The following is a 57,671-nucleotide window of genomic DNA, read 5'->3' as shown; positions in this document are numbered from 1 at the left end:
ACGCCTGCAAGGCGGCTTCCCGTGAGGCAAAGCGCTTGACCCGGATTGGCAACCCGACAGCCTGTTCGAGCAGACCGGCGTAGTCGGCGGTAAAACCTTCGTAATCACGACCGCTGGCGGTCATGTCGAACGGCGGATAGTCCGGCGCGGAAGTGCCCAGTACCAGTTCGCGGCGACTCTCCAGCCATTGCCGTTGCGCGGGTTCAAGGGACACGGATGGCGCTTCGTGGCCCGAGCGGCTGCGCAGCACATAATCTTGCGCGGTGACGAAGCTGGCCTGCACCTGAGTCGTCAGGCACAGGCTGACGCAACATAGGGCGAGACAGATCTTTAAACGACTGGGCATTCAGGCTCTCACACTAGCGCGTTGCGTTTGGCCATCTCGATCAGTTCCACCAGAGATCTGGCCTTGAGTTTTTGCATCAGGCGTTTTTTGTAGGTACTGACTGTCTTGTTACTGAGAAACATGCCCTTGGCTATTTCCTTGTTGGTGCGCCCCTGGGCAAATAATTGCAGGACCATCAGCTCGCGGTCGTTGACGGATTTGAATAACTCCAGTTCGGCATAACGCACGTCGTCGAGGCGTACCGGATTCAATGCCTGGCTGGGGAAATAGTTGTAACCGGAAAGTACCGCCTTGATCGCACTGACCAGTTCACTCAAGTCTTCCTCTTTGCAGACATAACCGGATGCACCGGACTGCATGCAGCGAATGCCGAACAGCGTCGGGCATTGCGCCGTCAGTACCAGGGTTTTGAGCGGGGTGCCCATGGCGTTGAACCGGGCGAGAACTTCCAGGCCGTCGAGTTTGGGTATGCTGATATCAAGGATGATCAGGTCGGGCATGCATTCGCGGACCATTTGCATGGCATCGACCCCGTTATCGGTTTCGCCGACGACCTTGTAACCTTCATGCTCGAGCAGCATTCGAACGGCAAGTCGGATGACGGGGTGATCATCGACAATAAAAACGGAGTTCATAATCAAATCCCATACGTGCGCGAATAAAGGGCGCACCTTAGCTCAGATAAATGAGCTGCCGCATGAACTCCCGGGGCTGTTGCGGCAATATAGGATAAGTCCTACGCACTAAAAGGAAACCGACTACGACCAAACTCTGTGTCGCGTAAGGAAGTGTTGTGCTGATTTGTTTATCTGAATGTTTTAAGTTGCTTGTCGAACCTTGAATAAACAAGGTTTTGTTTGCGTAGTTGGCTGTTAAACGGATTTACCTTTCAGTCGATCCGTTTGCCTGAGACCACAGAACCGGTTCAATCGAGGTATCGCTCATCCGGGCAGTTGCCTGACCCGGTTGAGCAATTTTTTCTGTCAGTGGCTGGAACGCCCGGTCATTTCCAGCGCCATGTCACTGGCGTAGCTGTCGGTCATCCCGGCGATGAAGTCGATCATGCGCAGGAATGAGGTGTGCAGCGGGCCATGGGGATCCGGCGCATTGTTGCCCAGCAGATCGAGGATCCGGCGGCTCTTGAACGACGGCGTGCGGCCGCCATGTTGCTCCAGGGCCGCGCCGCAGAACGCGTTGAGGAGGATTTCCAGGGTGGTGTAGGCGCCGATTTCATGCAGCGTCTTGCGCTTGTCCTGGAAGATTTTCTTGCGGGCGATGTCCTTGGCGTTGAGTACGCAGCGTTTGGCCGGGCCGTGCATGTGTTCCACCAGGTCGCCGTGCAGGGTGCCGGCCAGCAGCGCATCCTGTTGCTCGACGAATGCCCGGGCAGCGGCGTTGGTCAGGTGCTCGATGGCCTTGCCGCGCAGGATCGCCAGTTTGCGTCGACGCGAATCCTGCGGGCCGAGCTGGCGATAGGTTTCCGGGAGGTCGTCACCGACCAGACCGAGCAGCAGCGATTCGACTTCCGCGTACTCCAGCAGCTCCATTTCCAAGCCGTCTTCGAGGTCGATCAGCGCGTAGCAGATGTCGTCGGCAGCCTCCATCAGGTACACCAATGGGTGGCGCGCCCAGCGCTGGTCTTCCAGTTGTGGCAGGCCGAGCTTGTGGGCGATCTGCTCCAGCAGCGGCAGTTCGCTCTGATAGCAGCCGAATTTGTGTTTCTTGTAGCCCAGCGAGTCGGCGTGACGTGCGGTCCACGGATATTTCAGATAAGTGCCGAGGGTGGCGTAGGTGAGGCGGGTGCCGCCGTCGAACTGGTGATACTCAAGCTGAGTCAGCACCCGAAAGCCTTGCGCATTGCCTTCGAAATTGAGGAAGTCACCGCGCTCGGCTTCGCTCATGCCGTCGAGCCAGCCGCGCCCGGCTGCCTGCTGGAACCAGTGCCGAATCGCGTCTTCACCGGAGTGGCCGAACGGCGGATTGCCGATGTCATGGGCCAGGCAGGCCGATTGCACGACCATGCCCAGGTCGCTCGGGTCGCACCAGTCGGGCAGGGCGCTGCGCAAGGTTTCACCGACGCGCATGCCCAGCGAGCGCCCGACGCAGCTGACTTCCAGCGAGTGGGTCAGCCGGGTGTGGATGTGGTCGTTACTCGACACCGGATGCACCTGGGTCTTGCGGCCCAGACGGCGGAAGGCACCGGAGAAGATGATGCGGTCGTGGTCTTTGTGGAACGGGCTGCGGCCAAGCTCTTGCGGGCTGTGCAGCGGTTTTCCAAGGCGTTCGCGGTTGAGCAGGGTCTGCCAATCCAAGGCTGGTTCTCTCCGTCGGTGACTGGGATGACTGTTGCCCTAGCTTCCCGGTTCAGCCACACACCTGCAAGCGGAACTACAAGCCCGCGGCATCAATATCGATCAGCAGCAGGCGCTCGCCGTTATCGAAGAACTGCCCGGCGGTCAGGCAATACTGGTTGCTGGTGGCATCGCGGTAGGTGCTGGACAGGGTCAGGCGCCGCTCTTCCCAGCCTTCGGCGAGCAAATGATAGAAGTACGGACGCCATGACCAGTTGTGGCCCAGATAGCGGTTATCGGCGACCCAGCCGTTGTTGCGCCATTCGAGGTTGGGCGTGAGTTGGGTGCCGTGACGGTCGCATTGGTAGAACCGCAGCAACCACGGGAAGGCTTCGAGTTGCGGCAGCGCACTCAGCGGCGCGTGGGCCTGAGCCCAGCTCTGGAGGATCGCCATCAGTTCGCCGAGTTGCTGGCGCATCTGCATCAGGCGCCCGCGTTCGGCCAGTTTCTGCCGCACGTAACGCTGGCGCAGTTCGGCGAAGCGCTGCACGAAGGCGTCGCTCGGATAAAACGCCTCCTGCGCCCGGGCGAACAGGAAACCCTGAACGTAGCGCGAACCGCATTCCAGGGCGAAATTGAGCTGGGCCTCGGTTTCCACGCCTTCGGCGATGATCCAGCAGCCGGTTTTCTCGGCCATTTGCGCCAGAGCCTTGACCACGTCACTGCTCGGCCCGCCCAGTGCGGCAGCCTGAAACAGGCGCATGTCGAGTTTGAGGATGTCCGGCTGCAACGCCAGCACCCGATCGAGCTGCGAATAACCGGCGCCGAAGTCATCGATGGCGATCCGCGCTCCGGCCTCGCGATAGCGCGCCACCACCTCGGCCAGACGCTGACTGTTGCCACCCAGTTCAGTGATCTCGAACACGATGCGTTGCGGATCGACGCCGTGGCGCAGCATCTGCTTGAGGCTGGGCAACGGTTGATCGGCGCGCAGGCGACTGATCCAGCGCGGCGACATGTTCAGGCTGAGAAACCACTCGGCGGGGGCTTCATGCAGTCGGCTAAGGGCATTGTCGCGGATCTGTCGGTCGAGGCGGCGCAGGGCGATGGCGGGTGTGCGCGGGTCGGCGAACAACGGCCCGACCGAGGCCAGTTGGCCGTCAGGCTGGCGCAGGCGACCCAGTGCTTCGACGCCTGCAATACGTCCGGTGGCGGTATCGATGAAAGGTTGAAAGCAGGCGAGCGGTTGCCCGTCGATCACGGGGCCTCCTTAGTCGTTCTTGTTCTGGATGAACCCCGCCGACCGGGTAGGCGCGCGGGATTGAACCTCCGGGTAAAGAGGTTCATCCCGCGGATATTGCAAGAATGCAGCCAGATGCGTCGGCTTAGCGTTTGCCCGAACTCTGCATGACCAGTTTGATCAGTGGCCCGAGGCTGGTGCCCAGCCGTATCAGCCGGGTCAGCCCGCCAACACCGCCGCTTTTTGCGCCTTTGCCGGTGATGAAGCCCAGCAGGGTGACGGCGGCCACGCCCCAAAGCGGCGCGTGCTTGATGCCGAAGCCGCCTTGCAGGTTTTGCGTCATGCCGCGCATGCGCTGCAAGGGCTGCAGCACTTGCCCGGCTTCGTGGCGGATTTCCTGACGATGCATTTCCATGCGCAGGCGGATCAGCGCCTTGCGCATTTCCCGGCGCGAGCTGTTGTGTGGCAGTTCAGGCAGGCTCATGGCAGCAGGCGCTCCCGATCATTGGCCAATTCTTCCAGCGTGCCGTGGAAGGGCGAGGATTCATCGAAAACTGCTGCCTTGAGACGCAGCCCGCAGAAAGCGGCCGCCAGGGTGTAGAACACGCACAGGCCGATGATCGCTGCCAGGCGATAGGTATCCCAGAACACGATCAGCACCAGCGTCGACAGACCCACCAGCAACAGCAAGGCAAACACCAGCGCCAGGCCTGCGAACAGCAACAGGCTAACGGTACGTGCTTTCTGCTCCTGCAATTCGATGCCGAACAATTCGACATGGCTGTGCAGCAAGCCGAGAACAGCGGCGCCCAGACGCCGCGAGGAGGAAGTAGTGCCCGACCCCAGGCCGGATTCGCCGATCGACATGATCAGCGCCGAGTGGCCAGCAGGCCAATCAGAAAGCCCACCCCGGCGGCGATACCCACTGATTGCCAAGGGTTGGCCGACACATAATCTTCGGTGGCGGTGACCGCTGCCTGGCCGCGATCACGCAGGGTGTCTTCGGTCAGCTTCAGGGTTTCTCGGGCGCGCAACAGGCTGTCGTGAATCTGATCACGCAGCTCATCAGCCTGATCGCCCGCCAGGGACGCGGTGTGTTCGAGCAGCCGCTCGGTGTCGGCGACCAGAGTCTGGAAGTCGTTCATCAGGATTTCTTGAGCAGTCTTTGCCTTGATGCTGGCCATGGGTGGATCTCCGTAAGTGACGTCTGAAGCGTTCGAGTATGAGCCTTGCGCGAAGGTTCAGTACAAATGACTGGTACAGCTTTTGCTATGTCGTGGTGCGTCCTGCTGCCGCCGTGCGCTGTTGGCGGGCGTACATGCAGCAAAACCTTAACTCAAATAATCCTGGTTCGTGTCAGGACATCGACCTTGTGCGCCAAACCGGTTCATCGCAGCTTCATTGCGCAGACCGACCGGTAGCAACTTGGTGCATGAATTGTCCGCGCGAACCGCTTTGGTGCCTTTTTAGCCTTCAGGTCTGCCTCTTTATGGAAAATCTGCAAAGCGCTGTGGACACGCTGGTTCACAGCTCCAACACGTTGTTCATTCTGATCGGTGCGGTGATGGTGCTGGCGATGCACGCCGGTTTCGCCTTCCTTGAAGTCGGCACGGTGCGCCAGAAAAACCAGGTCAACGCACTGTCGAAGATCCTCAGCGACTTTGCCGTTTCGACCCTGGCCTATTTCTTTATAGGCTATTGGATCTCTTACGGTGTGACCTTCATGCAACCGGCGGCGGTGCTGAGTGCCGATCACGGATATGGGCTGGTGAAGTTTTTCTTCCTGCTGACGTTTGCTGCGGCGATTCCGGCGATCATCTCCGGCGGGATTGCCGAGCGCGCGCGCTTCGTTCCGCAGTTGTGCGCAACGGCGCTGATCGTGGCGTTCATCTACCCGTTTTTCGAAGGCATGATCTGGAACGGCAACTTCGGTCTGCAGGCTTGGCTGACGGCACGTTTTGGCGCGGCGTTCCATGATTTCGCCGGATCGGTGGTGGTGCACGCCATGGGCGGCTGGCTGGCACTGGCGGCGGTTTTGCTGCTCGGCCCGCGTAACGGTCGTTATCGCGACGGGCGGCTGGTGGCGTTCGCGCCGTCGAGCATTCCGTTTCTGGCGCTGGGCTCGTGGATTCTGATTGTCGGCTGGTTCGGCTTCAACGTGATGAGCGCGCAGACCTTGCAGGGCGTCAGCGGTCTGGTTGCAGTCAACTCGTTGATGGCCATGGTCGGCGGCACGGTGGCGGCGTTGATTGTCGGGCGCAATGACCCGGGCTTCCTGCACAACGGCCCGTTGGCCGGGCTGGTGGCGATCTGCGCCGGTTCCGACCTGATGCACCCGGTGGGTGCGCTGGTGACCGGCGCGATTGCCGGTGCACTGTTTGTCTGGTGCTTTACCGCCGCGCAAGTCAAATGGCGTATCGACGATGTACTCGGCGTCTGGCCGTTGCACGGTTTGTGCGGGGTGTGGGGCGGGATCGCCTGCGGCATCTTCGGCCAGACTGCGCTGGGTGGCCTCGGTGGCGTCAGCCTGATCAGTCAGTTGATCGGCACTGCGCTGGGTGTGGTGGTCGCGCTGATCGGCGGATTCGCTGTCTACGGCGTGATCAAAGCCTTGCACGGTCTGCGCCTGAGTCAGGAGCAAGAGTATTACGGCGCCGACCTGTCGCTGCACAAGATCGGCGCGGTCAGTCAGGACTAAGTTTCCTTGTCGTCGGTGCCGGGGTAAAAGCCATGCAACAGGCGATAGCGATTGATGCGCACCTGGTCGACTTTCTCCTGTACTTGATGAGCTGGCAGACCGAGCATGATCAAGGCGTGGGAGGCGAGCATCAGGCTCGACTCCAATAGCTCCGGCACCACTTCGGTGGCGCCGGCAGCTTTGAGTTCAGCCCATTGGCTGTCGTCGCGGGTGCGCACCAGAATCGGTATCCGTGCATTGAGCCGGCGCGCTTCCTTGAGAATCCGCAGGCTGACATCGCTCTGATCCACGGCGATCACCAGCAGTTTCGCGCGCAACAATCCGATGGCCGTCAGCAAGTCACCGCGCGATGAGTCGCCATAATGCACATCACTTTCCTCGGACGCGGCTTCCTGCACGCGCACCGGATCGTTGTCCAACGCGATGTAAGGTTGATTGGCATTGCGCATGAAGCGGCCGATGGACTGGCCAACGCGCCCGTAGCCGCAAATCACCACATGCTGATCGAGGTCGGCGTTGAGCGCACTGATCTCCTCGATTTGCGCCTCCTGATTCGGCTTGCGATGCAGGCGCAGGGCAATTTTCGGTGCCCCGCGCAACAATAGCGGGGTCAGCAACATCGAGCAGAACGTCGCCGCCAGCAGCAGGCCGCCCAGCTCGTCAGGCAGCATGCGGTTTTGCTGCATCTGCGCCATCAATGCGAAGCAGAATTCCCCGCCCTGCGCCAACGCCAGGCCGCTGCGCCAGGCGGTTTCGTGATCGCTGCCGCGCCACTTCACCAAAAGCGCGACGATTGTGCCTTTGATCAGCATCAGGCCGAGGGTCAGGCCGAGAATCAACAGGCTGTGGCTGACGAACAGTTGCAGGTCGATCAGCATGCCGATGCTGACGAAAAACACCCCGAGCAGGATGTCGCGAAACGGCCGGATATCGGCCTCGATCTGATGGCGATAGTGGCTCTCGCCCAGCAGCATGCCGGCGAGAAATGCGCCGAGGGCAGGGGACAGGCCCAGCAGGTGCGTCAGCCAGGCGGTCAGCAGCACAATCACCAGCGCCAGCAGCACGAACAATTCCGCCGAGCGCGAGGCCGCCACTTCGTGGAACAGCCGTGGCAGCAACCAGCGGCTGGCCAGCAACAGACCGAAAAACAGCACCACGGTCTTCACCAGCGTCAGCGGCAAGGCCCAGTACCAGGCTTGCGTACTGCTTCCGGCGAACACCGGCACCAGGGTCAGCAATAACACCGCCACCACGTCCTGAAACAGCAGGACCCCGACCGCGTTTTGCCCGTGACTGCTGAATACCTCGCCCAGGCTGCTCAACTCCTTGGTGACAATCGCCGTCGACGACAACGACAGCCCGGCGCCAAGCAGCAGGGCCGGGGTCACCGGCATGCCCAGCAGGATCAGCACCATTCCCAGTAATGCCGTGCTGAGCAATACCTGCTGACTGCCCAGGCGAAACACCACCTGGCGCAGCGCGATCATTTTCGACAGGGAAAACTCCAGGCCCAGCGAAAACAGCAGAAACACCACGCCCAACTCGGCCACGTCCGGCAGGTGCTCGCTCTCGTTGACCCAGTTGAACGCGGTCGGCCCCACCATAAGGCCCACGCACAGATAGCCCAGCACCGGCGGCAAGCGCAGGCGGCGAAACAGGGCAATCATCACCAGGGATGAGGCGAGGATGATCAGCAGGTTGGCAAACACAAGGCACTCCGATGTCAGGCTCAGGCTTCTCAAGCGTAGAGGCAAAAAGCGCGGGAGCATCGCCTGATTGGCTTTTCTCTGGACTGATTTGCGTCAGGGTTTTGCGTACTGGTTGCCGTGCTCGGGCCTTTGGGCGGCAGCGGCTCGACGGGTTTTCGAGGCAGGCCTAGAATGAACGCTCATTTTTCCGGTTGAGCGATCATGCCTCCTGAATGTCAGTTGTTCGGCACCTTGGGATGCCATTTGTGTGAGGTGGCAGAGGCCGAGTTGATGCCTTTTGTCGAGCACGGTCTGCTGGTCGAACTGGTGGATATTGCTGACGATGAATCCTGGTTCGAGGCTTACAGCCTGCGAATTCCGGTACTGCGCCGAATTGACACCGGCGCGGAGCTGAGCTGGCCTTTCAGTGCCGATCAGGTGGTGGCCTTCCTGCGCTGAGCCTGTTTCTTCGTTGACGCGACATGGCTTTCCGCCGGTCGCGACCGCGCATCCTTCCCTTGGCGCTTTGCGGATTATTCGGTTACTGTATGTGCATACAGTAATTGGATGGGCCTGCTGCTTTTGATGACTTGAGCAGGTGAATCCGGCAGTCAGAGGGACGAACCGTGGTCAATGTCGAACAGTTGAAGAACAGCGTGAACCGGATGTCGGTTGACGTGGTGCGCGAGGCCGTCCTCGAGTTGCGCATGGACGGGCTGGTCACGGAGGGCAAGACGCCTTTCAACAAATTGCATTTCAACACCTGTTTTGCCGAGATCGAGGCGCTGTTCCAGCGTGCCGGTTATCACAAGCAACTGGATGTGGTCGGTTATCAGGGCCTGCTCTATGCCTTGTATGACCCGGGGCGCTGGGAGGCCGTCGATGTGCTGCGCTGGCTCAAGGAATTCACCGAAGCCGCCGCGCTCAAGTCGATCCCGGCCTGAAGCGGGCGGTGGAATCGGCGCTAGGTTCGTATCGCTCAGTGTTGGATAATGCCGACCTGCATTGAGGGTTCGAATTTCCGTATGTCCACACCAACGTTTTCCGCTGCGCAGAATCAGGCCAGCACCCTTTACCTTCCTCCGGGGGCGTGGCTTACCGTGCTGGATTGCCTGTGTGAGCATTTCAGTGCGATCAGTCGCGAGCAATGGCTGGACCGGATCGCCCGGGGCCGGGTACTGGATGGGCAGGGACAGCCGATTGCGCTGGATCTGCCGTACAAGGAAGGCCTGCGTATTCACTACTTCCGTGAAGTGCCGGATGAAAAACCGATCCCGGTGGTCGAGTCGATCCTGTATGCGGACGAACATCTGGTGGTGGCGGACAAGCCGCACTTCCTGCCGGTGACGCCGGCCGGCGAGTACGTCGAACAGACGTTGCTGCGCCGTCTGATCCGTCGCCTCGATAATCCGCATCTGGTGCCACTGCACCGCATTGACCGGCACACGGCAGGCTTGGTGATCTTTTCGGCTAACTCACAAACCCGCTCCGCTTATCAGTCGCTGTTCCCTACGCGGCAGATCGATAAACGCTATGAGGCGATTGCCCGTGCGCTTCCGGAGCTGGAATTTCCCCTGGTACACAAAAGCCGTCTGATCGATGGCGAACCATTCTTCCGCATGCAGGAAGGGCCAGGCGACGCCAATACGGAAACAGCGGTGGAAGTCCGGGAAAAGAACGGTGATCTGTGGCGCTACGGCCTGTATCCGGTGACTGGCAAGAAGCATCAGCTACGTGTACACATGACCGCGCTGGGGGCGAGTATCTGCAACGATCCGTTCTACCCGGATGTATTGAAAGACGTTGAGGATGATTACGCCAATCCGCTCAAGCTGTTGGCACAGGGGCTGCGGTTTGTCGACCCGGTCACCGGCGAAGAACGCGAGTTCGAAAGTCAGATCACCCTGCAGTGGTGACGCCATTCACTTTCCCCCACCCATGAAAAAGCCCGCATTAATGCGGGCTTTTCTGTATCCGGTGTCGACGTAAAGCTTACAGCTCTTTAACGGTACGAACCTGATCCTTGTTGATGCGGGTCTCTTTGCCGTCGAGTTGTTTGAACTCGTAGAAGCCCGAATCTTCATCGTATTTCGGGGTGTCGACGGCCTGGATTTCGCGACCGTCATTCAAGGTGAGCACTGTTGGCGAGGAGCAACCAGCGAGGGTAGCCAGGCCCAGTGCGAGCATGAAAGTGGCGAGGGTCCGTTGAGTCATGGGTGTGTCTCCGAATGGGAATACTTTTGGTTACTGAGCTTGAGACGTATACAAGGCGTGAGAGTTCCTTGAATGCTGTCAGTCTGACACAGTGTTGTGCGTATTTAACAGTTCGGGGGTGTTCAGGTTGGCCAGTCGCGGGTCATTGTCCGGGCATTGCAGGGCAGTCGCGCCGAGATTGCGCATGACCCGGCCGGGGCTGCGTTCACCGGCGTTCCACGCGGTTTCGAAGGCGGGCAACAGGGCGACGGGAATTACACACAGCAGGGGTTCCCAGTGGTCGTCGTGACGCAACATTAAAGGTTTTTCAGGAAACCGGCCGGCGGTTTCACGCATGTCCTGCAACAGCGCGGCGTCGATTCGCGGCACATCGCAGGGCAAGACCAGCAGGTGTGGACGGCGGGCGACCTTGAGTCCGGCGAGGATGCCGGCCAGCGGACCGGGAAAATCGCCTTGCTCATCGCTGACCAATTGATCGGCGTAGGCTGCATAACGCTCGTGATTGCGATTGCAGGAGATGATCAGATCGTCAGTCAGCGGTCGAACCTTGCGCTGCAAATGCGCAATCAGCGGCTCACCCTGCCATTCGACCAGCCCTTTGTCCTGGCCGCCCATGCGCTGGCCGCGTCCGCCTGCCAGGAGCAGAATGGAGCAGGGGGGCAATGGCGTATTCGAGGTCATGGCAGCTCTCCAGCGGGGCGGCGAAAAATTCAGGCGCTGTGATATAACACCGGGCTGTTTCTCCTACAACTGGACGAGCCTAATGAAAGCCAAGGCCGATGTACCTTTTGCGCCGCTGAACATTGCGGTGCTGACTGTCAGCGATACCCGAACCCTGGAAACCGACACCTCAGGCCAGGTCTTCGTCGACCGCCTGACTGCTGCCGGTCACCGCTTGGCCGAACGGGTCCTGCTCAAAGATGACCTGTACAAGATCCGCGCGCAAGTTGCCCACTGGATTGCCGAGGACGTCGTGCAGGTCGTGTTGATTACCGGCGGCACTGGTTTCACCGGGCGTGACAGCACGCCTGAAGCCGTGGCTTGTCTGCTCGACAAGCAGGTTGACGGCTTCGGTGAACTGTTCCGCCAGATCTCGGTGGCCGATATCGGTACTTCGACCGTGCAGTCGCGGGCACTGGCCGGCCTGGCCAATGGCACACTGGTGTGCTGCCTGCCAGGTTCGACCAATGCGGTGCGCACCGGTTGGGACGGCATTCTCGCCGAACAGCTGGATTCGCGGCACCGTCCGTGCAACTTCGTCCCTCACCTGAAACAGGCGGCGCCCTGTGAATCCCGTGGGTAAGCCGGGCAAGACCGGCAGCCTGATGCCTGTCGAGCAAGCGTTGGCCCGCCTGCTGGAGATGGCTGAAGCCTCGCCGATTGTCGAACGCGAGTTTCTGCCCTTGGCCGAAGTCGAGGGGCGGGTGCTCGCCGAGGACCTGGTTTCGACCCTGGACCTGCCACCCTGGCCAAATAGCGCCATGGATGGTTATGCCCTGAATCTGGCGGACTGGACTGGTGCACCGCTGCCGGTCAGCCAGAAAGTCTTCGCCGGGCAAGCGCCAGAGCCGTTGAAACCCGGTACCTGTGCGCGGATCTTCACCGGTGCGCCAGTACCAGCCGGGGCCGATTGCGTGGAAATGCAGGAGAACGCCGAAGTTCAGGACGACGGCAGCGTGCGTTTCATCGAAACCATGAGCGTCGGCCAGAACATTCGCCCGCAAGGCCAGGAAACCACCGTGGGTGAGTTGATTCTGGCGGCAGGTACCCGGCTGGGACCGATCAAACAAGGTCTGGCGGCGTCGCTGGGATGTGCCGGGCTGAATGTGGTACGCAAGGTCCGAGTGGCGGTGCTGTCCACCGGCGATGAGCTGGTCGAGCCGGGCCGGCCGCTGGGGCCGGGGCAGATCTACAACAGTAATCGGGTGGTGTTGTGCAGCTGGCTGCAGCGCCTGGGTTGTGAAGTGATTGATGCCGGTATTCTTCCGGACGATCTGGCGACCACGCGGGCGCGCCTTGGCGACTTGCAGGGTGTCGACCTGATTCTCTCGACCGGAGGCGTGTCGGTCGGTGAAGCGGATTTTCTTGGCATCGCATTGCGGGAAGAGGGCGAGCTGGCGCTGTGGAAACTGGCCATTAAACCGGGCAAGCCGCTGACATTCGGTCATTTTCGCAAGGTGCCGGTCATCGGCCTGCCGGGCAACCCCGCTTCGACGCTGGTGACCTTTGCTCTGCTCACGCGGCCCTACTTGTTGCGGCGTCAGGGCGTACAGGGTGTCGAACCCCTGAAGTTTACGATTCCGGCAGGTTTTGTCTGGCCTGTGGCCGGCAATCGGCGCGAATACCTGCGCGGTCGTCTCGAGCAGGGGCGGGCGATCATCTACCGCAATCAAAGCTCCGGTGTGCTGCGCAGCGCGGCCTGGGCGGATGGTCTGGTAGAGGTGCTGGAAGGCCGCACGCTGGTAGAAGGCGATGAGGTCGGGTTCATTCCCCTGAGCGACCTGCTCGGCTGATCCGCTTCCGGTAATTGCAGGCTCGACCGATACCGCGTCGATGCCTGCATTCCTCTGTCAATGGCTCATCAGTGTGACCAACTGATCGAACCGGCTGTTGGCAACCCATCCCAGCAGTCCCAGGACCACCGCCGTCGCACCCGCCGAATAGGCGAGACGGTGCTTGATGGTCTTTACATCCCCGCGAACTTCGTCCATATCCCGACGAATGTATTTGAGGTGGGTTTCCAGTTCGGTCACGCGCGGTTCCATATCAACTTCTCCAGCGGTTCTGGCGTTCTTTCTGAAATCGGATTTGTGACTGGCGCGACTTTCGTCGAGAGGGGCAACCGGACTATTTGCAATTCTGGCTTCATGGCTTGGCATGGAAATGTCCATCGGCTGTTTCAAGTGTAAGCGCACCGGCCTTCCCGTCATCCAGACTGCCAACAGCTCCGAGGGTGTATCCAATCATTACCTGCACATCCTTGTGTTGTTGAATCGAAAATTGATACCACCTGCACAAGGTGAATCAAGGATCGTGTCCGGTCAATTGAGCCGATTCCTCACATGTTGTAAGAAAAAATACCGTCGCGTAGGACGCAACAGGTCAGTCGCTTGAATTAAATGGTGTTCCCATGGCTTTTTTGCCTGCACCAGTGGTCAAGATGTTTCATACCGATTCAATCTTGGGGAGTGACCGTAATGAGTGAACGCAGGGCGCTGTTGATTCTGCATGGCAAGCAGGCACTCAATGAGGCGGTTCGCGCCGCCGTCGAAGGCAAACGCAAGCAGGGCTGGGAATTGGCCGTACGGCTGACCTGGGAGGCTGGTGACGCTCAGCGTCTGGTGGAAGAAGCACTGGCGAGTGGCTATCGGAAGATCATCGCCGGAGGCGGAGATGGCACGTTGCGCGATATCGCTGAAGCGCTTGCCGCGCATCCGGACGAGGCCAGTCTGGTGCTGTTGCCGCTAGGAACGGCTAACGATTTTTCCCGCGCGGCGGGGATCCCGCTGGAGCCGGCCGAAGCACTGGAAATGCTGGACGTGCCACCGCGCAAGATTGACCTGGGCGAAGTCGGTGGGCAGATTTTCCTGAACATGGCGACGGGTGGTTTCGGCAGCCAGGTCACGGCCAATACCTCTGAAGATCTGAAAAAAGTGCTCGGCGGGGCCGCTTATCTGTTCACCGGTTTGTCGCGCTTCAGTGAGCTGCACGCGGCTTACGGTGAACTGCAAGGGCCGGACTTTCACTGGAGCGGCGAGCTGCTCGCATTGGGCATCGGCAACGGTCGTCAGGCAGGCGGCGGACACGTCTTGTGCCCGCAGGCACTGGCGGACGATGGTCTATTGGACATCAGTATTCTGCCGGCACCACAGGAGTTGGTGGGCACGCTGAAGAACCTGCTCAGCGACGGCTTCGGCCTCGACAATATGTTTGTCCGGGCCCGTTTGCCCTGGGTCGAAATCAAGGTCGCCGAGGGGCTGAGCATCAACCTTGACGGCGAGCCGCTGGAGGGCGACAGCCTGCGTTTCGAGGCGCGCCCCGCCGCCTTGCAGGTGCATTTGCCGGAGCATTCGCCGCTGTTGGGCGGCGCGGGTTCGATCAGTCGTCCAGACTGATGATCTGTTCACGCACCGCGAACAACACCAGACCCGCCACGTCGTAGATCTGCAGGCGTTTCATGATCTGCGAGCGGTGGGTTTCGACGGTCTTGATGCTCAGCCCTAGGCCGTTGGCGATCTCCCGAGTGGATTTGCCGCGTACGATCAACCGCAGGATTTCCAGCTGGCGTGCCGTCAGATTGTGCGAGTCGGCCACTTCCGGCTGGTTTTTCTGCGTACGGGTCAGCGCCTGGTTGATCACGGTGTGGGCGATGGCCGGGCTCAGGTAGCGCTCGTTGTTACGCAAGGCTTCGAGGGCGTGTTCAAGCTCGGTGGCCGTGGTGTCCTTGAGCAGGTAACCGTGCGCGCCGGACTCCAGCGCCTGCATGATCAGCGCCGGATCGGTGTGCATCGAGAGAATCAGCACCTTGCTTTGCGGGCGCACCCGCTTGAGCCGTTGCAAGGCTTCCAGGCCACCGGTTTCCTTCATCGAGATATCCAGCAACACGATGTCGGGCGCCAGTTGCTCGACCATTTCGAGCAACTGCGAGCCGTCGCTGGCTTCGCCAACGACCGCGTAACCGGGAATATCGAGCACCAGAGCGCGCACGCCGGCCCTGATCAGCGAGTGGTCATCCACCAGAAGTAAGTTACAAGTCAACGCATAACCTTATTCGTACTGGCCCGCTCGAGTGCACGGGGCGCCCAGGGGAATAGTGCTTCGATTTGAGTGCCTTTGCCCGGCTCGCTGATGACGTTCAGCGTGCCGCCCAACTGTTCGATCCTTTCGGCCATCCCGGCCATTCCGCGCTGTCCTTCCCGGCCCGGGTCCGCGGCAGGCGCAAAGCCTTGGCCGTCGTCGCTGATCAACAGCGTCAGGCCTTTTGGCAAGCGTTGCACGCGGATCAGCAGATTGCTGGCCTGCGCGTGACGCAGAATGTTGGTGACCGCTTCCTGGGCAATGCGAAAGGCAGCGACCGCCATTTCTTCCGGAATGCCATTGAGCCGTTGCTGGCAATCGAGGCTCCAGTGCACCGAGGTGTTCGCCAGGGTCTTGAGCAGGTGCGCGCGCAGACTGGCCTCCAGCCCGAGGCTGGTCAGTTGGCGGGGATTGAGAATGGCGGAAACGTCGCGCACCTTGTTGAGGGTTTCATCAAGGGTGTCGCAGAGTGTCGAGCATTGCGCTTGCAAGTCGGCTGGCAGGCGTTTTTTCAGCCATTCACTTTGCAGCTTGGCCGCTGTCAGTAACTGGCCGATATCGTCGTGCAGTTCACGGCTGAGACGGTGGCGTTCGTTTTCCTGGACTTCCAGCAAACGGTCGGCGAGTTCCTGAGGCTGAAACTTGATCGATTTGCGCGACAGTCGATATTGCACCCAGACACAAGCAGTGGCGGCAATATTCAACAGCAGCAGACCCAGTGAGAGCGGAGCAGACAATCCGTAGGTCAGCAGGCTGCCAGCGGCGGCGATGACACTCAATATGAGAGTGAACCGGCGTGCATTTTCCCGGGACGGTGGCCATTTGATGATTGACTTGAGGCTGGCGTACATAACGGATGGAGCCAATGGATGTTCGCTACGGGCAGACCGGCCGGTGGCTGGCGGATCTCTGTCTGAAAATGCTGTCAATTATGTTATTGATTTTAACGAAGTACAGTGAACGATATTCGACCATCAAGTTCGTTGGATGACAGTCGCTGAATCACTGTGCCATTAGTTGAAAGCAACTAACGGTCGGCATAATACCACTTAAGATACCGTTGGTCGCGTTTGCCATATATGTCCAATGAGTCAGGAAATACGCCATGTTGGACGTGAGTTCCATTATGGAAAATGTCGTTTTATTGTGCTTGGTAGAGATCCGTGCGGTTCGAAGTTGATCGTTACACAGACACAGGCAAACCCTGAGGCCGCGGCAGAATATCCGCTGGTGTCAGGTGTGATTATTTAATTCGAATTGTCGCTGGCAGGTATGAACTATTCAATTGCGACATTCAGCGATTCCCATCTTCAGCCTGGATTTACGCTTTGAATGCGGCGGATCACGCCTGACGCTCGGAAAAAGACAACAGCGAAACCGGCTGGGGCCGGAGCGGCGGCTTGAACTGGCTTTGACCGACCTGAAACGCGAACGCTTCGATCAGTGAGGTTTGTTCGCTGCCATCCAGGCTCAATTGGCCGGTATTGTGATCGACCAGTTCAATCTGCCAGGCCATCAGGGTGAAACAGTCCTGCAGCGCATTCAGCGCCTGTGCGTGCAGATCGATATGATCCGGCGCGTGGTCGAGCAGGCTGTGAATATGCAGGGAAAACTCGGAGATCGCCTCCAGTGCCAACGCTTCAGCCCGACTCGCCAGCTTGAGCAGGGTGTTGCGCATGCAGTCGATGGCATCTTTGTCGTTGCTGATCAATTGCAGGTGGCTCAGGCACTCTTCGGACTTGGCCAGGAGTGTTTCAGCTTCGACGAGGAATTCGGGAAAGCGTTGCGCCCAGTCTTTACGGTCGATTGGCATGCTTATCTCCACAGCGTCATGTCTGATGAGGGAATGCCGTGTGTGTCGACGTTCGTGGATCGTCGGGAGATCGCGCCCCACCGTGCAATTGCACTGGCTGAGGTTTTCCAGAGGGTGGGGTTCCACTGACCTGCGATCGCACACAATAGCCTGACTCCGTTCATGCAATGAGAATGGCGTCACATTAATGGCTATTGGATATTGCGAACATCAGGTTGGGCCTGATTGTTCCTAGGGGATTCCCTTACGCGCGGGAACCTGTGGCGCAAACTGTGGTCGCGCCAGAAGAGAATGCAGCAGATGAAAACACCGGGTCAGTAAACCATGATGTTAATGTGACATCAATGCCCGTGTGTGGCATTTTGATGGTGAATTTTGTGGGATCAAGAATCGCCATAAACAGCCGATAACCCCACTTAGTAGTGAATTCATCAGAACAAGCCCAGGAGTCATTGATGGCCGGCATTCTCGACACGGTAGACCAACGCACGCAACTGGTGGGTGAGAATCGCCTGGAAATTCTCATGTTTCGACTGGCCGGACGCCAATTGTTCGCGATCAACGTGTTCAAGGTTCAGGAAGTTCTGCAACTGCCAAAGCTGACCTTGATGCCACAGCGTCACCCGTTTGTCTGCGGCGTGGTCAACCTGCGTGGGCAGACGCTGCCGGTGATCGATCTGTCTCAGGCGATCGGCATGCGCCCGCTGGTGCCGGGCCCGAACAGCACCATCATCGTTACCGAGTACAACCGTTCGGTGCAGGCTTTCCTCGTCGGTGGCGTGGATCGCATCGTCAACATGAACTGGGAAGCCATTCTGCCGCCGCCGACCAGTGCTGGCCGCCAGCACTACCTGACCGCGATCAGCAAGGTTGACGATCAACTGGTGGAAATCATCGACGTCGAGAAAGTCCTCGCCGAAATCGTCCCGTACAACGCCAAGGTCTCGCGTGACAAGCTCGATGATCCGGTGCTGGAGCGTGCCCGTGGCCGCGAAGTGCTTCTGGTGGACGACTCCAACGTGGCGCTTTCGCAATTGCGTGACACCCTCGGCCAGCTCGGGGTGAAAATGCACATCGCCAGCGACGGTCTGAAGGCGCTGAACATGCTCAAGGCCTGGGCCGATACCGGCGTGAACATGACCGACAAGCTGTTGATGGTGTTCACCGACGCGGAGATGCCGGAAATGGATGGCTATCGTCTGACCACCGAGATCCGCAACGATCCACGTCTGCGCGGCCTGTACGTGGTGTTGCACACTTCACTGTCCGGCAGTTTCAACGACTCGATGGTGAAGAAGGTCGGTTGCGACAACTTCCTCTCCAAATTCCAGCCGGACAAACTGGTCGATGTAGTGCGTCAGCGTCTGATGCTCGATGAAGTGCCGGCCTGATCCTGACGCTTCAGCCTCCTGTGGGAGCGAGCCTGCTCGCGAAGGCGGATTCCATGTCAACACATGTGTTGAATGAATTTCCGCTTTCGCGAGCGGGCTCGCTCCCACAAGGTTTGCACTGCACAAACTCTTTTGATTCGCCGATAAAGCTCGTATAGGGTGGCTTTTTTTGCCCACCAGGGAGCTGGCCATGCTGCGTCTGAGCGCGCTTTATCGTTACCCGTTGAAATCCGGCAAACCCGAGATTCTGCAATCGATTGGCCTGGACAAACTGGGCCTTGCAGGGGACCGACGCTGGATGCTCGTGGACGAGGCCAGCGGCCGCTTTCTGACCCAGCGGGCCGAGGCGAAAATGAGCCAGTTGTCGGCGCTGTGGAATGCGCAGGGCGGTCTGACCCTGAGTGCCCCCGGGCTTGCCGCGCTGGACGTGCCATTGCCCGAGGCCGACTCCGACTTGCGCGGTGTGACCATCTGGCGTGACACCCTGCGCGTGCCGGATGCCGGTGATTCAGCGGCCCGCTGGGTCAGCGAGTTCATCGGCAAACCGACCCGTCTGGTGCAGGTGCCGCTTGATCGCGCGCGCATGACGCAGGCCGGTTATGGCCGCGAGGACGATCAGGTCGCGTTCGCCGACGGTTTCCCGCTGTTGCTGATTGGCGAAGCGTCACTTGAGGATCTGGTGCAAAAGGTCGGACGGCCGCTGGAGATGCTGCGCTTTCGGCCGAATCTGGTGATCGAAGGCAGCGCGGCGTTCGCCGAGGACGGCTGGAAGCGCATTCGTATCGGTGACGTCGAGTTCCGCGTGGTGAAGCCTTGCTCGCGCTGCATTCTGACCACCATCGATCCGCAAACCGGCGAACGCAGTGCTGATCGCGAACCGCTGGCAACCCTGCAGAAATACCGTGCGCAGGCCGATGGTGCGATGTTCGGGCAAAATTTGGTCAACGACAGCAATGGTCAACTGGAAGTCGGAATGCCGGTGGAAATCCTCGAGTAACCGAGGCCAGAAATAAAAATGCCCGTGTCCATGGACACGGGCATTTTTTTGCACCGGGAAAAACCGTGGGCTTAGCCGCGGTATTCGCACAGGTAAGCGGTATCAACGGCGACTTTCAGCTGGAACTTGCTGTTGGCCGGAACGTTGAACTGGCTGCCGGCGGCGAAGGTTTCCCAGTCGCTGCTGTCCGGCAGTTTGACGGTCAGCGCACCAGAGACCACGTGCATGATCTCGCGCTGAGCGGTGCCGAATTCGTATTCGCCCGGGGCCATGACACCGATGGTCGCCGGACCTTCAGCGGTGCCAAAAGCGATCGACTTGACGGTGCCGTCGAAGTACTCGTTGACTTTGAACATGGGCGATTCCTCTCGAAAAGGGCAAAAAAGGGTTAAAAAAGGCTGGCCAGTATGCACAAGGCTCCCGGCGCCGTCACCTGCCCGGGGCGTGTCCGGCGAGTTCTCGCCCTGACTTCAGAGTGGCAAGACCAACGGCAGCAACCGCGCGGTATTGCGCGCATCTTCCAGGGCTCGGTGCTGTTGACCGCTGAACTGCATTCCGGCCAGTTGCAGCGCACCGTTCAAGCCCAGCGGTCGTTCCAGGCGCCGGGCCTTGGCGAAGCGCTGCTTGAGGTTCATGTGCGGCACCCGGCTCAACAGGCTGTCGAGTTGCAGGCGCTGCCATTCCTGGAGCAACTGCTTGCGGTCGTAATCGCCCCAACTGGCCCAGCCTTCGAGGCGCGTCTGGTGTTGCCCGAGCCAGCGTTCGAAGGCCGGCCAGACCTCGTTCAACGGCTGCGCGGCGTCGATGTTGGCCTGGGTGATGTGCGTGAGCTCACGGCAGAACGGCGTCAGCAACGGCCGCCGGGTCGGTTTGACGAACCGCTGAAAGTGATCCTGCTCGCGACCGGCACGGTCGACCAGCGTCGCGCCGATTTCGATGATTTCCATTTCCGTAACCGGCCAGCCACCTTCATCTGTGGTGGCTTCCAGATCAATGACCAGCCAATGGGGCATCGCAGGTTTCCTGATTTACGCGTCCTGATAGATCAGAGCGTAGTCAAACCTTGCGTTTGCGCCTGGCGACTCACTCGACCTGCAACAGAACCTGACGATTTTTTACCTGATCGCCGACCTTGACCTGCACCCGCTTGAGCACGCCGTCGATGCCGGCCTTGAGCGGATGCTCCATTTTCATTGCCTCCAGCACCACCAGCAACTGACCCTTGCTGACGGGGCTGCCTTCGCTGACCAGCACGTCGACGATGGCACCGTCCATCGGCGCTTTCAGTGTGCCGGAGCTGACGCTGCTCTGACTGCTGATCAGCGCATGAGTTCGATCCTCCAGGCGCAGGTTGCCGGGGTGGGTGAACAGCCAGAGTTCTTCGTCATCGATCCGGTAGGCGTGACGCTGGCGCAGGCCGTCGACTTCCAGCGTCACCGAGCGTTCGTTGCACTTAATGACGGTCAGCGACAGTGCGCGCTGCATCACGTTCACGGTGAAGCGGCCAGCGCCGTGCGCAAGCAGTTGCACGGTCCAGTCCTGCTGTTCCAGCCCGAGGCGGTAATCGAGCGGCGCGCCGACATTGTTGCGCCAGCCCTTGAGCGGCGCACGATGCGCCTGCGCGCCAGCCTGATAAAACAGCACGGCGGCGATGGCCAGCTCCTCGGCGGTGGGGGCGTAAGTGTGGAGGCATGGGTGGTCAGTGAAATGCTGCGCGATGAACGCGGTGCTGAATTCACCGCTGATGAACTGCGAATGTTGCAGCAGGCTGACCAGCAAACGCTGGTTGCTCTGAACGCCGAGCAGCACGCTGTCCTGCACCGCGCGTAGCAGCTTGCGCCGTGCCTCTTCGCGAGTGGCGCCGTGGGCGATCAGTTTGCCGAGCATCGGATCATAAAACGGGCTGATCGACTGACCTTCGAGCACGCCATGATCAATCCGCGCCCCCGGACCCAACGCCGGTTCCCAGGCCTGTACACGACCGGTCTGCGGCAGGAAATTCTGCGTCGGATCTTCGGCATACAGACGCACTTCCATGGCGTGACCGTTCAGCGCGACCTGATCCTGAGTCAACGGCAGCGGCTGCCCCTCGGCGACGGCCAGTTGCCAGGCGACCAGATCCTGCCCGGTGATCAACTCGGTCACCGGATGCTCGACCTGCAGACGGGTGTTCATTTCCAGAAAGTAGAACTGCCCACGGGCATCGAGCAGAAACTCGACGGTGCCGGCACCGAGGTAATTCACCGCGCGGCCAGCCTTCAATGCCGCTTCGCCCATGGCCTGGCGCAACTCGCGGGTCATCACCGGGCAGGGCGCTTCCTCGACGACTTTCTGATGGCGGCGCTGTACCGAGCAATCGCGCTCGCCGAGGTAGATCAGGTTGCCGTGATGATCGCCGAACAGTTGCACCTCGACGTGCCGTGGTTCGATCAGCGCCTGTTCGAGGATCAGTTCATCACTGCCGAAACCGTTCAGCGCCTCCGAGCGGGCGGTGCGCAGTTGCGCCGGCAACTCGTCGCTGCTGTGCACCAGGCGCATGCCGCGTCCACCGCCGCCAGCACTGGCCTTGATCATCAGCGGGTAGCCGATTCGCTCGGCTTCACGCAACAGAGTGGCGTCGTCCTGCGCGGCGCCTTGATAACCGGCGATGCAGGGTACGCCGGCGTCGAGCATGGCGATTTTCGACAGGCGCTTGCTGCCCATCAGTTCGATGGCGTCGGCGCTGGGGCCGATAAAGGTCAAGCCGGCCTCAGCGCAGGCGCGGGCGAACCCGGCATTTTCCGAGAGGAAGCCGTAGCCGGGATGGATCGTGTCGGCACCGCTGCGGCGGGCGGCGTCGAGGATCGCCGGGATGTTCAGGTAGGACTGCTGCACCGGTGCGGCGCCGATGTTCACCGCTTGATCGGCCATCTGCACGTGCAGGGCATCAGCGTCGGCATCGCTGAATACGGCGACGGTGCGATAGCCGAGGGCCTGGGCGGTGCGCTGGATGCGGCAGGCGATTTCACCGCGGTTGGCGATCAGGATTTTGTGGATGACGGGCATGGCTGTTCCCTCGGAATTTGCGGTGTCGGTGCTGGCCTCTTCGCGAGCAAGCCCGCTCCCACATTTGGAATGCGTTCCGTCTGTGGGAGCGGGCTTGCTCGCGAAGCTTTTAAGGGGCCCATCGCGGTTTGCGCTTTTGCACGAAAGCCATGGTGCCCTCGATCCCTTCGGCCCCGGTCACCGCTTCGCTAAACCATTGCGCTGCCTCATCCAGCAGTTCATTCGAGGGCTGCCCGGCACTGGCGAGCAGCAATTTTTTGGTCGCCGCATTCGCTTCGGGCGCGCAGCACAAAACATGGTCGAGCACTTCGTCGAGGCGTTCTGCCAGTGCCTGCGGATCCTGCTCGACGAAATGCACCAGCCCCAACCTCCGCGCCTGATGGCCATCGAAACGCGCAGCGGTCAGTGCCACTCGGCGGGTCTCGGTCAGGCCGATGCGCTGCACCACGAACGGAGCGATCTGCGCTGGCAGCAAACCGAGGCTGGTTTCCGGCAGACCGAATTGCGCCTGATGGTCGGCCATCGCGATATCGCTGACACATGCCAGCCCGAAACCACCACCGAGCACTGCGCCCTGTAAAACGGTGATCAGCACTTGTGGTGCATCCTGAGCTTCTTGCAGCAGAGCTCCAAAGGCGCGGTTCAACACGCGGTAAGCGTCGGCCCCTTGGGCACGGGCATTGGCCATGTCCTTGATGTCGCCCCCCGCACAGAAATGCCCACCGGCACCGCTGAGGACCAGAGCGCGAACCCCGCGGTCATCGCGCACCGCCGCCAATACCGCGCGCAGTTCGGCGACCATTTGCAGGCTCATCGCATTGCGGCTGTCCGGGCGATTGAGGGTGATGTGCAGCACGCCGCCGTGCAGTTCCAGCAGCAGAGTCTGACAGTCGGGCAGGGGGCTCATTTCTTTTTCCCCGGCAGGATGCCCATCAGTTTGCAGATGATCCCCAGCATGATTTCATCGGCGCCGCCGCCGATCGATACCAGCCGCACGTCGCGATAGGCGCGGGCCACCGGGTTGTCCCACATGAAGCCCATGCCGCCCCAATATTGCAGGCAGCTGTCGCTGACTTCACGGCCGAGACGCCCGGCCTTGAGCTTGGCCATCGACGCCAGACGCGTGACGTCCTGACCTTTCACATATTGCTCGGTGGCCTGATAGACCAGCGCTCGCAGGCATTCGATTTCGGTCTGCAGTTCGGCGAGGCGGAAGTGGATCACCTGATTGTCGATCAGCGCGTTGCCGAAGGTCTTGCGCTCCTTGCAGTACTCGATGGTACTGTCGACGCAATATTCCAGACCCTTGATCATGTTCGCCGCGCCGAACAGGCGTTCTTCCTGGAACTGCAGCATCTGCATCATGAACCCGGCGCCTTCGTGGCCGATGCGGTTGCGCTGCGGCACACGCACGTTATCGAAAAACACCTGGGCGGTTTCCGAGCTGCGCATGCCGAGCTTGTCCAGGTGCGAGCTGAGGCTGATGCCCGGGGTGTTCATCGGCACCATGATCAGCGACTTGTTGATGTGCGGCTTGTCGTCCGAGGTGTTGGCCAGCAGGCAGATGAAATCGGCGCTCGGCGAGTTGGTGATCCACATCTTGCTGCCGTTGATCACGTAGTCGTCACCGTCCTTGCGCGCGCTGGTCTTGAGTCCGGCGACGTCGGAGCCGGCACCGACTTCCGAGACGCCGATGCAACCGACCTGCTCACCGGTGATCGCGGGGCGGAGGAATTCGTCGCGCAATTCATCGGAGCCAAAGCGGGCCAGCGCCGGGGTGCACATGTCGGTCTGCACGCCGATCGACATCGGAATACCGCCGCAATGAATGGTGCCGAACTCTTCGGCGGCGACAATCGAATAGCTGTAGTCGAGGCCCATGCCGCCGAATTTTTCCGGCTTGGAAATCCCCAGCAGGCCGAGGTCGCCGGCCTTGCGGAAAATCTCGTGGATTGGAAAGCGTCCGGCCTTTTCCCATTCATCGACGTGCGGGTTGATCTCGTGCTCGACGAATTGGCGGACGGTGCGGCGCAGGGCTTCGTGTTCCAGGGTGAAGATCATTTTTATTGTTCTCCTTGGGATCGGTGGCAGTCAGAAGCGGCTGACGCCGAAGCTGTTGGGTTGCAACGTGCGGATGTCGGCTTCGTGGCAGATATCCAGCAGGTAACCGAGCAGGGTGCGCGTATCGCGCGGGTCGATCAGGCCGTCGTCCCACAGGTTGGCGCTGCCGTAGAGCGCGGTGGACTGGCTGTCGAGTTTCTGCGCGGTGACCTGTTCGAGCATGTCGAGCATTTTCGGATCCGGCACCAGGCCTTCCTTGAGCTGTTTGGCCTCGGTGACGATGCGCAACACCTTGCCGGCCTGCGCGCCGCCCATCACCGCGGTGCGGCTGTTGGGCCAGGCGAAGATGAAACGTGGATCGAGACCGCGTCCGCACATCGCATAGTTGCCGGCACCGTAGGAGCCACCGACGACAATCGTCAGTTTAGGCACTCGCGCATTGGCCACCGCTTGAATCAGTTTCGAGCCGTGTTTGATCACGCCTTGCTGCTCGGACTCGGTGCCGACCATGAAACCGGTGGTGTTGTGGAAAAACAGCAGCGGCGTCTGGCTCTGGTCGCACAGCTGAATGAACTGCGCGGCCTTGCTCGCCCCGGCCGGCGTTATCGGGCCGTTGTTGCCGATCAAGCCGCAGGCGCGACCGTGGATTTTCAATTGGCCGCAAATGGTTTGCTGATCGAACTCGCCCTTGAATTCGAGAAACTCCGATTCATCGGCAATCCGCGCAACGATTTCGCGCACGTCGTAGGGCTTCTTCGGGTCGTCGGGAATCAGCCCGAGCAGCTCGTCGATCGGGTACAGCGGCGCCTTGTATTGCGGCTCCGGCAGCCACGGCAGTTGCTCGTTCCACGGCAGCATGCGCAAGATCTCGCGGACCAGGCGCACGCCGTCGGCATCGTTCTCGGCCAGGTACTCGGCGGTGCCGGCGACCTGCGCGTGCATCTCGGCGCCGCCCAGCTCTTCATCGGTGGCGACCTCGCCCGTCGCGGCTTTGAGCAGTGGCGGCCCGGCAAGAAATAGCTTGGCCTTGCCGCGCACCACCACCACGTAATCCGACAGCCCCGGTTGATAGGCGCCACCGGCCGTCGCCGAGCCGTGCACCACGGTAATTTGCGGCAAACCCATGGCCGACATCCGCGCCTGATTGGCAAAACTGCGTGCGCCTTCGACGAATATCTCCGCCGCATAATTGAGGTTGGCGCCGCCGCTCTCTGCCAGAGTGATCACCGGCAGTTTGTTTTCCAGGGCGATCTGTTGCAGCCGCAGGGATTTTTTCAGGCCGGTGGGGGAGATCGTGCCGCCCTTGATCGCGCTGTTGTTGGCCACCACCATTGCGCGTATGCCGGACACGTAACCGATGCCGGCGATCAGGCCGCCACCGGCAGCGCTGCCGTCCTTGTCGTCGTGCAGCTTGTAGCCGGCCAGACTCGCCAGTTCGAGGAACGGCGCACCGGGGTCGAGCAGCAGGTTCAGGCGTTCGCGGGGCAGCAGTTGCCCGCGCTTGTCGAATTTGCCCTTGGCTTCGGCAGCCTTGTTCAGCAGGTTCTGTTCCAGTTGCTGGACTTGCTCGACGGCCGTGAGCATCGCCGCGCAGTTGCGCGCGAAAGCTTCACTGTGCGGATCGAGTTGGGACTGGATCTGCGGCATGGCTTACTCCTTGTCCATGAGCACGTCGGGCAGGTACGCCCGATGGAAACCGTTGAACGACTCGCTGTGGCTTGCCTTGTGCAACGGCCATGCGCGGCTGCCGAGACTGGCCGCACCATCGATTTTCAAGGTGCTGCCGCTGATGAACGCCGCCGCCGGGCTGAGCAGAAAAACGATCGCCGCACTGACCTCCGATTCGGTACCGATGCGTTTGAGTGGCACGTGTTCGCGCAGGGTCGGGATCACCGCTTTGAACGCGCCTTCATAAGTGTCCATGCCGCTGGATGCGATCCAGCCCGGCGCCACCGCGTTGACTCGTACCCCGGCGTACCCCCACTCGAACGCGGCGGTTTTGGTGAAGTTGTCCATCCCCGAGCGCGCCGCGCCGGAATGGCCCATGCCCGGCATGCCGCCCCACATGTCGGCAAGCATGTTGACGATGCTGCCGCCGTGCTTGCTCATCGACTGGTTGAACACTTCCCGGGCCATCAGGAAGCCGCCGACCAGGTTGGTCCGCAACACGGTTTCGAAGCCTTTCTGATTGATCGCGGCCAGTGGTGACGGGTACTGGCCGCCGGCATTGTTGACCAGACCGTGGATCGGCCCGTGTTCGGCGATCAACTCGGTGACCAGTTGTTTCACCGCGTCTTCGTCACGGATGTCGCAGGCCTGCCAATGGGCGCGGCCGCCGTCTTCGCTGATTTCGGCGGCGACCTTTTGCAGCTTCTCCGGTTTGCGCCCGACCAGCAGCACAGTGGCGCCGAGCGCCGCCAGTTCATGCGCGGTGCAACGGCCGATGCCACTGCCGCCACCGGTGACGATGATGGTCTGACCGCTGAACAGATCGGCTTTGAAAATCGATGCGTAAGCCATGAAGCCCAACCTCTAGTCGAGTTGTTCGACGATGCTCTGCGGCACCGGGATCTGGATTTCCAGCAGTTGCTGAGCGAAGGCCTTGCCCTGGGGATCGATGCGCAGACTCGCCACGCCTCCGCCGCCAAGCGCGTTCTCCAGCAGAAAATTCAGGCTGTGGGTGCCGGGCAGGTACCAGCGTTCGACCCGGCCATGGATCGGGTCGAGCACATGGCGCATCCAGTCGACGATCACCGCCGGCGTCAGCGCTTCGGCGATCCATGGCAGGTATTCCGGCCGGCGCGGCAGGACACCGATGTTGCTGTGGTTGCCCTTGTCACCGGAGCGCGCCACGGCCAGTTTCACCAACGGCACACTGGCGTCGGCGCGGCCCTGGGGTTTGGGGGGCTGGTCGGGAGTTGGCAGGTCATGGCTGTCGAGCGGCATTTGCGCGGGCAGGGCGCAGGGATGCTGTTCACCGGCCATGTCGATGTGCAGGGTGCAGGCGGTTTTATCGATCAGGAACGAGAATAGCCGGATCAGCGGGTATACCGTCGGCCGTCCGCCGACGATTCCCGTCAGTCCCGGTGCCATGCCGGTGGCAGCCTGGGCGATTTCCCGGGAGAACAGGATCAGCGCCGGTTTCAGTGGATGGCGCACCGCAAGTTTGATCACCACCTCGCGGCTGTCCCGACGCTGGCCGTGAGGGCCGTATGTGGCTTCGCTGCCGAGCAGTTCAATGTTGACTTCGCTGTAGGGTGGCCAGCCGCGCTGGCTGAACATTTCTGCAGTCTTGTCGATGATTGCCTGACTGACGCGGCGCGCCTTGTCCACCGCATCGATGCCGGCGATCAGGCAACTGGCGGTGCAGCGGAAACCGTCCGGGTAAGTTGCGCTGACCTTGTATTTATCGCTGGGCGGCAGGCCTTTGGCTCCGTGGACGTGCACGGCGTTTTTGCCCTGTTGCTGCAGTTTCACTTGAGTGAAATCGCAGACTACATCCGGCAACAGATAGGCCTGCGGATCACCGATTTCATAGAGCATCTGCTCGCCAACGGTCAGCGGCGTCACCAACCCGCCGGAGCCTTCGGGTTTGCTCACGATGAACTGGCCATCGGCACTGACTTCAACGATGGGAAAACCGATGTGTTCGTAGTCCGGCACGTCGCGCCAGTCGGTGAAATTGCCCCCGGTGCATTGCGCGCCGCATTCGATGATGTGCCCGGCGAGCGCGGCCTGGGCCAGTTTGTCGTAGTCGTGCCACGCCCAGCCGAATTCATGCACCAGCGCCGCACTGACCACCGCGCTGTCGACCACGCGCCCGGTGATGACGATGTCGGCACCCAGGCGCAGGGCTTCGACGATGCCCGGTGCGCCGAGGTAGGCGTTGGTCGATACGCACATCGGCGGCAGCGGCGTGCCGTTGAACATTTCGTGGATGCCTTGGGCGGCAAGTTGCTTGAATTGCGGTTGCAGGTCATCGCCGAGCAGCACGGCGATTTTCAGCTTGACCCCGGCCTTGTCGCAGGCGGCTTGCAGGGCGGCGGCACAGGCTTTTGGATTGATCCCGCCGGCATTGCTGATGACGCGGATTTTCTGTTCAGCCAGTTGCGGCAGCAGCGGCGCGAGCACCTCAACGAAGTCCCCGGCGAATCCGGCCTGCGGATCTTTCATACGGGCGCCGGCCATGATCGACAGGGTGATTTCGGCCAGGTAATCGAACACCAGATAATCCAGCTGCCCGCCGGCCACAAGTTGTGCGGCGGCGGTACTGGTGTCACCCCAGAATGCGCTGGCGCATCCGATCCGAACGGTGGTGGGCATTTTTATCTCCGACTCAGGAACCTGCGACAGAAGTGTCTGGAGGCTACCAAGCAAGCGCTTGGTTTGTAAACCACTGAAATATCTTCTGCCCAAGCGCTTGCTTGGTTGCGGCCCGCGGCTTAAATTGCGCGCAACCCTGCGTGTTCAGGGGGCAACAGACTGATCGACTGTAGGAGAGAACGGGTGGACGAGCAAAAAGCCCTGAGGGTCATGCGCGAACTGGTCGACCAAGGCCAGTTGACCGACCCTGACAGCGCCCGCGGCAAACTGCTGCAAGTGGCGGCTCACCTGTTCCGCAACAAGGGTTATGAACGCACCACCGTGCGCGATCTGGCCGGGGCGGTGGGGATCCAGTCCGGGAGCATTTTTCATCACTTCAAAAGCAAGGATGAAATCCTTCGGGCGGTGATGGAAGAAACCATCCGTTACAACACCGCGTTGATGCGCGCCGCGTTGGCTGAAGCCAGTAACGTGCGCGAGCGGGTGCTGGCGCTGATTCGCTGCGAGTTGCAGTCGATCATGGGCGGCAGCGGCGAAGCCATGGCGGTGCTGGTCTATGAATGGCGTTCGCTGTCCGAAGAAGGTCAGGCCCGGGTGCTGGCCCTGCGTGATGTCTATGAAGACCTCTGGTTGCAGGTCCTGGGCGAAGCCAAGGAGGCGGGGTTTATCCGTGGCGATGTATTCGTTACCCGACGTTTTCTCACTGGCGCGCTGTCCTGGACCACCACCTGGTTCCGTGCCGGCGGCAGCTTGAGCCTCGATCAGTTGGCCGATGAAGCGCTGATTCTGGTGCTCGAAGAGCGTTAACCCACGTTCCAACAGGTCAGGAAACTGGCTAACTGGGCGAAACCGCCTAGCTTGAATGCATTGATCGGTATTTTTTCGGGGAGTGGGGTGTTTTGAAGTCTTCGCCAATTCGGACGGCCACGGGGCTGGTACTCGTCGCGCTGACGGCATTTTCAGGGCTGCCTGCGCAGGCGGCGCAACTGGTTCGAGTGGGCGCCGCGCACTTTCCGCCTTACACCATCCGCCCGGAAAACGGTGCCGACACCGGTCTGCTGCCGGAATTGGTCGAAGCGCTGAATGCGTTGCAGACGGAGTATCAGTTTGTCCTGGTACCGACCTCGATTCCCCGGCGCTTCGGCGACTTGAAGGAAGGTCGCACCGACATGGCGATTTTCGAAAACCCGGAGTGGGGCTGGAAGGACATTCCACACACCACGGTCGATATGGGCTTGGAAGATGCCGAGATTTTCGTCGCGCAACGCGAGGAGGGTCGGCAGCAGGATTACTTCTCGGATCTCAAGGGCAAGCGGCTGGCGCTTTACAGCGGTTATCACTACGAGTTCGCCAATTTCAACGCCGACCCCAAATTTCTCGCGGATACGTTCAAGGCCACGTTGACCTATTCCCATGACAGCAACCTGTTGATGGTGCTGCGCGGGCGCGCCGACATTGCCTTGGTCACGCGCTCTTACCTGTTCGACTACCTGAAACGCAACGAAAAGGTGGCCGACAAGTTGCTGGTGTCGCAGCGCATCGATCAGGTTTATCACCACTACTCCATTTTGCGCCCGGCCGCGCCGATCACCGGTGAGGCGTTTGGCAAATTGTTGCAGGAGCTGCGGGACAACGGACAGATGCTGAAGATTTTCGAGCCATACAAGATCGCTCTGGTACCGGTACCGCAACACTGATTTCACCCCGCCGGCTAAATTTTCCCGTGCGGCTCACGTCCCATCGTTGAACTGTCGACGATTATCGTGAGCCCGACCCATGTCCAATCTGAATGACCTGACTGCCCTGGCCTTGCCTTCGGGCAGTGAACTGGTAGCCGATGCTACTGAAAGCCGTCTGAGCCTGAGCCTGGACGGGCAACCGCTGGTTCGCTTGCGTCTGAATCGTGACGGCACCGGCCCGATTCAGCTCGATGAGCGTTTTGCCCTGCCCCCCGGCCTGGCGTTGTGGGCGGCCTGTTACTGGTTGTTCGCCCGTGAGCCGGAGCGTCAGCAATTGCTCTGGCAACTGGACCAGCCGCCCACCGAAGCCTTGCTCAGCGGCTTGCTGGTCAGCACCGAAGTGGCCGGCGAATACCGTTGCGAGCGCACCCTGTTCTGGCAATTGCCGCAGCCATGGCTCGGTACATCGCTGAGCGGCAGCTACCCACAACAAATGGTGATCAGCCAGGGCAAGCGCCATCCGCTGCGTCCGGTCAAGCCGCGCGGCGAAGTCTATCGACGTTTCGATGCACGCCTCGGGGCGTGGATCTCCCTGCGCACGCTGGAGATCGAGCAGGATCTGGCGCGTTTCAATCGCTGGCAGAACAGTCCGCGTGTCGCCAGTTTCTGGCAGGAGGAGGGCAGTCTTGAGCAGCATCGCGAATACCTGAGCAAGCTAGACGCCGATCCGCACACGCTGACGTTGATCGGCTGTTTCGACGATCAACCGTTTGCCTATTTCGAGGCCTACTGGGCCAAGGAAGACCGTATCGCGCCGTTCTATGATGTCGACAATTACGACCGTGGCATTCACATGCTGGTGGGGGAAGAGAATCACCGTGGCCCGCACAAGGTCGCGAGCTGGTTGTCGGCGCTGGTGCACTATCTGTTTCTGGATGATCCGCGTACCCAGCGCGTGGTCGCCGAACCGCGTGCCGACAACGCGAAGATGATCGGCCACATGCAGAATCAGTGCTTCCACTGCGAGAAGGAATTCGACTTTCCGCACAAGCGTGCGGCGTTGATGATTCTGGGGCGTGAGCGGTTTTTTGATCGGTGCAAGCTGGCCTGAGGTTCAGGCCTCAAAGATCTACGTGATCTTGAGGCCGCATTCGCGAGCAGGCTCGCTCCCACACAGGTTCTGCATACACAGGACAAATGTGGGAGCGAGCCTGCTCGCGAATGGGGTTACCACGATTTCGCTGATTAACGACGACCCATCGAAGCCGCATCCCCGCGACTGCCCGACACCTTGCGGCAGTGCACCAGCGCATCGCGAATCATGAAATTGACCAGGGTTGGCGAGACGCCGAGTTCCTTGGCGATGTCCTTTTGCGGCACGCCGTGCAGACGGTACATCTCGAAGGCGTAGCGGGTGCGGCTGGGCAGTTCGGTCAGCGCGTCGGCGATGTGTTCCAGCGTCGAGAAGTTGATATGCGAGGTTTCCGGCGAAGCGCCCTGAATGACCACATTCAACCCTTCCTCTTCCGGGCCTGAGTACTTCTGTTCCAGCGCCTGTTTGCGGTAGTGATCGATGGCGAGGTTGCGCACGATCTGGAACAGATAACTCAATTGCGCCTTGATCGACGACGTGATCGGCGGGGCCGACTGCAAGCGGAAGAACGCATCCTGCACCACATCTTCGGCGCGTGAACGGCAGCCGGTAATGCGCGCTGCAATCTTCACCAGAATCAGTCGATTGTCGACGAAGGCCTGAAGTAGCGGTGAATCGCACCTGCTTGTGGATACTTGTTCCGTCATGGAAATCACCTTGCTGCCAATAGGTTAGTGGGACGCCTGGGGGACGGGGCCGTCCTACACATCGAGCGACAAATTATGTTGAATGATAATGATTGTCAATTGAGAAAGAGAACTAATGCTCCGTAAAGGTGCGAATCGAGAACTGCGACACACCGCCACACCCCAGCCCCCGTTGGCGATCCAGCCTGCCGACTAATTATTTCAAGACGTCATCCGTTCTCATTGGTGAATGGTTCCGGGTACCGAGCCCCGGCCAGACAGCATTCCGATGCCTTGCGCGGTCGGCACAGACCGCGCCCTGCACGCCCTCGATCGGCGTGACGCAGCAACCCGATTCCACTTAGCAAGCCGAATTCAGGCAGGAAACCTCATGACCGACGCGTTCGAACTCCCCAGCACTCTGGTCCAAGCCCTCCAGCGCCGTGCGGCACAGACGCCGGATCGCCTGGCCCTGCGCTTTCTCGCCGAAACCGAGGAGCAGGGCGTGGTGCTCAGTTACCGCGAACTCGATCAACGCGCGCGCACCATTGCTGCCGCGCTGCAGGCCCAGGCTGAGTTCGGTGATCGCGCGGTGCTGCTGTTTCCAAGTGGCGCAGATTACGTCGCGGCGTTTTTCGGTTGCCTGTACGCCGGGGTGATCGCCGTGCCGGCCTATCCGCCGGAGTCCGCCCGTCGTCATCATCAGGAACGCCTGCTGTCGATCATTGCCGACGCCGAACCGCGCCTGCTGCTGACCAGTGCCGACCTGCGCGATGCCTTGCAACAAATCGACGGCGCGCCGCCGTTGTTGTGCGTCGATACCCTCGACAACGCCCTGGCCGAGGCCTGGATTGAGCCGACCCTGCCGCAGGACCACATCGCCTTTCTGCAATACACCTCCGGTTCTACCGCGCTGCCCAAAGGCGTGCAGGTCAGCCACGGTAATCTGGTGGCCAACGAGCTGCTGATCCGCCACGGTTTCGGCATCGACGTGAACCCCGACGACGTGATCGTCAGCTGGCTGCCGCTGTACCACGACATGGGGCTGATCGGCGGATTGCTGCAGCCGATTTTCAGCGGTGTGCCGTGCATTCTGATGTCGCCGGCGTACTTCCTCGGTCGCCCGTTGCGCTGGCTTGAAGCGATCAGCCAATACGGCGGCACCATCAGCGGCGGGCCGGATTTTGCCTATCGTCTGTGCAGCGAGCGGGTCAGCGAATCAGCGCTGGAGCGCCTCGACCTGAGCCGCTGGCGCGTGGCCTATTCCGGCTCCGAACCGATCCGTCTCGATACCCTTGAGCGCTTCGCCGAGAAGTTCACCCCGTGCGGCTTCAGCGAAGACAGCTTCATGGCGTCCTATGGTCTGGCCGAGGCGACCTTGTTCGTCGCCGGCACACCGCGTGGTACCGGTATTCCTGCTCTGCGTGTCGATGATCAGGCACTGGCGCAAAACCGCGCCGAGCCGGGCGACGGCAGCCCGATCATGAGTTGCGGCATCAGCCAGCCGGCCCATGCGGTGCTGATCGTCGAGCCGAGCAGTCTGCAAGAACTCAATGACAATGCGGTCGGTGAAGTCTGGGCCGCCGGGCCGAGCATCGCTCACGGCTACTGGCGCAACCCCGAGGCCAGCGCCAAGACCTTTGTCCAGCACGCCGGTCGCACCTGGCTGCGCACTGGCGATCTGGGCTTCATCCGCGACGGTGAACTGTTCATCACCGGGCGCCTGAAAGACATGCTGATCGTGCGCGGTCACAACCTCTATCCGCAGGACATCGAGCAAACCGTCGAGCGTGAAGTGGAAGTGGTGCGCAAAGGTCGCGTCGCGGCATTCGCGGTCAATCAGGGCGGTGAAGAAGGTATTGGCATCGCGGCAGAAATCAGCCGCAGCGTGCAAAAAATCCTGCCGCCCGAAGCACTGATCAAAGCCATTCGCCAAGCGGTGGCCGAGGCCTATCAGGAAGCGCCAAGCGTGGTGGTGCTACTCAACCCGGGCGCGCTGCCGAAGACGTCCAGCGGCAAGCTGCAACGCTCGGCATGCCGCAATCGTCTGGCCGATGGCAGCCTCGACAGCTACGCGGTGTTCCCCTCCGCCGAGCTGCAAAGTACCGAGTCGAGCCTGGCAGCTTCGGAGCTGGAAGCCCTGATCGGCAAGATTTGGGCCGAGCAACTCAATCTCAAACAGGTCAACGCCGACGACCACTTCTTCCTGCTCGGCGGCAACTCGATTGCCGCCACGCAAGTGATCGCCCGGGTCCGCGAAGAACTGGCGCTGGAGTTGAACCTGCGCCTGCTGTTCGAAGCGCCGACCCTGTCCGCGTTCGCCGCTGCCGTGGCGCAGCAGCAACAGGATGGCGGCAACGTCCAAGGCGCAATCAACGCCTTGTCGCGCAGCGAAGCACTGCCGCAATCGCTGGCGCAAAACCGACTGTGGATCACCTGGCAACTCGACCCGCACAGCAGCGCCTATAACATTCCCGGCGCCCTGCGTCTGCGTGGCGAGCTGGACGAAGACGCGTTGCGCGCCAGCTTCCAGCAACTCATCGAGCGTCACGAATCGCTGCGCACGCGCTTCTTCGAGCGTGACGGTGTAGCCCTGCAACAAGTCGATGCCGCACCTGAATTCAACCTGCAACTGATCGACATCAGCGACCTGCCGGCGCACGAACGTGAAGCCCGTGCGCAACAGATCCGCGAGGACGAGGCGCGCACCCAGTTCGATCTGGAAAAAGGCCCGCTGCTGTGGGTGACACTCGTACGCCTCGACGATGAAGATCATCAGCTTCTGGTGACGCTGCATCACATCATCGCCGACGGCTGGTCGCTGAACGTGCTGATCGACGAATTCTCGCGCCTGTACGCTGCGGCATCCCAAGGCCAGCGCGCAGAACTCGCGCCGCTGCCTACTCAATATGCCGACTACGGCAGTTGGCAGCGCCAATGGCTGGCGCAAGGCGAGGGCGAGCGGCAACTGGCGTACTGGAAAGCTCGACTGGGCGACGAACATCCGGTGCTGGAGCTGGCCACCGACCACCCGCGTTCAGCCCGACAATTGCACAGCGCCGCGCGCCACAGCGTGCGCCTCGGCGTCAGCCTCAGCGACGCGATCAAGCAGACCGCGCAAGCGCATCAATCGACACCGTTCATGCTGTTGCTCTCGGCGTTCCAGAGCCTGCTGCACCGCTACAGCGGCCAGCGCGATATCCGCATCGGCATTCCCAACGCCAACCGTCCGCGCCTGGAAACCCAAGGCCTGATCGGCTTCTTCATCAACACCCAGGTGCTGCGTGCCGAGGTTGATTCGCGGCTGTCGTTTGTCGAGTTGCTGACGCAGACCCGCGAGGCAGCACTGGGGGCGCAGGCCAATCAGGATCTGCCGTTCGAACAACTGCTCGAAGCGTTCCCGCAGGCTCGCGAACAGGGGCTGTTCCAGGTCATGTTCAACCACCAGCAACGTGACTTGAGTGCGCTCAAGCGCCTGCCGGGCCTGCTCGCCGAAGAGCTGCCGTGGCACAGTCGCGAGGCCAAATTCGATCTGCAACTGCACAGTGAAGAGGATCGCAACGGGCGACTGACCTTGTCCTTCGACTACGCCGATGAACTGTTCGACGCGGCGACCATCGAGCGTCTGGCCGAACACTTCAGCAATCTGCTGCGCGCCGTCTGCGAGCAACCGCAACAGGCGATCGGCGACCTGCCATTGCTGACTCCGTGCGAGCAGGAACAGCAACAAGCGTGGAGCGTCGCCCCGTGCACCCCGGCGCAGCAATGGCTGCCGGAGCTGCTCAACGAACAGGCGCGGCGGACCCCGGAACGCACCGCGCTGGTGTGGGACGGAGGTAGCCTCGACTTCGCCGAATTGCACGCCCAGGCCAACCGCCTCGCGCACTACCTGCGCGACAAAGGGGTCGGCCCGGACGTGTGCGTGGCGATTGCCGCCGAGCGTTCGCCGCAACTGCTGATCGGCCTGCTGGCGATCATCAAGGCCGGTGGCGCCTATGTGCCGCTGGATCCGGATTATCCGGCCGAGCGCTTGGCTTACATGCTCAGCGACAGCGGCGTCGAACTGCTGCTGACCCAGACCGCATTGCTCGACCGCTTGCCGGCCAGTGACGGCGTCAGCGTGATCGCCATGGACGCGTTGCACCTGGAAAACTGGCCGAGTCAGGCACCGGGTCTGCACCTGCACGGCGACAATCTCGCCTACGTGATTTACACCTCCGGCTCCACTGGTCAACCAAAAGGCGTCGGCAACACCCACGCTGCATTGGCCGAACGTCTGCAATGGATGCAGAACAGCTATCGCCTGAACGACAGCGACGTGCTGATGCAAAAGGCGCCGATCAGTTTCGACGTGTCGGTGTGGGAGTGCTTCTGGCCGCTGATCACTGGCGCGCGTCTGCTGATCGCCGGCCCCGGTGAACACCGCGATCCGCATCGCATCGCGCAACTGGTGCAAGAATACGGCGTGACCACCCTGCACTTTGTGCCGCCGCTGCTCGCGCTGTTCATCGACGAGCCGCTGAGCGCCGAATGCACCAGCCTGCGCCGAGTGTTCTCCGGCGGTGAAGCGTTGCCGGCGGAACTGCGCAACCGCGTGTTGGCGCCACTGCCGGCGGTGCAACTGCACAACCGTTACGGCCCGACCGAAACCGCGATCAACGTCACCCATTGGCACTGCACCCCGGCCGATGGCGAGCGCTCGCCGATTGGCCGGCCGCTGGGCAACGTGATCTGCCGCATTCTCGATGCTGATCTCAACCCCGTGCCGGCCGGTGTGCCGGGTGAGCTGTGCATCAGCGGCATCGGTCTGGCCCGGGGTTACCTCGGTCGCCCGGCGCTGACGGCCGAGCGCTTTGTGGTCGACCCGTTGGGCGAGCAGGGCGCACGTTTGTACCGCACCGGCGACCGTGCACGTTGGACCGCGGACGGCGTGGTCGAATACCTCGGCCGTCTCGATCAGCAGGTCAAACTGCGTGGTTTCCGCGTTGAACCGGAAGAAATCGAAGCGCGGCTGCTGGCTCAAAACGGCGTCGCCCAGGCCGTGGTGCTGGTGCGCGAAACCGCGGCCGGCGCGCAATTGATCGGCTACTTCACCGCTGTCGACGCCAGCGAAGATCAGGACGTGCAGATCGCCCGCCTGAAAACCGCGCTGGCCTCCGAACTGCCGGAATACATGGTCCCGGCGCAACTGATGCGTCTGGACGCAATGCCCCTGAGCCCGAGCGGCAAACTCGACCGTCGCGCCTTGCCTGAGCCGCAGTGGCAAGTGCGTGAACACGTCGAACCGGCCACCGAGCTGGAACAACAGATCGCCGCGATCTGGCGTGAAGTGCTGGGTCTGCCACGGATCGGTCTGCGCGACGACTTCTTCGCCCTCGGCGGACACTCGTTGCTGGCCACACAAATCATCTCGCGCAGCCGTCAGGCCTGTGACGTCGAGCTACCGTTGCGCGCCTTGTTCGAGCACAGTGAACTCGGCGATTTTGCCGAACAGATCCGCCTGATCCAGGCCAGCGGCCAGACCAACCAACAGCCGCCGATTGCCAAAGTCGATCGCCGCCAAGCGGTGCCGTTGTCGTACTCGCAACAGCGCATGTGGTTCCTCTGGCAGATGGAGCCGGACAGCCCGGCGTACAACGTCGGCGGCATGGCGCGCCTGCGCGGCGTGTTGCACGTCGAGCATTTCGAGGCAGCCTTGCAGGCGTTGATCCTGCGCCACGAAACCCTGCGCACCACGTTCCCGAGCGTCGATGGCGTGGCCCGTCAGCAGGTGCATGCCGAGACCGGCGTGCGCATGGGCTGGAAAGATTTCTCGAAACTGCCGGCTGACCAGCGTGAACAGCAGGTCCAGCAACTGGCCGATGACGAAGCGCATCTGCCGTTCGATCTGGAAAGCGGTCCGCTGCTGCGCGCCTGTCTGGTGAAGACCGCCGAGCACGAACACTACTTCGTGCTGACCCTGCACCACATCGTCACCGAAGGCTGGGCGATGGATATTTTTGCCCGCGAGCTCAGCGCGCTGTACGAAGCGTTCGTCGATGAGCGCGATTCGCCGCTTGAAGCGTTGCCGGTGCAGTACCTCGATTACAGCGTCTGGCAACGGCAGTGGCTGGAGTCCGGTGAGCGTCAGCGCCAGCTCGACTACTGGACCGCGCAACTGGGTCGCGAACATCCGTTGCTGGAACTGCCAGGTGACCGTCCGCGTCCGCCGGTGCAAAGCCATCAGGGTGAATTGTTCCGTTTTGATCTCAGTGACGATCTCGCCGCTCGCGTCCGCGCGTTCAATGCGCAAAACGGTCTGACCCTGTTCATGACCATGACCGCTGCGCTCGCCACTTTACTCTACCGCTACAGCGGCCAGACCGACCTGCGCATCGGCGCACCGGTGGCCAACCGGATCCGTCCGGAAAGCGAAGGGTTGATCGGTGCATTCCTCAATACTCAGGTACTGCGTTGCCAGCTCGACGGGCAGATGACGGTGGGTGAGTTGTTCGAGCAAGTGCGCCACACCGTTATCGAAGGCCAGTCGCATCAGGACCTGCCGTTCGATCATTTGGTCGAAGCGCTGCAACCACCACGCAGCGCGGCGTACAACCCGCTGTTCCAGGTGATGTGCAACGTGCAGCGCTGGGAGTTCCAGCAGAGCCGGATGCTCGCCGGGATGACCGTCGAGTACCTGGCCAACGATGCGCGGGCGACCAAGTTCGACCTCAACCTGGAAGTCACCGACCTCGACCATCGCCTCGGTTGCTGCCTGACCTACAGCACCGATCTGTTCGATGAACCGACCATTGCGCGCATGGCCAAACATTGGCGCAACCTGCTGGAAGCGCTGATCGCCGATCCGCAACAGCGTCTGAGCCAATTGCCGCTGCTCGACCCGACTGAGCAACAGCAGTTGCTCGACAGCCTCGGCGTTGAGCCGGGCGAGCGTCGTCTCGATCAGTGCATCCATCATCTGTTCGCCGAGCAGGCGCTGGCGCGCAAAGATGCCCCGGCCTTGACTTTCGCCGGCCAGACCCTGAGCTACGCCGAACTCGACGCCCGCGCCAATCGCTTGGCCTGGGCCTTGCGCGAGCGTGGTGTAGGCCCGCAAGTGCGGGTCGGTCTGGCGCTGGAGCGCTCGCTGGAAATGGTCGTCGGCCTGCTGGCGATCCTCAAGGCCGGCGGCGCCTATGTGCCGCTGGACCCGGAATACCCGCTCGATCGCCTGCACTACATGATCGAAGACAGCCGCATCGGTCTGCTGCTCAGTGACCGCGCGATGTTCAACGCCCTCGGCGATTTGCCGTCGAGCGTGGCGCGCTGGTGCCTGGAAGATGACAGCGCGGCGCTGGTGGATTACCCGGCCACTGAGCTGCCCTTTATCAGCCTGCCGCAGCATCAGGCCTATCTGATTTACACCTCGGGTTCGACCGGCAAGCCGAAAGGCGTGGTGGTGTCCCACGGTGAAATCGCCATGCATTGCCAGGCCGTGATCGAACGTTTCGGCATGCGCCCCGACGACTGCGAGCTGCACTTCTATTCGATCAACTTCGACGCCGCCACCGAGCGTCTGCTGGTGCCGTTGCTCAGCGGCGCGCAGGTGGTGCTGCGAGCGCAAGGGCAGTGGGATGCGGAAGAAATCTGCGGGTTGATCCGCACCCACCGGATCAATGTGCTCGGCTTCACCCCGAGCTACGGCAGCCAGCTGGCGCAGTTCCTCGCCACGCAAAACCAGGTTCTGCCGGTGCGGATGATCATCACCGGCGGCGAAGCGCTGACTGGCGAGCACCTGCAACGGATTCGCGCCGCGTTCAAACCGAGTCTGTTCTTCAACGCCTATGGCCCGACCGAAACCGTGGTCATGCCACTGGCCAGTCTGGCGCCAGACCTGCTGGAAGAGGGCGCCGGCAGCGTGCCGATCGGCAGCGTGATCGGTGACCGCGTGGCGTACATTCTCGATGCCGATCTGGCGTTGGTGCCGCAAGGCGCGACCGGTGAATTGTTCGTCGGCGGCGCCGGTCTGGCGCAGGGCTATCACGACCGTCCGGGCATCAGCTCTGAGCGCTTCGTGGCTGATCCGTTTGCCGCCGATGGCGGGCGTATGTACCGCACCGGCGATCTGGTGCGCCAGCGTGCCGATGGGTTAGTGGAGTATCTGGGGCGGATCGACCATCAGGTGAAGATTCGCGGTTTCCGTATCGAGTTGGGCGAAATCGAAACCCGTCTGCTCGATCACCACTCGATCCGCGAAGCGGTGGTGCTGGCGCTGGATGCGCCGAGCGGCAAGCAACTGGTGGGCTACCTGGTCAGCGAAGTTGCCGAGCAAGGCGAAGCGCAACAGGCCGAACTGCGTGAAGCACTGAAGTCGCACCTCAAGGCGCAATTGCCGGACTACATGGTGCCGACGCACCTGATCCTGCTGGCGAGCATGCCGCTGACCGCCAACGGCAAACTCGACCGCCGCGCCTTGCCGGCACCGGATCCCGAGCTGAATCGTCAGCACTACGTCGCCCCGAGCAGCGAGTTGGAGCAGACCCTGGCACAGATCTGGTGCGAGGTGCTCAACGTCGAGCAGGTCGGGCTCAACGACAACTTCTTCGAACTCGGCGGCGACTCGATTCTGTCGATTCAGGTGGTCAGTCGTGCGCGACAGCAGGGCATTCATTTCAGTCCACGGGATCTGTTCCAGCATCAGACCGTGCAGACCCTGGCCGCCGTGGCCAGCCGTAGCGAGCAAGTCACTGCCGAGCAGGGACTGGTGCTCGGTGAGTCGGCGATGACGCCGATTCAACACTGGTTCTTCGACACTGATATTCCTGAGCGTCAGCACTGGAACCAGGCGCTGCTGCTGGAGCCGACAGTGGCGCTGGAACCGCATCGTCTGGAGCAGGCGCTGTTGGCGGTGATCGAGCAGCACGACGCCTTGCGTCTGCGCTTCACCCTGGTCAACGATCAATGGCAGGCAACGCATCAACCGGTGTCCGACGCCGAGGTGTTGTGGCAGGTGCGGGTGGCGGCGATGGACCAGTGCGCAGCGCTGTTCGCTGATGCCCAGCGCAGTCTCGATTTGCAAAACGGCCCGCTGCTGCGCGCCTTGCTGGTGGATGGTCCCGAAGGGCAGCAACGCCTGTTCATCGCGATCCATCACTTGGTGGTCGACGGTGTATCGTGGCGCGTATTGCTCGACGATCTGCAAACCGTGTATCGCCAGCTCGACGCCGAACAGTCGGTAAAACTGCCGGCGAAAACCAGTGCCTTCAAGGACTGGGCGGCACGTTTGCAGGCCTACGCCGGCAGCGAATCACTGCGTGAAGAACTGAACTGGTGGCAAACGCAACTGGCCGGATCGAACGCCGATCTGCCGTGCGAAAACCCGCAGGGCGGACAACAGAATCGTCACGCGCAAACCGTCAGCGTGCGCCTGGATGCCGAGCGTACCCAACAACTGCTGCAACAGGCGCCGCGGGCCTACCGCACACAGGTCAACGATCTGCTGCTGACCGCGCTGGCCCGCGTCTTGTGCCGCTGGAGCGGTCAGCCGTCGGCGCTGATTCAACTGGAAGGCCACGGCCGCGAAACCCTGTTCGACGAGATCGACCTGACCCGCACCGTCGGCTGGTTCACCAGCGCCTATCCATTACGCCTGACCCCGCACAACATCGAAGAGGCCGCCGGGCAGGGCGCTTCGATCAAGGCGATCAAGGAGCAACTGCGCGCGGTGCCGCACAAGGGCCTCGGTTATGGCGTGTTGCGTTATCTGGCCGATGACCTCAGTCAGCGCAGCATGGCGGCGTTGCCGAATGCTCCGGTGACCTTCAACTACCTCGGCCAGTTCGACCAGAGTTTCGCCAGCGATGCGCTGTTCCGTCCGCTGGATGAGCCGGTCGGTGCGGCCCACGATCCGCAGGCGCCGTTGCCCAACGAGTTGAGCATCGACAGTCAGGTGTACGGCGGCGAACTGCTGCTGCGCTGGACTTTCAGCGCCGAGCGCTACGAGGCGCAAACCATCAATGATCTGGCCGACGCCTACCTCGGTGAGCTGCAAAGCCTGATCGAACATTGCCTGCAAGAAACGGCCGGTGGCCTGACGCCGTCGGACTTCCCGCTGGCGAAACTGACCCAGGCGCAACTCGATGCACTGCCGGTGCCAGCGGCGCACATCGAAGACGTCTACCCGCTGACGCCGATGCAGGAAGGCATGCTGCTGCACACCTTGCTCGAACCGGGCACCGGTCTGTACTACATGCAGGATCGCTACCGGATCAACAGCGAGCTCGATCCCGAGCGTTTCGCCCAGGCCTGGCAAGCGGTGATCGCCCGTCATGAAGCGCTGCGTGCGTCGTTCTGCTGGAACGTCGGCGAGGACATGCTGCAAGTGATCCACACCCCGGGTCGTACGCCGATCGAGTACCTGGACTGGAGCGCCATCGCCGAGGACGAGCAAGAACCGAAGCTGCAAGCGCTGCTGAAAAGCGAGCGTGAGGCCGGGTTCGATCTGCTCAATCAGGCACCGTTCCACCTGCGCCTGATCAAGGTCGGCGCGGCGCGTTACTGGTTCATGATGAGCAACCACCACATCCTGATTGATGCCTGGTGTCGTTCGCTGCTGATGAACGATTTCTTCGAGATCTACACCGCCCTCGGTGAAGGTCGCGAAGCACAGTTGTCGGTGCCGCCGCGTTACCGCGACTACATCGGCTGGCTGCAACGCCAGAGCCTGGCCGAGGCACGTCAGTGGTGGCAGCAGAACCTGCAAGGTTTCGAACGCACCACGCCGATCCCGAGCGACCGACCGTTCCTGCGCGAACACGCCGGCGAAAGCGGCGGCATGATCGTCGGTGACCGCTACACCCGTCTCAACGTTGAAGATGGCGTCCGGCTGCGCGAGCTGGCCCAGGCTCATCAACTGACCATCAACACTTTCGCCCAAGCGGCGTGGGCCTTGGTGCTGCGCCGTCTGAGCGGTGATCGCGACGTGCTGTTCGGCGTCACCGTGGCCGGGCGCCCGGTGGAAATGCCGGAAATGCAGCGCACCGTCGGCCTGTTCATCAACAGCATCGCGCTGCGGGTGAAAATGCCTGAGGACGATCAGCGTGCCAGTGTGCGCCAGTGGTTGAGCACTCTGCTCGACAGCAACATGCAGCTGCGCGAGTACGAATACCTGCCGCTGGTGAACATTCAGGAGCAGAGCGAACTGCCGAAAGGCCAGCCGCTGTTCGACAGTCTGTTTGTGTTCGAGAACGCGCCGGTGGAAGTCTCGGTGCTGGACCGTGCGCAGAGCCTCAACGCGACGTCGGATTCGGGCCGTACCCACACCAACTTCCCGCTGACGGCGGTGTGCTACCCGGGCGATGACCTCGGCCTGCACCTGTCGTATGACCAGCGTTACTTCGACGAATCGACGATCGAGCGCATGCTCGGCGAGTTCAAGCGCCTGCTGCTGGCATTGGTCGATGGCTTCCACGGTGACATGGCTGATTTGCCGCTGCTGGGGGCCGAGGAGCAGGACTTCCTGCTGCACGGCTGCAACCAGAGCGCGCACGATTATCCGCTGGAGCAGAGCTACGTGGCGCTGTTCGAAGCGCAGGTCGCGGCGCATCCGCAGCGCATCGCCGCCACTTGCCTTGATCAGCAACTGAGCTATGCCGAGCTCAACCTCAACGCCAACCGCCTCGGCCAAGCACTGGTCGCCGCCGGGGTGCAGTTGGATCAACCGGTAGCGTTGCTGGCCGAACGTAATCTGGATCTTTTGGGGATGATCATCGGCAGCTTCAAGGCCGGTGCCGGTTACCTGCCGCTGGATCCGGGCCTGCCGAGCCAGCGTCTGCAGCGGATCATCGAGCTGAGCCGCACGCCGGTGCTGGTGTGCAGCGAGGCCTGCCGCGAACAGGCGCAGACTTTGCTCGATGAGTTCAGCTGCGCCAACCGTCCACGGCTGTTGGTCTGGGAAGAAGTGCAGGCGCTGGCGACATCGCTGCAGAACCCGGGGATCTACAGTGGCCCGGACAACCTGGCCTACGTGATCTACACCTCAGGTTCGACCGGGTTGCCGAAAGGCGTGATGGTCGAGCAGCGCGGCATGCTCAACAACCAGTTGAGCAAGGTGCCGTACCTGCAACTGACGGACGCCGACGTGATCGCGCAGACCGCTTCGCAAAGCTTCGATATTTCGGTCTGGCAGTTCCTCGCCGCGCCGCTGTTCGGGGCGCGGGTGGACATTGTGCCGAACACTATCGCTCACGATCCGCAGGGGTTGCTGGTGCATGTGCAGGCGCAGGGCATCACCGTGTTGGAGAGTGTGCCGTCGCTGATTCAGGGCATGCTCGCTTCCGATCGCCTGAGCCTCGACGGCCTGCGCTGGATGTTGCCGACCGGTGAAGCCATGCCGCCGGAACTCGCGCACCAATGGCTGCTGCGTTATCCGCAGATCGGTCTGGTCAACGCTTACGGCCCGGCGGAATGCTCCGATGACGTGGCGTTCTTCCGTGTGGACATGGCTTCGACTCGCGGCAGCTATTTGCCGATCGGTACGCCGACCGACAACAACTTGCTGTACCTGGTCGATGGCGCGCTGGAACTGGTGCCGCTGGGCGCGGTGGGCGAGTTGTGCGTGGCCGGGACCGGCGTCGGTCGCGGTTACGTCAGCGATCCGCTGCGCACCGCGCCAGTGTTTGTGCCCAACCCGTTCGGCGCGCCGGGCGAGCGTCTGTATCGCACCGGTGACCTCGCGCGGCGGCGCAGTGACGGGGTGCTGGAGTACGTTGGCCGGGTCGACCATCAGGTGAAGATTCGCGGTTACCGGATCGAACTGGGTGAAATCGAAGCGCGTCTGCACGAACAACCGGAAGTCCGCGATGCGGCGGTCGGCGTGCAGGAAGGCGTGAATGGCAAGCACTTGGTCGGCTATCTGGTCGCGGCGGATTCGGCGCTCAACCCGAGCGAACGTCTGGAGCGGATCAAGCAACGCCTGCGCAGCGAATTGCCGGAATACATGGTGCCGCTGCACTGGTTGTGGCTCGATCAGCTGCCGCACAACGCCAACGGCAAACTCGACCGCAAGGCCTTGCCGGCGCTGGAGATCGGCCAGTTGCAGAGCGAGGATTACCTGGCCCCGCGCAACGAACTGGAGCAGACCCTGGCCGACATCTGGGCCGAAGTGCTCAAGGTCGACAAGGTCGGCGTGCGCGACAACTTCTTCGAGTTGGGCGGGCATTCGTTGCTGGCTACGCAGATCGCCTCGCGGGTGCAGAAAACCCTGCAACGCGATGTGCCGCTGCGGGCGATGTTCGAGTGCAGCACGGTGCAGGAACTGGCCGAGTACATCGAAGGCCTGGCGGCGAGTGACATGACCGAGGATAAAGTGGATCGCTTGAATGATCTGATGGCGGAGCTGGAGGGCTTGTAATCTTCGGCGTCTGTACCGGCCCCTTCGCGAGCAAGCCCGCTCCCACATTTAGTTCTGTGTACGCAGACCCAATGTGGGAGCGGGCTTGCTCGCGAATGCGTCAGTGAATTCAACACAAATAAACCGGCATATTCACGTACATGTCCAGGGTTGACGATCAACAACCGGCAGCTCAGTCTGCCGGTTCTCTTTTTTGTCTCGGGGGTGGTCGATGCCTTTCTTCACGGTTGACGGACAAGCGCTGCACTACATTGATCAAGGCACCGGCCCGGCCGTGTTGCTGGCGGGCAGTTATCTGTGGGACACGGCCATGTGGGCGCCGCAGATCGCTGCGCTGTCGCCGCACTATCGGGTGATTGCGCTGGACCTGTGGGGCCACGGCGAATCCGGGCGTTTGCCTCAAGGCACCACCTCGCTGGATGACATCGCGCGGCAGGTCGAGGCCTTGCTCGATCACCTGCAGATCGAACGGATCACGCTGGCGGGGCTGTCAGTCGGCGGCATGTGGGGCGTGCGTCTGGCGTTGTCGGCACCGCAGCGGATCAACGGTCTGGTACTGCTCGACACCTACGTCGGCGTCGAGCCTGAGCCAACCCGTCAGTACTATTTCTCGCTGTTCAAGCAGATCGAGGAAAGCGGCGAGATTGCGCCTCAGTTGCTCGACATCGTGGTGCCGATCTTCTTCCGCCCGGGCATCGATCCGCAGTCGGCGCTGTATCAGGACTTCCGCGCCAAACTCGCGGCGTACACGGCGGATCGCCTGCGCGAAAGCATTGTGCCGATGGGACGTATCACCTTCAGTCGTGATGACCTGTTGCCGCGCCTGGGCGAACTGAATGCCGCGACCACCCTGGTGCTGTGCGGCGATCAGGACAAACCGCGACCGCCGTCGGAGGCACAGGAAATGGCTGAATTGATCGGCTGCCCGTGGGTGCTGGTGCCGGAGGCGGGGCATATCTCCAGTCTGGAGAATCCGCAGTTTGTGAGCGAGGTGTTGTTTACTTTTTTGGCTGAGCGCAACCGCTAAACCGTGTCATCGTTCTTTTCGCGAGCAAGCCCGCTCCCACAGTGACCGCGGTGATCCCTGTGGGAGCGGGCTTGCTCGCGAAGAGGCCCGATCAGGCAATAAAGAAGCCGGACTCACTTTGGCCCGAGAATTTTCGCCAGTTTCTCCGGCGAAGGCGCGCCTTGCTGCTGTTGCAGCTCGCCCTTGTCATCCATGTAGAAAATCGCCGGTGTCGCCTGCAGTTCCAGGTCTTCCATCAACTGCATGTTGGCGGCCAGTTTGGTCTGCACCGCTTTTGGAATGTCTTTCAATGGTTTGAGGGTGCTGGCCTTGCCGGCCTTTTCGTGATCTTCCAGGGCCTTGGCCGGATCTTTCGCCGCCAGTAGCGCGGCGGATTTCGCCGGGCTGTCTTCGCGGATGATCCCGACCATGATGTGCCGCAGTTGCACCTTGCCGGCCTTGACCCATGGCCGCGCCTGTTCCCAGAACATGTTGCAGTACGGGCAGTTCGGATCGCTGAACAGGTACACGGTACGTGGCGCATCCTTGTTGCCGTCCTGAATCCAGTTGCTGGCTTCGAACTTGCCCCAGATTTCCTTGGCCATCGGCGCGTAGACCAGTTTCTGCAACGGTTCGCTGCTCAGATCCTTGCCGTCGGCGTCGTACAGATTGCCGAGCAGCACGTGTTTCCCGTCCGGCGTCAGGTACAACGCCATGCCACGGTTCTGGTACTGCGCCGCATAACCACGCAAGCCTTCCGGGGCGTCGAACTGGCCGACGATTTTTGCGCCCTTGGCTTCGATCTGCTTGATCGCGGCGGGCAATTCTTCGGCGGCCTGCACCGACGGCAGGTGCAGCAGGGCAGTGCCCAGAGTCAGCGTCAGCAGGTGGCGGAGGCGGGGCATGGCAGTTTCCTTGCAGAGGTGGCCGGTGCGGCGGTTGGATTCGGGATGTCGAAGTTTTCCAGGGCGCGGGCCAGGCTGGCGTTCGACAGTTCGCCCAGGTGGCTGCTCAGCAAGCGACCGTCAGGGCTATAGAACAGCGTAGTCGGCAACGCCATGGAGCCCACGGCCCGACCCAGTCGACCGCTGCGGTCGAACAGCACGTTGTTCAGGCTCAGACCCTGGGTTTCCAGGAAGGTGGCAACGCTTTGCATGCTTTCGGCCTGATTGACGAACAGAAAGGTCAGGTCCGGGCGTTGTTGTTGAGCGTTTTCCAGCACCGGCATCTCGCGCCGGCACGGTGGGCACCAGGTTGCCCACAGGTTGATCACCAATGGTCCGCCCTGATAGTCGCTGAGCTGGATGGTCTCGCCTGCGGCGTTGCGCAGGGTGATTTCCGGCAAGCGCGTGCCTTGTTCGTAGATGTTCAGTGACAGGGTCGCCAACAACCAGAACAGCACGCCGCTGGCCACGCCAAAACCCAATGGCCGACGCAGGCCCGGGCGGCGCCAGCCGCGATAGAGAGCGGTGAGCAGCAGCACGATCACCCCCGGCCAGGCGAGGAATCCACCATCGCGCAGGTCGATGATCTGCCACGGATCGTTGCGATAGTGGCCCCAGTACAGGGCGACAAACGCCACGCGTGCCGCGAGCATGCCCAGCAGAAACAGGCTGAACAGCGCCGACTCGGGGTTATCGCCGCCACGCTTGGCCACCCGCCAGCCGACAAAGGTCGCCAGCGCCAGGGCACTGATCAGCAGCAGGTGGTTAAGCGCGATGGCAAAGGTGCCGAGGGTGAACGTCAGCATTTAATTGGCGTCTCGGGTGGTGGTCCAGCGTTGCAGGAACGTCTCGGCATCCACCTCACCGGTGATGCGCTGGCTGCGTCGTTCTTCGCCGTCGGTGCCGATCCAGACAAAACTTGGTGGCCCCGGGACTTTGTAGCGGCCGAGCAGCTCGCGGCTGGCGGCATTATCGGCAGTGACGTCGAGGCGCAGCAGGCGCACATCGCTGAGTGCCTGCATGACCTTGTCCTTGCCGAACACCTGTTTTTCCATGACTTTGCACGACACGCACCAGTCGGCGTAGTAATCGAGCAGCACCCACTGGCCCTGAGCCTTGGCGCTATCCAGTTCGCGCTGCAGGGCGGCCGGATCCTTGATCGTGGTGAACGCGTCATGCCCGCTCGGCGTGGTGCTGGCGACTCGGCCGGCGCTGTACACCTGCAGCGGTTGATACGGGTCGTCACTGCCACCGGCGGCACCGATCAGCAGCAGGCTGCCCCACAACCCGAGCAACAGCGAGCTGGCGCCGAACACTTGGGCGACCCGGCCGAAGCCGTCCGATTGCTTCCAGGCGCAGAACGCGGCGATCAGCAGCAGCGCGCCGCACAGGCCCAGCCACAGCGACGAGTCCAGCACCGGGCGCAACATCAGCAGCGCGGTCGCGAGGAACAGGAAACCGAAGATGCCCTTGAGCAGGTTCATCCACGCTCCGGGTTTCGGCAGAAAGCGATTGCCGACGGTCACCAACAGCAACAGCGGCACCCCGATACCGATGCCCAGCGCAAACAGAATCAAGCCACCGTGCAGCGCATTGCCGCTCTGCGCGATGTACAGCAAGGCGCCGGCCAGTGGCGCGGTCATGCACGGGCCTACCAGCAGACCGGACAACGCACCGAGCACCCCGGCACCGATCAGGCTGCCGCCATTGCGGCTGCGCGAAGCGTGTTCGAGGCGGTCACGCAGGGCCACCGGCAATTGCAATTCGAAGAAGCCAAACATCGGTAGCGCCAGCACCACAAACACTGCTGCAAATGCACCGAGCAGCCACGGATTCTGTAGCCATGCCTGCAGGTTGGCGCCGAGCAGCGCAGCGATCACCCCCATCGCTGCATACACCAGCGCCATGCAGATCACATAGCTGCTGGCCAGGGCGAAACCACGACGCGGTGTTGCACCGCTGCCGACAATCATGCCCGCCAGAATCGGCAGCATCGGCAACGAACACGGAGTAAACGCCAGCAACAGGCCGAGGCCGAAGAACACCAGCAGGCTCCAGCCCAGCGCCCGTTGTTGCAGGCTGCTGGCCAGGGCCTGATCCGGTGCTTCGGCACTGGCCGTTGGCGTCGCTTTGCCGCCCAGATCGATGACCCGGGTTTGCGGCGGATAACACAGGCCGGCATCGGCGCAGCCCTGATAACTGACCTTGATCTGACCGCTGGCCGAGGCCGGGACTTTCACCTCCAGCCCTTGGCGATACACCGGTTGTTCACCGAAGAACTCGTCACTGTGCGACTCGCCCTCGGGCAGCGCAGGCTGCTGCTCGACCGTCAAACCGTCGAATTTCAGGCGTTTCTGGTACAGGTAATAGCCGTCGGTGATTTGCCAGAACAGCTGGGTTTCCCCGGACTCAAGGCGTTCGGAGGTGAGCACGAAGGCTTTGTCGACCGGCAGAAACTCCGGTTTGGTCTCGAATGGATTGTTTCCCGCCTGGGCCAGGCCGGAGATCAGCAGTGCAAACAAAAGAAAAAAATGACGCATGGAGGAGCCTTGTCCCTGTGCAAGTGTGGGCACAATGGTGGATGGCGATTAACCGATGATTAACCGTCACGCCCTTGTCGCTGTGGCGTTGGGCGCCATAATGTCAGCTTAATCGGCCAACGGCCTAATCGGCTTTTTTCTACGGGACGGATCATGCACGTACTGGTTTGCGAAGACGATGAACTGATCGCCAGCGGTATCGTTGCCGGTCTCACGGCGCAGGGCCTGACGGTCGAGCACGTCAACACCGCCTCGAAAGCACGGGCGATGCTCAAAGTTGCCGAATTCGACGTGATGGTGCTCGATCTCGGCCTGCCTGACGAAGATGGCCTCAAGTTGCTGCAACAACTGCGTCAGCAGGGCCTGGAAATTCCGGTGCTGATCCTGACCGCACGCGACTCGGTGACCGACCGGGTCGATGGCTTGCAGGCCGGGGCTGACGATTACCTGCTCAAACCCTTCGATCTGCGTGAATTGTTCGCGCGCCTGCAAACCCTGCTGCGCCGGGTCGCCGGGCGCAGCGTCAACCTGATCGAACACGGCGCGCTGACCTACGATCCAAGCAGCCGCGAAACCACGTTGGCCGGGCAACCGGTGGACTTGTCGCGCCGCGAGCAATCGTTGTTGCAGGCGCTGCTGCACAACCGTGGCCGAGTGCTGTCCACCGAGCAGTTGAAGGACAGCGTCTACGGCTTCAATGACGAGTTGGAGAGCAACGCGCTGAACGTGCATATCCACCACCTGCGCAGCAAGCTCGGCAAGGGCATCGTCGAAACCGTGCGCGGTCTGGGTTATCGCCTCGGGCCGGCCGATGGTGGAGAACAACAGAAGTGATGAGTCTGCGTCTGCGCCTGAGTCTGACCCTCGGCGCCGCCTTCGCCCTGATCTGGGCACTGGCTGCGGCCTGGATGCTCAGCGACTTGCGCAATCAGATGATGTTTTCCCTCGACCAGCGGCTGGTAGCCTCGGCGCGCATGGTCGCCGGGCTGCTGGAGCAATTGCCGGCGCTGCCGAGCAAGGGCGAGGGCACCCATTTCAGTGCCGAACAATTGAACATTCCCGGCGGCATGGCCTGTCAGGTCAGCTCTTTGCGCGGGGAAATCCTGGCCCGCAGCCACAGCAGCCCCGAGCAAACCCTGGAAGCGGAAAAAATGGGCTTCCACGATCAGATGATCGATGGCGCGCCGTGGCGCAGTTTCACTCTCGCCCGGGGTGACGTACGGATCACCACCGCCGATCGGCAAATCGAACGCGAAGCCTTGAACATGTCGATCCTGCTGGCGGCTTCGGTGCCGGTCGGCGTGGCGTTGCTCGGTTGCCTGTGCCTGTTGTGGCTGGGCATCGGCCAGGGGCTGGCGCCGCTCAACCGGCTGCGCGAAGCACTGATGCGACGTAATGCCGACTCGCTTGAGCCGCTGCAATTGCAATCGTTTCCCAGCGAACTGAAACCGTTGCTCGATACGCAGAACCAGCTGTTCCAGCGCATCGGCAAGACCATCGAGCGTGAACGCCGCCTGACCGGTGATGCCGCCCACGAACTGCGCAGCCCGTTGACGGCGATCAAGACCCACCTGCAAGTGGCACGCATGACCGAAGGCAGTGCCCGCGATCAGTCGCTGGCAAGGGCCGAAGAGGGTGCCGACCGCATGCACCGCACCCTTGAGCAACTGCTGTTGCTGGCGCGGGTCGAGGGCAGTCTGTCGTTCGATGACGGCGTACAGTGCAGCGCCGAACAGGTGGCGAAACTGGCGATGCAGGATGCGGCTGGTGGCGAGCGTCAGCGCATCAAGCTGCAATTGCCCAAGCAGCTCTCCAGTGCGCCGGTGCAAATGCCGGCGGTGCTGTCGATTGCCGCGTTGCGCAATCTGCTCGACAACGCCCTGCGCCATACCCCGGCGGATGCTGAGGTGGAGCTGAGCCTGGAAACGGTCGGCCAGCGCGCCCGTTTTGTGGTGCGCGACCACGGCCCGGGGATTGCGGCGCAAGATCTGCAGCATCTGACCCAACGCTTCTGGCGCAACGGCCAGAGCACCGGCTGCGGACTGGGCCTGGCCATCGTGCAAGCCATCGTCCAGCGCTGCGCCTGCACCCTGCATTTCGACAGCCGGCCGGATGGCTTGCGCGTCGAGTTGACCATGCCGCTGCAACCTGTCTGAACCAGCAAAAATCCCCTGTGGGAGCGGGCTTGCTCGCGAAGGCGTCCGGTCAGTCGACAGGTTACTGACTGGCACGCCGCCTTCGCGAGCAAGCCCGCTCCCACAGGGGATCCGTGGTGTGGCACATCAAATGTAACGTCTCTGCGTTGGTGATTCGCCGGCCTCGGCGTTAAGGTCGGGGCTGCTCTGACTCAATGGATTGAGGGAACGCGCCATGGAAGCATCGATCTGCATCTGCCCGGCGAAACCTGCCGACGCCGGCATCATCAGTCGCATCATCGAGCGATCGATTCGCGTCGGTTGTGCGCTCGAACACCGCAACGATCCGCAACTGGTCAGCCGCTGGATCGGCCGACAATCTGCCGACGTCATCAGCGCGCACCTTGCCGACGCGCATTGCTACCTGAATATCGCCTTGTTGCAGGACAAACCGGTGGGTGTCGGCATGGCCACGGCCAGCGGTGAGATAGGTTTTTGCCATGTGCAGCCGGAATGGTTTCGCCGTGGCGCAGGGCGCGCCCTGATGACCGACCTTGAAGGCTGGCTGCGGATTCGTGGTGTGCCGCAGGCGCGCATCGCCAGCACACGTAGCGGCGCGGCTTTTTATCGGCATCTGGGCTACTGCGATGCAGTGCCACGCGCCAGCGATCAGGGCTTGCACCGCGTTACGCTGCACAAGCTGCTGCCATTGCCTGGCTGACATCTCGATCAAGGGTCTAAATCCTCGCCCCGCTTAAGCGTTTCCAGAACAGGAAAACCTGCATGTGCGCCCCGCGACCGGAACGCGCACCTGTGCGGTGTGCTGTTTTGGTCACTATCCATAGCGTATTGAGGGGTCGAGAGATGTCAGTCGCCACCAGCCTTATCGAAGAGTCGTCGGCCCGGATCAGCTCCGCGCCGGCGGAAACCCTGTATCAGTTCAACGAATCACCACTGCTGGCCCGGCAGAGCCAGCAGGAATCCAACGCCCGCAGCTATCCGCGACGCATTCCGCTGGCCCTCAAGCGCGCCAAGGGCCTGTACGTCGAAGATGTCGAAGGTCGCACCTTCATCGATTGCCTGGCCGGTGCCGGCACTCTGGCCTTGGGGCACAACCATCCGGTGGTGATCGAGGCTATTCAGCAAGTACTGGCGGATGAATTGCCGCTGCACACCCTCGACCTGACCACGCCAGTGAAGGATCAGTTTGTCCAGGACCTGTTCGGTTTGCTGCCGCCAGCACTGGCGGCCGAGGCGAAAATCCAGTTCTGCGGCCCGACCGGTACCGATGCGGTGGAAGCGGCGTTGAAACTGGTGCGCACCGCCACCGGGCGCAGCACCGTGCTGTCGTTCTCCGGCGGTTATCACGGCATGAGCCAGGGCGCCTTGAGCCTGATGGGCAGCCTGGGGCCGAAAAAGCCGCTGGGCGCCTTGCTCAGCAACGGTGTGCAATTCATGCCGTTCCCTTATGACTATCGTTGCCCGTTCGGTCTCGGCGGCGCGGCCGGGGTCAAAGCCAACCTGAGTTATCTGGAAAACCTGCTCAACGATCCTGAAGCCGGCGTGCAGTTGCCGGCAGCGGTGATCGTCGAAGCGGTGCAGGGTGAGGGCGGGGTGATTCCGGCCGACATCGAGTGGCTGCGCGGCTTGCGTCGGATCACCGAGAAGGCCGGTGTGGCGCTGATCGTCGACGAGATCCAGAGCGGTTTCGCGCGTACCGGCAAGATGTTTGCCTTCGAACACGCCGGTATCGTCCCGGATGTGGTGGTGTTGTCCAAAGCTATCGGCGGCAGCCTGCCGCTGGCGGTGGTGGTTTATCGCGACTGGCTCGACACCTGGCAACCGGGCGCCCATGCGGGCACGTTCCGTGGCAATCAGATGGCGATGGCCGCCGGTTCCGCGGTGATGCGTTATCTGCTTGAGCACAAGGTCTGCGAACACGCCGCCGCCATGGGCGAACGCCTGAGCGAACACCTGCGCATCCTGCAACGCGACTTCCCGCAACTGGGCGACATCCGCGGTCGTGGCTTGATGCTCGGTGTCGAACTGGTTGACCCGAACGGCGCGCCGGATGCGCTCGGTCATCCACCCGCGTTCGCGCGTCTGGCACCGCTGGTGCAGCGTGAATGCCTCAAGCGTGGACTGATTCTCGAACTGGGCGGCCGGCATGGCGCGGTGGTGCGCTTCCTGCCGCCGCTGGTGATCACCGCCGCCGAAATCGACCGCGTCGCCGAGATCTTCGGCCGGGCCTTGGCCGCCGCCACCGCCGCCGCCGAGTAAATTTTTCGCAGCGCCGAACGTTCTTACTACATACCCGGCTGCACCCCCGGTGCAGCCCACCCTTACAACGATGGAGAACCAGCATGACGTCAGTATTCGACCGCGAGGACATCCTCTTTCAGGTCGTGGTCAACCACGAAGAGCAATACTCGATCTGGCCGGATTACAAAGCCGTGCCGGAAGGCTGGCGCACCGTGGGCAAGAGCGGCCTGAAGAAGGAATGCCTGGCCTATATCGAAGAAGTCTGGACCGACATGCGTCCGCTGAGCCTGCGGCAGAAGATGGAAGGGCAGGCGGCCGCTCAGTAATCTGACAGACAAAACAAACCCGCTGGACTGGTGACAGGCAGCGGGTTTTTTCATTGCTCGCAATGGTGTTGTTCTGGCGGGCCTCTTCGCGAGCAAGCCCGCTCCCACATTGGATCTGCGCTGCACACACCCCCCCTGTGGGAGCGGGCTTGCTCGCGAAGAACGATAACGCGGTGTAACTGAAACTACGCCCCGCTCAACCCCTTGAGCAACAAATCCACATTCCCCTCCAGCTCCGCCACCGGGTCCGCTGCATCGGTACTCAACACCAGCAGATGACTCCCCGAGGCGGCAATTGCTGCTTTCACTGCCTCCGACGGCTGACGATGATGCAGCACCAGCGCCACGTCGTTGTCCTTCAGCGTCGCCGTGAGCTTCTTCAGATCTTCGGCTGTCCACTCGGCATCTGCTCGCGCGTCCTGGCCGATCAGCTCCAGATTCAGGCTGCCGATCAGGTAACCGAAGTGATCGCTGAGGCTCAGCACACTGAGGTTGTCGGCCTCGGCCAGACGCGCTTCGCTGTCGGCGCTGAGCTTGAGCAGGCGCTGTTTCAGCGCCGCCAGATTGGCCTCGATCTTCGGTTTGGCCGACGGCGCCAGACGCACCAGGTCTGCCGCGATCACATCAGCCATCCGTCCCATGTTGTTGCTCGCCAGCCATGGCTGACTGTTCAAGCCATCGACCTTCAGCCCCGGTTGCACGGCGATCCCCGGCAGGGCGCCATCCACCGGGCGCGCCGCGTCGACCTCGACAATGCGAATGTTGCTGCGCCGCGCGATCGGGTACAGCGGATCATCGGCCCACAGCGAGCGCACACCGATCACCGCGTCGGCAGCGGTTGCCAGTTTGCCCAGCGCCGGAGCGCCGCGACCGGTGAAGTATGCGGTCTGACGGCTGCCCGGCAGATTCGCCGGGGCCGCGCGTTCCAGGCTGACGTCGGTGCCTTTGAGCAGCACTTCGCCGAGGCCGTAGGTGATGGGCAACGAGGCCAGTACGCGCAGCGGTTGAGGGTTTTCAGCCGCCAGCAACGGGCTGCCGACCACGCCGCACAGGGCCATGGCCAGGGTCAGTTTTCGCAGTGAGAAGATCATTTATCCAAGGTTCCCTTTCAGACTCGGGACAACCCCGCGCGCAATGGCGGCGAGGGCGAAGGCGATGCCGGCGACCAGGATGATCGCGGCGCCGGACGGGATTGGCAGATCGAAGACGATCGGCGCGAGAATCCCGCACAGCGTGCTGACGGTAGCAATCAGCACCGAGCACCAGAAGAAGCCCTTGAGCGACTGGCTGAGCAAACGCGCGGCCGCCGCCGGAATCACCAGCAACGCGCCGACCAGAATCGCGCCGATGACCTTCACCGCCGCGACGGTGATCAGCGTCACCAGAATCACGAACAGGTAATCCAGAGTCTTCACCGCCACGCCGCGCACCGCCGCCAGTTGCGGGTTGAAACTGGCGAGCATGATCCGGTTGTACAAAGGCAGTGCCAGGGCCATGACCAGCGAACCGACGATGGCCAGCACCAGCAGGTCGTTGCCATTGACGGTGAGCACCGAACCGAACAGCACGTTCTCCAGAATGTGCACGTTGATCTTGCCCGCCAGAATCAACAGCAGGCTCGCGCCAAGCGCCAGCGACACCGAGAGAAACACGCCGATCAGGGTGTCGGGCGCCAGGCCGGTGCGGTTGCGCAGGTAGTTGAGCAGGATGCCGAACAACAGGCAGTAACCGAACAGGCTGCCGTACGGCCCGGTGTAGGGTTCGCCGAGCAGAATGCCGATGGCCACGCCGGTCAGCGCCGCGTGCCCGACCGCTTCGGAGAAAAACGCAAAGCGCTTGACCACCACCAGCGTGCCGAGGCCACCGAGCACCGGACCGATCAACAGGCCGGCGAGCAATGCGTTGACCACAAAGCCGTAGGCCAGCGCTTCCGGCAGGTACCCGGACGACGCCCAGCCCTGAACCATCAAACGAAAGGCTTCGTAACTCATCAGACCGCGCTCCGTGGATGGGTGGAAAACAGACTCAGCAGCCGTTCCGGGGTCAGTGCCTGTTGCGGCGTGGCGTCGAACAGCACGCGGCGGTTGAGACCGGTGACCCGGTCGGCCAGACGCTTGACCGCTTCCAGATCGTGCTCGATCCACAGCACGGTGATGCCAGCGGCGCGCCAGTCGCCGAGCAGGCGTTCGAACACCTGGATCCCGGCTTCGTCGAGGGCCGACATCGGCTCATCCAGCACCAGCAATTGCGGAGCCGGGATCAAGCCTTGAGCGAGCAACACGCGCTGCCGTTCGCCACCGGACAACGCGCCCATGCGCCGCTTGCGTTTGTCCTGCATGCCGACCCGTTCCAGCGCCTCGCCGATGGCCTTGGCGTAGTGCTTGCTCAGGCCGAGAAACGCCGGGCGGCGCTGGCACATGGCTGCCATGAAATCGTCGACGGTCATCGGCAGGCCACGATCGAACTCCAGCGCCTGCGGCACGTAGCCGATGGTGCCGGGTTGGCCGGGCCAGTGCAGGCTCAGTTGACCCTGATGCGGCATTTGCCCGAGCAAGGTCTTGATCAGCGAACTCTTGCCACCGCCGTTGGGGCCGACCAGGGCGTGGACGTGACCGGGCTGAACCTGGAAGGTGACGTTGTCGAGGATCGTAGTGCGCCCGAGGGTCAGAGAGACTCCCGCAAAATCCAGAGTCGGCCCACTTACCC

At 61.8% G+C, this 57,671-nt stretch carries 49 protein-coding genes (1 of these 49 running past the window's edge); 19 read left to right on the top strand and 30 right to left on the bottom strand.

Annotated elements, in window-relative coordinates:
• The 7 genes from V3W27_RS09700 to V3W27_RS09670 form a co-directional block, all read right to left on the bottom strand.
• Positions 1-346, bottom strand: the beginning of a protein-coding gene (locus tag V3W27_RS09700) for a transporter substrate-binding domain-containing protein (protein WP_330206480.1). Its footprint begins 3,296 nt before the window's first position; only the first 346 of its 3,642 coding nucleotides appear in the window; it begins with the start codon at positions 344-346; its stop codon lies beyond the left edge, outside the window.
• 8 nt (positions 347-354) lie between these two features.
• A complete protein-coding gene (locus V3W27_RS09695) occupies positions 355-981 on the bottom strand; it encodes a response regulator transcription factor (RefSeq protein ID WP_027613428.1) in 627 nt (208 codons plus the stop codon).
• A gap of 348 nt (positions 982-1,329) precedes the next feature.
• The gene (locus V3W27_RS09690) at positions 1,330-2,658 is read right to left on the bottom strand and encodes a deoxyguanosinetriphosphate triphosphohydrolase (protein WP_003226741.1); all 1,329 of its coding nucleotides are present in this window, start codon (positions 2,656-2,658) and stop codon (positions 1,330-1,332) included.
• A gap of 76 nt (positions 2,659-2,734) precedes the next feature.
• A complete protein-coding gene (locus tag V3W27_RS09685) occupies positions 2,735-3,898 on the bottom strand; it encodes an EAL domain-containing protein (RefSeq protein WP_330206479.1) in 1,164 nt (387 codons plus the stop codon).
• Positions 3,899-4,022: 124 nt separating this feature from the next.
• Entirely contained in the window at positions 4,023-4,361 is a 339-nt protein-coding gene (locus tag V3W27_RS09680) for a hypothetical protein (RefSeq protein ID WP_027613426.1), read from the bottom strand.
• Positions 4,358-4,744 (bottom strand): phage holin family protein, encoded by a 387-nt coding sequence (locus V3W27_RS09675; protein ID WP_103368464.1) that lies wholly within the window; start codon positions 4,742-4,744, stop codon positions 4,358-4,360. The genes V3W27_RS09680 and V3W27_RS09675 overlap by 4 nt, the downstream gene beginning before the upstream one ends.
• Before the next feature lie 2 nt (positions 4,745-4,746).
• Positions 4,747-5,061: a DUF883 family protein gene (locus tag V3W27_RS09670; RefSeq protein ID WP_003226733.1), complete on the bottom strand. Its 315-nt coding sequence runs from the start codon at positions 5,059-5,061 to the stop codon at positions 4,747-4,749.
• 305 nt (positions 5,062-5,366) lie between these two features.
• Here V3W27_RS09670 and V3W27_RS09665 point away from each other — a divergent pair, with 305 nt between their 5' ends.
• Positions 5,367-6,575, top strand: a complete 1,209-nt coding sequence (locus V3W27_RS09665; RefSeq protein ID WP_330206478.1) for an ammonium transporter — start codon at positions 5,367-5,369, stop codon at positions 6,573-6,575.
• Here the strand turns inward: V3W27_RS09665 and V3W27_RS09660 are convergent.
• A complete protein-coding gene (locus V3W27_RS09660; RefSeq protein ID WP_330206477.1) occupies positions 6,572-8,284 on the bottom strand; it encodes a cation:proton antiporter in 1,713 nt (570 codons plus the stop codon). The genes V3W27_RS09665 and V3W27_RS09660 overlap by 4 nt on opposite strands.
• Positions 8,285-8,485: 201 nt before the next feature.
• On the opposite strand from V3W27_RS09660, the gene V3W27_RS09655 reads away from it, so the two are divergent.
• The 3 genes from V3W27_RS09655 to V3W27_RS09645 all read left to right on the top strand — a co-directional run bounded on the left by V3W27_RS09655 (position 8,486) and on the right by V3W27_RS09645 (position 10,179).
• Positions 8,486-8,722 (top strand): glutaredoxin family protein, encoded by a 237-nt coding sequence (locus V3W27_RS09655; protein ID WP_027613422.1) that lies wholly within the window; start codon positions 8,486-8,488, stop codon positions 8,720-8,722.
• Between the two features lie 167 nt (positions 8,723-8,889).
• The gene (locus tag V3W27_RS09650; RefSeq protein WP_330206476.1) at positions 8,890-9,207 is read left to right on the top strand and encodes a transcriptional regulator; all 318 of its coding nucleotides are present in this window, start codon (positions 8,890-8,892) and stop codon (positions 9,205-9,207) included.
• Between the two features lie 81 nt (positions 9,208-9,288).
• Positions 9,289-10,179, top strand: a complete 891-nt coding sequence (locus V3W27_RS09645; protein ID WP_330206475.1) for a pseudouridine synthase — start codon at positions 9,289-9,291, stop codon at positions 10,177-10,179.
• Between the two features lie 76 nt (positions 10,180-10,255).
• Here V3W27_RS09645 and V3W27_RS09640 read toward each other — a convergent pair whose 3' ends face one another.
• Both V3W27_RS09640 and mobA read right to left on the bottom strand, forming a co-directional pair.
• Positions 10,256-10,477, bottom strand: coding sequence for a YgdI/YgdR family lipoprotein (locus tag V3W27_RS09640; protein WP_027613420.1), 222 nt, complete (start codon positions 10,475-10,477; stop codon positions 10,256-10,258).
• A 78-nt stretch (positions 10,478-10,555) separates the two neighbouring features.
• A complete protein-coding gene (mobA, locus tag V3W27_RS09635) occupies positions 10,556-11,158 on the bottom strand; it encodes a molybdenum cofactor guanylyltransferase MobA (protein ID WP_027613419.1) in 603 nt (200 codons plus the stop codon).
• Positions 11,159-11,240: 82 nt separating this feature from the next.
• Here mobA and moaB point away from each other — a divergent pair, with 82 nt between their 5' ends.
• Together moaB and V3W27_RS09625 are read left to right on the top strand one after the other, a co-directional pair.
• Entirely contained in the window at positions 11,241-11,780 is a 540-nt protein-coding gene (gene moaB / locus V3W27_RS09630; RefSeq protein ID WP_003226719.1) for a molybdenum cofactor biosynthesis protein B, read from the top strand.
• Positions 11,764-12,990 carry a molybdopterin molybdotransferase MoeA gene (locus V3W27_RS09625; RefSeq protein ID WP_330206474.1) on the top strand — a complete coding sequence of 409 codons (1,227 nt, stop codon included), beginning with the start codon at positions 11,764-11,766 and terminating at the stop codon, positions 12,988-12,990. Before moaB ends, V3W27_RS09625 begins: the two co-directional genes overlap by 17 nt.
• Positions 12,991-13,047: 57 nt before the next feature.
• Here the strand turns inward: V3W27_RS09625 and V3W27_RS09620 are convergent, their stop codons facing one another.
• Entirely contained in the window at positions 13,048-13,356 is a 309-nt protein-coding gene (locus tag V3W27_RS09620; protein ID WP_171061883.1) for a hypothetical protein, read from the bottom strand.
• 318 nt (positions 13,357-13,674) lie between these two features.
• Here V3W27_RS09620 and yegS point away from each other — a divergent pair, with 318 nt between their 5' ends.
• Positions 13,675-14,592 (top strand): lipid kinase YegS, encoded by a 918-nt coding sequence (gene yegS / locus V3W27_RS09615; RefSeq protein WP_096794975.1) that lies wholly within the window; start codon positions 13,675-13,677, stop codon positions 14,590-14,592.
• Here yegS and V3W27_RS09610 read toward each other — a convergent pair.
• The 4 genes from V3W27_RS09610 to V3W27_RS09595 form a co-directional block, all read right to left on the bottom strand.
• A complete protein-coding gene (locus tag V3W27_RS09610; protein WP_007969079.1) occupies positions 14,576-15,235 on the bottom strand; it encodes a response regulator in 660 nt (219 codons plus the stop codon). The two genes, yegS and V3W27_RS09610, sit on opposite strands and share 17 nt — an antisense overlap.
• Positions 15,232-16,125, bottom strand: coding sequence for a sensor histidine kinase (locus tag V3W27_RS09605; protein ID WP_027613415.1), 894 nt, complete (start codon positions 16,123-16,125; stop codon positions 15,232-15,234). The genes V3W27_RS09610 and V3W27_RS09605 overlap by 4 nt, the downstream gene beginning before the upstream one ends.
• Positions 16,126-16,616: 491 nt before the next feature.
• Positions 16,617-17,087 (bottom strand): hypothetical protein, encoded by a 471-nt coding sequence (locus V3W27_RS09600; protein ID WP_330206473.1) that lies wholly within the window; start codon positions 17,085-17,087, stop codon positions 16,617-16,619.
• 244 nt (positions 17,088-17,331) lie between these two features.
• Positions 17,332-17,553 carry a hypothetical protein gene (locus V3W27_RS09595; RefSeq protein ID WP_330206472.1) on the bottom strand — a complete coding sequence of 74 codons (222 nt, stop codon included), beginning with the start codon at positions 17,551-17,553 and terminating at the stop codon, positions 17,332-17,334.
• Here V3W27_RS09595 and V3W27_RS09590 point away from each other — a divergent pair.
• Positions 17,543-18,478, top strand: coding sequence for a chemotaxis protein CheV (locus V3W27_RS09590; RefSeq protein WP_003226705.1), 936 nt, complete (start codon positions 17,543-17,545; stop codon positions 18,476-18,478). The genes V3W27_RS09595 and V3W27_RS09590 overlap by 11 nt on opposite strands.
• Before the next feature lie 190 nt (positions 18,479-18,668).
• Positions 18,669-19,475: an MOSC domain-containing protein gene (locus tag V3W27_RS09585; RefSeq protein ID WP_330206471.1), complete on the top strand. Its 807-nt coding sequence runs from the start codon at positions 18,669-18,671 to the stop codon at positions 19,473-19,475.
• A 71-nt stretch (positions 19,476-19,546) separates the two neighbouring features.
• On the opposite strand, the gene ppnP is transcribed toward V3W27_RS09585, so the two are convergent.
• The 8 genes from ppnP to V3W27_RS09545 all read right to left on the bottom strand — a co-directional run bounded on the left by ppnP (position 19,547) and on the right by V3W27_RS09545 (position 28,904).
• On the bottom strand, positions 19,547-19,831 hold the full coding sequence (ppnP, locus tag V3W27_RS09580) for a pyrimidine/purine nucleoside phosphorylase (RefSeq protein WP_003226701.1): 285 nt from the start codon (positions 19,829-19,831) through the stop codon (positions 19,547-19,549).
• Between the two features lie 114 nt (positions 19,832-19,945).
• Positions 19,946-20,488, bottom strand: coding sequence for an exonuclease domain-containing protein (locus V3W27_RS09575; RefSeq protein ID WP_027613412.1), 543 nt, complete (start codon positions 20,486-20,488; stop codon positions 19,946-19,948).
• 70 nt (positions 20,489-20,558) lie between these two features.
• Positions 20,559-22,520: an acetyl/propionyl/methylcrotonyl-CoA carboxylase subunit alpha gene (locus V3W27_RS09570; protein ID WP_330206470.1), complete on the bottom strand. Its 1,962-nt coding sequence runs from the start codon at positions 22,518-22,520 to the stop codon at positions 20,559-20,561.
• Between the two features lie 109 nt (positions 22,521-22,629).
• Positions 22,630-23,427 (bottom strand): enoyl-CoA hydratase/isomerase family protein, encoded by a 798-nt coding sequence (locus tag V3W27_RS09565; RefSeq protein WP_330206469.1) that lies wholly within the window; start codon positions 23,425-23,427, stop codon positions 22,630-22,632.
• Entirely contained in the window at positions 23,424-24,581 is a 1,158-nt protein-coding gene (atuD, locus tag V3W27_RS09560; RefSeq protein WP_096794981.1) for a citronellyl-CoA dehydrogenase, read from the bottom strand. The genes V3W27_RS09565 and atuD overlap by 4 nt, the downstream gene beginning before the upstream one ends.
• A gap of 30 nt (positions 24,582-24,611) precedes the next feature.
• Complete coding sequence (gene atuC, locus V3W27_RS09555) at positions 24,612-26,228, bottom strand: geranyl-CoA carboxylase subunit beta (RefSeq protein WP_330206468.1); 1,617 nt, start codon at positions 26,226-26,228, stop codon at positions 24,612-24,614.
• A gap of 3 nt (positions 26,229-26,231) precedes the next feature.
• Entirely contained in the window at positions 26,232-27,101 is an 870-nt protein-coding gene (locus V3W27_RS09550) for an SDR family oxidoreductase (protein WP_330206467.1), read from the bottom strand.
• A gap of 12 nt (positions 27,102-27,113) precedes the next feature.
• Positions 27,114-28,904, bottom strand: a complete 1,791-nt coding sequence (locus V3W27_RS09545) for an acyclic terpene utilization AtuA family protein (RefSeq protein WP_330206466.1) — start codon at positions 28,902-28,904, stop codon at positions 27,114-27,116.
• Between the two features lie 183 nt (positions 28,905-29,087).
• On the opposite strand from V3W27_RS09545, the gene V3W27_RS09540 reads away from it, so the two are divergent.
• From V3W27_RS09540 to V3W27_RS09530, 3 genes are all read left to right on the top strand, one after another.
• Positions 29,088-29,711 carry a TetR/AcrR family transcriptional regulator gene (locus tag V3W27_RS09540; protein WP_330206465.1) on the top strand — a complete coding sequence of 208 codons (624 nt, stop codon included), beginning with the start codon at positions 29,088-29,090 and terminating at the stop codon, positions 29,709-29,711.
• Positions 29,712-29,803: 92 nt separating this feature from the next.
• Complete coding sequence (locus V3W27_RS09535) at positions 29,804-30,601, top strand: substrate-binding periplasmic protein (protein WP_027613404.1); 798 nt, start codon at positions 29,804-29,806, stop codon at positions 30,599-30,601.
• Between the two features lie 79 nt (positions 30,602-30,680).
• Positions 30,681-31,694 carry a GNAT family N-acetyltransferase gene (locus tag V3W27_RS09530; RefSeq protein WP_285373366.1) on the top strand — a complete coding sequence of 338 codons (1,014 nt, stop codon included), beginning with the start codon at positions 30,681-30,683 and terminating at the stop codon, positions 31,692-31,694.
• Positions 31,695-31,828: 134 nt separating this feature from the next.
• Here the strand turns inward: V3W27_RS09530 and V3W27_RS09525 are convergent, their stop codons facing one another.
• Positions 31,829-32,383 carry an RNA polymerase factor sigma-70 gene (locus V3W27_RS09525; protein ID WP_027613402.1) on the bottom strand — a complete coding sequence of 185 codons (555 nt, stop codon included), beginning with the start codon at positions 32,381-32,383 and terminating at the stop codon, positions 31,829-31,831.
• Between the two features lie 370 nt (positions 32,384-32,753).
• On the opposite strand from V3W27_RS09525, the gene V3W27_RS09520 reads away from it, so the two are divergent.
• Positions 32,754-45,752 carry a non-ribosomal peptide synthetase gene (locus V3W27_RS09520; RefSeq protein WP_330206464.1) on the top strand — a complete coding sequence of 4,333 codons (12,999 nt, stop codon included), beginning with the start codon at positions 32,754-32,756 and terminating at the stop codon, positions 45,750-45,752.
• 211 nt (positions 45,753-45,963) lie between these two features.
• The gene (locus V3W27_RS09515; RefSeq protein ID WP_330206463.1) at positions 45,964-46,779 is read left to right on the top strand and encodes an alpha/beta fold hydrolase; all 816 of its coding nucleotides are present in this window, start codon (positions 45,964-45,966) and stop codon (positions 46,777-46,779) included.
• 113 nt (positions 46,780-46,892) lie between these two features.
• Here the strand turns inward: V3W27_RS09515 and dsbG are convergent, their stop codons facing one another.
• From dsbG to dsbD, 3 genes are read right to left on the bottom strand one after another with little or no spacing between them, the layout of a single operon-like run.
• Positions 46,893-47,663, bottom strand: coding sequence for a thiol:disulfide interchange protein DsbG (gene dsbG / locus V3W27_RS09510; protein WP_330206462.1), 771 nt, complete (start codon positions 47,661-47,663; stop codon positions 46,893-46,895).
• Positions 47,639-48,508, bottom strand: a complete 870-nt coding sequence (locus tag V3W27_RS09505) for a TlpA disulfide reductase family protein (RefSeq protein WP_225135788.1) — start codon at positions 48,506-48,508, stop codon at positions 47,639-47,641. The genes dsbG and V3W27_RS09505 overlap by 25 nt, the downstream gene beginning before the upstream one ends.
• Positions 48,509-50,242: a protein-disulfide reductase DsbD gene (dsbD, locus tag V3W27_RS09500; RefSeq protein ID WP_330206461.1), complete on the bottom strand. Its 1,734-nt coding sequence runs from the start codon at positions 50,240-50,242 to the stop codon at positions 48,509-48,511.
• Between the two features lie 153 nt (positions 50,243-50,395).
• Here dsbD and V3W27_RS09495 point away from each other — a divergent pair, with 153 nt between their 5' ends.
• The 5 genes from V3W27_RS09495 to V3W27_RS09475 all read left to right on the top strand — a co-directional run bounded on the left by V3W27_RS09495 (position 50,396) and on the right by V3W27_RS09475 (position 54,965).
• Positions 50,396-51,076 carry a response regulator gene (locus V3W27_RS09495; RefSeq protein ID WP_007969056.1) on the top strand — a complete coding sequence of 227 codons (681 nt, stop codon included), beginning with the start codon at positions 50,396-50,398 and terminating at the stop codon, positions 51,074-51,076.
• Positions 51,076-52,398: an ATP-binding protein gene (locus V3W27_RS09490; RefSeq protein ID WP_049827920.1), complete on the top strand. Its 1,323-nt coding sequence runs from the start codon at positions 51,076-51,078 to the stop codon at positions 52,396-52,398. The genes V3W27_RS09495 and V3W27_RS09490 overlap by 1 nt, the downstream gene beginning before the upstream one ends.
• Positions 52,399-52,612: 214 nt before the next feature.
• Positions 52,613-53,098 carry a GNAT family N-acetyltransferase gene (locus V3W27_RS09485; RefSeq protein WP_096794989.1) on the top strand — a complete coding sequence of 162 codons (486 nt, stop codon included), beginning with the start codon at positions 52,613-52,615 and terminating at the stop codon, positions 53,096-53,098.
• A gap of 143 nt (positions 53,099-53,241) precedes the next feature.
• A complete protein-coding gene (locus tag V3W27_RS09480) occupies positions 53,242-54,657 on the top strand; it encodes an aspartate aminotransferase family protein (protein WP_330206460.1) in 1,416 nt (471 codons plus the stop codon).
• 83 nt (positions 54,658-54,740) lie between these two features.
• Positions 54,741-54,965, top strand: a complete 225-nt coding sequence (locus V3W27_RS09475) for an MbtH family protein (RefSeq protein ID WP_003226665.1) — start codon at positions 54,741-54,743, stop codon at positions 54,963-54,965.
• Positions 54,966-55,150: 185 nt separating this feature from the next.
• On the opposite strand, the gene V3W27_RS09470 is transcribed toward V3W27_RS09475, so the two are convergent.
• The 3 genes from V3W27_RS09470 to V3W27_RS09460 all read right to left on the bottom strand — a co-directional run.
• Positions 55,151-56,056 (bottom strand): metal ABC transporter substrate-binding protein, encoded by a 906-nt coding sequence (locus V3W27_RS09470; RefSeq protein WP_330206459.1) that lies wholly within the window; start codon positions 56,054-56,056, stop codon positions 55,151-55,153.
• Positions 56,057-56,956: a metal ABC transporter permease gene (locus V3W27_RS09465; protein ID WP_003226663.1), complete on the bottom strand. Its 900-nt coding sequence runs from the start codon at positions 56,954-56,956 to the stop codon at positions 56,057-56,059.
• Positions 56,956-57,671 (bottom strand): metal ABC transporter ATP-binding protein (locus V3W27_RS09460; protein WP_330206458.1); only part of this gene is annotated, 716 nt, incomplete at its 5' end. The genes V3W27_RS09460 and V3W27_RS09465, both read right to left, overlap by 1 nt.

The organism is Pseudomonas sp. AM14(2022) (assembly GCF_036346455.1).
Taxonomy (GTDB): Bacteria; Pseudomonadota; Gammaproteobacteria; order Pseudomonadales; family Pseudomonadaceae; genus Aquipseudomonas; species Aquipseudomonas putida_A.
The sequence above is the reverse complement of the archived record's forward strand: the minus strand, read 5'-3'. Positions and strand labels throughout refer to the sequence as shown.

What these genes read in the sequence shown, in the direction of transcription:
- V3W27_RS09590 (WP_003226705.1), top strand. Translation starts at nt 17,543, where the DNA reads ATGGCCGGCATTCTCGACACGGTAGACCAACGCACGCAACTGGTGGGT.
- V3W27_RS09475 (WP_003226665.1), top strand. Translation starts at nt 54,741, where the DNA reads ATGACGTCAGTATTCGACCGCGAGGACATCCTCTTTCAGGTCGTGGTC.
- dsbG (WP_330206462.1), bottom strand. Translation starts at nt 47,663, where the DNA reads ATGCCCCGCCTCCGCCACCTGCTGACGCTGACTCTGGGCACTGCCCTG.
- V3W27_RS09670 (WP_003226733.1), bottom strand. Translation starts at nt 5,061, where the DNA reads ATGGCCAGCATCAAGGCAAAGACTGCTCAAGAAATCCTGATGAACGAC.
- V3W27_RS09585 (WP_330206471.1), top strand. Translation starts at nt 18,669, where the DNA reads ATGCTGCGTCTGAGCGCGCTTTATCGTTACCCGTTGAAATCCGGCAAA.
- V3W27_RS09485 (WP_096794989.1), top strand. Translation starts at nt 52,613, where the DNA reads ATGGAAGCATCGATCTGCATCTGCCCGGCGAAACCTGCCGACGCCGGC.
- V3W27_RS09520 (WP_330206464.1), top strand. Translation starts at nt 32,754, where the DNA reads ATGACCGACGCGTTCGAACTCCCCAGCACTCTGGTCCAAGCCCTCCAG.
- V3W27_RS09480 (WP_330206460.1), top strand. Translation starts at nt 53,242, where the DNA reads ATGTCAGTCGCCACCAGCCTTATCGAAGAGTCGTCGGCCCGGATCAGC.
- V3W27_RS09525 (WP_027613402.1), bottom strand. Translation starts at nt 32,383, where the DNA reads ATGACGGAACAAGTATCCACAAGCAGGTGCGATTCACCGCTACTTCAG.
- V3W27_RS09565 (WP_330206469.1), bottom strand. Translation starts at nt 23,427, where the DNA reads ATGAGCCCCCTGCCCGACTGTCAGACTCTGCTGCTGGAACTGCACGGC.
- ppnP (WP_003226701.1), bottom strand. Translation starts at nt 19,831, where the DNA reads ATGTTCAAAGTCAACGAGTACTTCGACGGCACCGTCAAGTCGATCGCT.
- V3W27_RS09640 (WP_027613420.1), bottom strand. Translation starts at nt 10,477, where the DNA reads ATGACTCAACGGACCCTCGCCACTTTCATGCTCGCACTGGGCCTGGCT.
- V3W27_RS09505 (WP_225135788.1), bottom strand. Translation starts at nt 48,508, where the DNA reads ATGCTGACGTTCACCCTCGGCACCTTTGCCATCGCGCTTAACCACCTG.
- V3W27_RS09695 (WP_027613428.1), bottom strand. Translation starts at nt 981, where the DNA reads ATGAACTCCGTTTTTATTGTCGATGATCACCCCGTCATCCGACTTGCC.
- V3W27_RS09680 (WP_027613426.1), bottom strand. Translation starts at nt 4,361, where the DNA reads ATGAGCCTGCCTGAACTGCCACACAACAGCTCGCGCCGGGAAATGCGC.
- V3W27_RS09470 (WP_330206459.1), bottom strand. Translation starts at nt 56,056, where the DNA reads ATGATCTTCTCACTGCGAAAACTGACCCTGGCCATGGCCCTGTGCGGC.
- V3W27_RS09645 (WP_330206475.1), top strand. Translation starts at nt 9,289, where the DNA reads ATGTCCACACCAACGTTTTCCGCTGCGCAGAATCAGGCCAGCACCCTT.
- dsbD (WP_330206461.1), bottom strand. Translation starts at nt 50,242, where the DNA reads ATGCGTCATTTTTTTCTTTTGTTTGCACTGCTGATCTCCGGCCTGGCC.
- V3W27_RS09655 (WP_027613422.1), top strand. Translation starts at nt 8,486, where the DNA reads ATGCCTCCTGAATGTCAGTTGTTCGGCACCTTGGGATGCCATTTGTGT.
- moaB (WP_003226719.1), top strand. Translation starts at nt 11,241, where the DNA reads ATGAAAGCCAAGGCCGATGTACCTTTTGCGCCGCTGAACATTGCGGTG.
- V3W27_RS09490 (WP_049827920.1), top strand. Translation starts at nt 51,076, where the DNA reads ATGAGTCTGCGTCTGCGCCTGAGTCTGACCCTCGGCGCCGCCTTCGCC.
- V3W27_RS09545 (WP_330206466.1), bottom strand. Translation starts at nt 28,904, where the DNA reads ATGCCCACCACCGTTCGGATCGGATGCGCCAGCGCATTCTGGGGTGAC.
- V3W27_RS09550 (WP_330206467.1), bottom strand. Translation starts at nt 27,101, where the DNA reads ATGGCTTACGCATCGATTTTCAAAGCCGATCTGTTCAGCGGTCAGACC.
- V3W27_RS09595 (WP_330206472.1), bottom strand. Translation starts at nt 17,553, where the DNA reads ATGCCGGCCATCAATGACTCCTGGGCTTGTTCTGATGAATTCACTACT.
- atuC (WP_330206468.1), bottom strand. Translation starts at nt 26,228, where the DNA reads ATGCCGCAGATCCAGTCCCAACTCGATCCGCACAGTGAAGCTTTCGCG.
- V3W27_RS09530 (WP_285373366.1), top strand. Translation starts at nt 30,681, where the DNA reads ATGTCCAATCTGAATGACCTGACTGCCCTGGCCTTGCCTTCGGGCAGT.
- yegS (WP_096794975.1), top strand. Translation starts at nt 13,675, where the DNA reads ATGAGTGAACGCAGGGCGCTGTTGATTCTGCATGGCAAGCAGGCACTC.
- V3W27_RS09605 (WP_027613415.1), bottom strand. Translation starts at nt 16,125, where the DNA reads ATGTACGCCAGCCTCAAGTCAATCATCAAATGGCCACCGTCCCGGGAA.
- mobA (WP_027613419.1), bottom strand. Translation starts at nt 11,158, where the DNA reads ATGACCTCGAATACGCCATTGCCCCCCTGCTCCATTCTGCTCCTGGCA.
- V3W27_RS09465 (WP_003226663.1), bottom strand. Translation starts at nt 56,956, where the DNA reads ATGAGTTACGAAGCCTTTCGTTTGATGGTTCAGGGCTGGGCGTCGTCC.
- V3W27_RS09675 (WP_103368464.1), bottom strand. Translation starts at nt 4,744, where the DNA reads ATGTCGATCGGCGAATCCGGCCTGGGGTCGGGCACTACTTCCTCCTCG.
- V3W27_RS09665 (WP_330206478.1), top strand. Translation starts at nt 5,367, where the DNA reads ATGGAAAATCTGCAAAGCGCTGTGGACACGCTGGTTCACAGCTCCAAC.
- V3W27_RS09600 (WP_330206473.1), bottom strand. Translation starts at nt 17,087, where the DNA reads ATGCCAATCGACCGTAAAGACTGGGCGCAACGCTTTCCCGAATTCCTC.
- V3W27_RS09495 (WP_007969056.1), top strand. Translation starts at nt 50,396, where the DNA reads ATGCACGTACTGGTTTGCGAAGACGATGAACTGATCGCCAGCGGTATC.
- V3W27_RS09575 (WP_027613412.1), bottom strand. Translation starts at nt 20,488, where the DNA reads ATGCCCCATTGGCTGGTCATTGATCTGGAAGCCACCACAGATGAAGGT.
- V3W27_RS09515 (WP_330206463.1), top strand. Translation starts at nt 45,964, where the DNA reads ATGCCTTTCTTCACGGTTGACGGACAAGCGCTGCACTACATTGATCAA.
- V3W27_RS09620 (WP_171061883.1), bottom strand. Translation starts at nt 13,356, where the DNA reads ATGCCAAGCCATGAAGCCAGAATTGCAAATAGTCCGGTTGCCCCTCTC.
- atuD (WP_096794981.1), bottom strand. Translation starts at nt 24,581, where the DNA reads ATGATCTTCACCCTGGAACACGAAGCCCTGCGCCGCACCGTCCGCCAA.
- V3W27_RS09570 (WP_330206470.1), bottom strand. Translation starts at nt 22,520, where the DNA reads ATGCCCGTCATCCACAAAATCCTGATCGCCAACCGCGGTGAAATCGCC.